Origin of the sequence: Providencia sp. PROV004, from assembly GCF_011045615.1 — a bacterium.
In the GTDB taxonomy this organism is placed as follows: domain Bacteria; phylum Pseudomonadota; class Gammaproteobacteria; order Enterobacterales; family Enterobacteriaceae; genus Providencia; species Providencia rettgeri.
In genome coordinates, this window is record NZ_CP042859.1 from 3,510,097 (window position 1) to 3,567,767 (window position 57,671).

46 protein-coding genes and 3 tRNA genes (2 of these 49 only partly in view) are annotated in these 57,671 nt (G+C 40.3%); 14 read left to right on the forward strand and 35 right to left on the reverse strand.

Annotation, left to right across the window (positions count from 1 at the left end; genetic code table 11):
• The 19 genes from tilS to rpsB all read right to left on the reverse strand — a co-directional run.
• A protein-coding gene (tilS, locus tag FVA69_RS16060) for a tRNA lysidine(34) synthetase TilS (RefSeq protein ID WP_164529101.1) crosses the window boundary here: on the reverse strand, window positions 1-1,071 show its 5' portion. It extends 282 nt beyond the left edge of the window; only the first 1,071 of its 1,353 coding nucleotides appear in the window; its start codon is at window positions 1,069-1,071; its stop codon lies off the left edge, out of view.
• A 13-nt stretch (window positions 1,072-1,084) separates the two neighbouring features.
• Window positions 1,085-1,972, reverse strand: a complete 888-nt coding sequence (locus tag FVA69_RS16065; RefSeq protein WP_042851536.1) for a DMT family transporter — start codon at window positions 1,970-1,972, stop codon at window positions 1,085-1,087.
• Between the two features lie 145 nt (window positions 1,973-2,117).
• Window positions 2,118-3,077 (reverse strand): acetyl-CoA carboxylase carboxyl transferase subunit alpha, encoded by a 960-nt coding sequence (gene accA, locus FVA69_RS16070; RefSeq protein WP_004908798.1) that lies wholly within the window; start codon window positions 3,075-3,077, stop codon window positions 2,118-2,120.
• A 12-nt stretch (window positions 3,078-3,089) separates the two neighbouring features.
• A complete protein-coding gene (gene dnaE / locus FVA69_RS16075) occupies window positions 3,090-6,572 on the reverse strand; it encodes a DNA polymerase III subunit alpha (RefSeq protein ID WP_164529102.1) in 3,483 nt (1,160 codons plus the stop codon).
• A gap of 11 nt (window positions 6,573-6,583) precedes the next feature.
• A complete protein-coding gene (gene rnhB / locus FVA69_RS16080) occupies window positions 6,584-7,177 on the reverse strand; it encodes a ribonuclease HII (RefSeq protein WP_109911807.1) in 594 nt (197 codons plus the stop codon).
• Entirely contained in the window at window positions 7,177-8,328 is a 1,152-nt protein-coding gene (gene lpxB, locus FVA69_RS16085) for a lipid-A-disaccharide synthase (protein ID WP_115167780.1), read from the reverse strand. Before lpxB ends, rnhB begins: the two co-directional genes overlap by 1 nt.
• A gap of 44 nt (window positions 8,329-8,372) precedes the next feature.
• Window positions 8,373-9,170 (reverse strand): acyl-ACP--UDP-N-acetylglucosamine O-acyltransferase, encoded by a 798-nt coding sequence (gene lpxA, locus FVA69_RS16090; protein ID WP_004908785.1) that lies wholly within the window; start codon window positions 9,168-9,170, stop codon window positions 8,373-8,375.
• A gap of 1 nt (window position 9,171) precedes the next feature.
• Entirely contained in the window at window positions 9,172-9,624 is a 453-nt protein-coding gene (gene fabZ / locus FVA69_RS16095) for a 3-hydroxyacyl-ACP dehydratase FabZ (RefSeq protein ID WP_004257450.1), read from the reverse strand.
• A gap of 129 nt (window positions 9,625-9,753) precedes the next feature.
• Window positions 9,754-10,791, reverse strand: a complete 1,038-nt coding sequence (gene lpxD / locus FVA69_RS16100; RefSeq protein WP_109911804.1) for a UDP-3-O-(3-hydroxymyristoyl)glucosamine N-acyltransferase — start codon at window positions 10,789-10,791, stop codon at window positions 9,754-9,756.
• A gap of 3 nt (window positions 10,792-10,794) precedes the next feature.
• Window positions 10,795-11,289, reverse strand: coding sequence for a molecular chaperone Skp (skp, locus tag FVA69_RS16105; protein ID WP_004908780.1), 495 nt, complete (start codon window positions 11,287-11,289; stop codon window positions 10,795-10,797).
• Window positions 11,290-11,378: 89 nt separating this feature from the next.
• Entirely contained in the window at window positions 11,379-13,793 is a 2,415-nt protein-coding gene (bamA, locus tag FVA69_RS16110; protein WP_109911803.1) for an outer membrane protein assembly factor BamA, read from the reverse strand.
• A gap of 42 nt (window positions 13,794-13,835) precedes the next feature.
• On the reverse strand, window positions 13,836-15,188 hold the full coding sequence (gene rseP, locus FVA69_RS16115; protein WP_004908777.1) for a sigma E protease regulator RseP: 1,353 nt from the start codon (window positions 15,186-15,188) through the stop codon (window positions 13,836-13,838).
• Between the two features lie 8 nt (window positions 15,189-15,196).
• A complete protein-coding gene (gene cdsA / locus FVA69_RS16120; protein WP_004908774.1) occupies window positions 15,197-16,057 on the reverse strand; it encodes a phosphatidate cytidylyltransferase in 861 nt (286 codons plus the stop codon).
• Window positions 16,058-16,066: 9 nt separating this feature from the next.
• Window positions 16,067-16,822, reverse strand: a complete 756-nt coding sequence (gene uppS / locus FVA69_RS16125; RefSeq protein WP_109911801.1) for a polyprenyl diphosphate synthase — start codon at window positions 16,820-16,822, stop codon at window positions 16,067-16,069.
• Between the two features lie 186 nt (window positions 16,823-17,008).
• Window positions 17,009-18,202, reverse strand: a complete 1,194-nt coding sequence (gene ispC, locus FVA69_RS16130) for a 1-deoxy-D-xylulose-5-phosphate reductoisomerase (RefSeq protein ID WP_004908768.1) — start codon at window positions 18,200-18,202, stop codon at window positions 17,009-17,011.
• Window positions 18,203-18,349: 147 nt separating this feature from the next.
• Window positions 18,350-18,907 (reverse strand): ribosome recycling factor, encoded by a 558-nt coding sequence (frr, locus tag FVA69_RS16135; RefSeq protein WP_109911800.1) that lies wholly within the window; start codon window positions 18,905-18,907, stop codon window positions 18,350-18,352.
• A 107-nt stretch (window positions 18,908-19,014) separates the two neighbouring features.
• Window positions 19,015-19,743: a UMP kinase gene (gene pyrH, locus FVA69_RS16140; protein WP_004257499.1), complete on the reverse strand. Its 729-nt coding sequence runs from the start codon at window positions 19,741-19,743 to the stop codon at window positions 19,015-19,017.
• Between the two features lie 190 nt (window positions 19,744-19,933).
• On the reverse strand, window positions 19,934-20,785 hold the full coding sequence (gene tsf / locus FVA69_RS16145; protein WP_004908761.1) for a translation elongation factor Ts: 852 nt from the start codon (window positions 20,783-20,785) through the stop codon (window positions 19,934-19,936).
• A 142-nt stretch (window positions 20,786-20,927) separates the two neighbouring features.
• Window positions 20,928-21,653 carry a 30S ribosomal protein S2 gene (rpsB, locus tag FVA69_RS16150; protein WP_004908759.1) on the reverse strand — a complete coding sequence of 242 codons (726 nt, stop codon included), beginning with the start codon at window positions 21,651-21,653 and terminating at the stop codon, window positions 20,928-20,930.
• 651 nt (window positions 21,654-22,304) lie between these two features.
• Between rpsB and map the strand changes: the two genes are divergently transcribed.
• The 4 genes from map to FVA69_RS16170 all read left to right on the forward strand — a co-directional run bounded on the left by map (window position 22,305) and on the right by FVA69_RS16170 (window position 27,536).
• Window positions 22,305-23,102, forward strand: a complete 798-nt coding sequence (map, locus tag FVA69_RS16155) for a type I methionyl aminopeptidase (RefSeq protein WP_036957992.1) — start codon at window positions 22,305-22,307, stop codon at window positions 23,100-23,102.
• A 108-nt stretch (window positions 23,103-23,210) separates the two neighbouring features.
• Complete coding sequence (glnD, locus tag FVA69_RS16160; protein WP_109911799.1) at window positions 23,211-25,847, forward strand: bifunctional uridylyltransferase/uridylyl-removing protein GlnD; 2,637 nt, start codon at window positions 23,211-23,213, stop codon at window positions 25,845-25,847.
• A gap of 62 nt (window positions 25,848-25,909) precedes the next feature.
• On the forward strand, window positions 25,910-26,737 hold the full coding sequence (dapD, locus tag FVA69_RS16165; protein WP_004908750.1) for a 2,3,4,5-tetrahydropyridine-2,6-dicarboxylate N-succinyltransferase: 828 nt from the start codon (window positions 25,910-25,912) through the stop codon (window positions 26,735-26,737).
• 418 nt (window positions 26,738-27,155) lie between these two features.
• Window positions 27,156-27,536 (forward strand): DUF3461 family protein, encoded by a 381-nt coding sequence (locus tag FVA69_RS16170; protein WP_004908747.1) that lies wholly within the window; start codon window positions 27,156-27,158, stop codon window positions 27,534-27,536.
• 83 nt (window positions 27,537-27,619) lie between these two features.
• Here the strand turns inward: FVA69_RS16170 and FVA69_RS16175 are convergent, their stop codons facing one another.
• Genes FVA69_RS16175 through FVA69_RS16185 form a run of 3 tightly spaced genes read right to left on the reverse strand, consistent with a single transcriptional unit; the run spans window position 27,620 to window position 29,195 of the window.
• Entirely contained in the window at window positions 27,620-28,072 is a 453-nt protein-coding gene (locus FVA69_RS16175; protein ID WP_004908745.1) for a flavodoxin, read from the reverse strand.
• Window positions 28,073-28,093: 21 nt separating this feature from the next.
• Window positions 28,094-28,852: a tRNA pseudouridine(65) synthase TruC gene (gene truC, locus FVA69_RS16180; RefSeq protein WP_004908740.1), complete on the reverse strand. Its 759-nt coding sequence runs from the start codon at window positions 28,850-28,852 to the stop codon at window positions 28,094-28,096.
• Window positions 28,853-28,859: 7 nt separating this feature from the next.
• Window positions 28,860-29,195, reverse strand: a complete 336-nt coding sequence (locus FVA69_RS16185) for a YqcC family protein (RefSeq protein WP_109911797.1) — start codon at window positions 29,193-29,195, stop codon at window positions 28,860-28,862.
• Window positions 29,196-29,450: 255 nt separating this feature from the next.
• Between FVA69_RS16185 and FVA69_RS16190 the strand changes: the two genes are divergently transcribed.
• Window positions 29,451-30,347: a DUF535 family protein gene (locus tag FVA69_RS16190; RefSeq protein WP_117162519.1), complete on the forward strand. Its 897-nt coding sequence runs from the start codon at window positions 29,451-29,453 to the stop codon at window positions 30,345-30,347.
• Between the two features lie 463 nt (window positions 30,348-30,810).
• Here the strand turns inward: FVA69_RS16190 and syd are convergent, their stop codons facing one another.
• Window positions 30,811-31,371: a SecY-interacting protein gene (syd, locus tag FVA69_RS16195; RefSeq protein WP_004908733.1), complete on the reverse strand. Its 561-nt coding sequence runs from the start codon at window positions 31,369-31,371 to the stop codon at window positions 30,811-30,813.
• A 146-nt stretch (window positions 31,372-31,517) separates the two neighbouring features.
• Between syd and queF the strand changes: the two genes are divergently transcribed.
• The 3 genes from queF (at window position 31,518) to xni (ending at window position 34,590) form a co-directional block, all read left to right on the forward strand.
• Complete coding sequence (gene queF, locus FVA69_RS16200; RefSeq protein ID WP_123382300.1) at window positions 31,518-32,363, forward strand: NADPH-dependent 7-cyano-7-deazaguanine reductase QueF; 846 nt, start codon at window positions 31,518-31,520, stop codon at window positions 32,361-32,363.
• Between the two features lie 85 nt (window positions 32,364-32,448).
• Window positions 32,449-33,816, forward strand: coding sequence for a nucleotide 5'-monophosphate nucleosidase PpnN (ppnN, locus tag FVA69_RS16205; RefSeq protein ID WP_123382299.1), 1,368 nt, complete (start codon window positions 32,449-32,451; stop codon window positions 33,814-33,816).
• Window positions 33,817-33,834: 18 nt separating this feature from the next.
• Window positions 33,835-34,590, forward strand: coding sequence for a flap endonuclease Xni (gene xni / locus FVA69_RS16210; protein WP_109911795.1), 756 nt, complete (start codon window positions 33,835-33,837; stop codon window positions 34,588-34,590).
• Between the two features lie 54 nt (window positions 34,591-34,644).
• Here xni and rlmM read toward each other — a convergent pair whose 3' ends face one another.
• The 3 genes from rlmM to FVA69_RS16225 are packed head-to-tail and all read right to left on the reverse strand — an operon-like array spanning window position 34,645 to window position 37,105.
• Complete coding sequence (gene rlmM, locus FVA69_RS16215) at window positions 34,645-35,748, reverse strand: 23S rRNA (cytidine(2498)-2'-O)-methyltransferase RlmM (protein WP_109911794.1); 1,104 nt, start codon at window positions 35,746-35,748, stop codon at window positions 34,645-34,647.
• A complete protein-coding gene (locus tag FVA69_RS16220) occupies window positions 35,741-36,136 on the reverse strand; it encodes a DUF423 domain-containing protein (protein WP_004908716.1) in 396 nt (131 codons plus the stop codon). The genes rlmM and FVA69_RS16220 overlap by 8 nt, the downstream gene beginning before the upstream one ends.
• Window positions 36,137-36,163: 27 nt before the next feature.
• A complete protein-coding gene (locus FVA69_RS16225; protein WP_004908711.1) occupies window positions 36,164-37,105 on the reverse strand; it encodes a transcriptional regulator GcvA in 942 nt (313 codons plus the stop codon).
• 697 nt (window positions 37,106-37,802) lie between these two features.
• Between FVA69_RS16225 and csdA the strand changes: the two genes are divergently transcribed.
• Together csdA and csdE are read left to right on the forward strand one after the other, a co-directional pair.
• Entirely contained in the window at window positions 37,803-39,008 is a 1,206-nt protein-coding gene (csdA, locus tag FVA69_RS16230; RefSeq protein WP_164529103.1) for a cysteine desulfurase CsdA, read from the forward strand.
• Between the two features lie 18 nt (window positions 39,009-39,026).
• Window positions 39,027-39,485 (forward strand): cysteine desulfurase sulfur acceptor subunit CsdE, encoded by a 459-nt coding sequence (gene csdE, locus FVA69_RS16235; protein ID WP_004908705.1) that lies wholly within the window; start codon window positions 39,027-39,029, stop codon window positions 39,483-39,485.
• A gap of 41 nt (window positions 39,486-39,526) precedes the next feature.
• Here the strand turns inward: csdE and tcdA are convergent, their stop codons facing one another.
• Together tcdA and mltA are read right to left on the reverse strand one after the other, a co-directional pair.
• Window positions 39,527-40,342 (reverse strand): tRNA cyclic N6-threonylcarbamoyladenosine(37) synthase TcdA, encoded by an 816-nt coding sequence (tcdA, locus tag FVA69_RS16240; RefSeq protein ID WP_004908703.1) that lies wholly within the window; start codon window positions 40,340-40,342, stop codon window positions 39,527-39,529.
• Between the two features lie 30 nt (window positions 40,343-40,372).
• Window positions 40,373-41,494 carry a murein transglycosylase A gene (gene mltA / locus FVA69_RS16245; protein WP_004908700.1) on the reverse strand — a complete coding sequence of 374 codons (1,122 nt, stop codon included), beginning with the start codon at window positions 41,492-41,494 and terminating at the stop codon, window positions 40,373-40,375.
• A gap of 232 nt (window positions 41,495-41,726) precedes the next feature.
• On the opposite strand from mltA, the gene FVA69_RS16250 reads away from it, so the two are divergent.
• The 3 genes from FVA69_RS16250 to FVA69_RS16260 all read left to right on the forward strand — a co-directional run bounded on the left by FVA69_RS16250 (window position 41,727) and on the right by FVA69_RS16260 (window position 42,036).
• Window positions 41,727-41,803 (forward strand) — tRNA-Met (locus FVA69_RS16250).
• Window positions 41,804-41,864: 61 nt separating this feature from the next.
• Window positions 41,865-41,941: transfer RNA gene (locus FVA69_RS16255), tRNA-Met, on the forward strand.
• An 18-nt stretch (window positions 41,942-41,959) separates the two neighbouring features.
• Window positions 41,960-42,036: transfer RNA gene (locus tag FVA69_RS16260), tRNA-Met, on the forward strand.
• 136 nt (window positions 42,037-42,172) lie between these two features.
• Here FVA69_RS16260 and amiC read toward each other — a convergent pair.
• Window positions 42,173-43,423, reverse strand: coding sequence for an N-acetylmuramoyl-L-alanine amidase AmiC (amiC, locus tag FVA69_RS16265; protein ID WP_004257585.1), 1,251 nt, complete (start codon window positions 43,421-43,423; stop codon window positions 42,173-42,175).
• Window positions 43,424-43,785: 362 nt separating this feature from the next.
• On the opposite strand from amiC, the gene argA reads away from it, so the two are divergent.
• A complete protein-coding gene (gene argA, locus FVA69_RS16270; RefSeq protein WP_117162521.1) occupies window positions 43,786-45,129 on the forward strand; it encodes an amino-acid N-acetyltransferase in 1,344 nt (447 codons plus the stop codon).
• 103 nt (window positions 45,130-45,232) lie between these two features.
• Here the strand turns inward: argA and FVA69_RS16275 are convergent, their stop codons facing one another.
• The 6 genes in view from FVA69_RS16275 to FVA69_RS16300 are tightly spaced (at most 53 nt apart) and all read right to left on the reverse strand, a layout consistent with a single transcriptional unit that may run on beyond the window.
• Window positions 45,233-45,802 (reverse strand): hypothetical protein, encoded by a 570-nt coding sequence (locus FVA69_RS16275; protein ID WP_004908691.1) that lies wholly within the window; start codon window positions 45,800-45,802, stop codon window positions 45,233-45,235.
• Window positions 45,803-45,855: 53 nt separating this feature from the next.
• Window positions 45,856-47,703: an exodeoxyribonuclease V subunit alpha gene (gene recD, locus FVA69_RS16280; RefSeq protein WP_117162522.1), complete on the reverse strand. Its 1,848-nt coding sequence runs from the start codon at window positions 47,701-47,703 to the stop codon at window positions 45,856-45,858.
• Window positions 47,703-51,311 (reverse strand): exodeoxyribonuclease V subunit beta, encoded by a 3,609-nt coding sequence (recB, locus tag FVA69_RS16285; protein WP_164529104.1) that lies wholly within the window; start codon window positions 51,309-51,311, stop codon window positions 47,703-47,705. The genes recD and recB overlap by 1 nt, the downstream gene beginning before the upstream one ends.
• Window positions 51,308-54,205: a pitrilysin gene (gene ptrA / locus FVA69_RS16290; protein WP_109911788.1), complete on the reverse strand. Its 2,898-nt coding sequence runs from the start codon at window positions 54,203-54,205 to the stop codon at window positions 51,308-51,310. Before ptrA ends, recB begins: the two co-directional genes overlap by 4 nt.
• A 17-nt stretch (window positions 54,206-54,222) precedes the next feature.
• Window positions 54,223-57,597, reverse strand: a complete 3,375-nt coding sequence (gene recC, locus FVA69_RS16295) for an exodeoxyribonuclease V subunit gamma (protein WP_004908679.1) — start codon at window positions 57,595-57,597, stop codon at window positions 54,223-54,225.
• Window positions 57,575-57,671: the final stretch of a prepilin-type N-terminal cleavage/methylation domain-containing protein gene (locus tag FVA69_RS16300; RefSeq protein WP_004908676.1), read on the reverse strand. The gene runs 290 nt beyond the window's last position; the window shows 97 of its 387 coding nt (coding positions 291-387); its start codon lies off the right edge, out of view — the gene reads right to left on this strand; its stop codon occupies window positions 57,575-57,577. The genes recC and FVA69_RS16300 overlap by 23 nt, the downstream gene beginning before the upstream one ends.

A 57,671-nucleotide genomic window follows, 5' to 3' on the forward strand; every position in this document is an offset into this window, starting at 1 on the left:
CCCCTCACCTTCCATAATTTGTAAAATTCCTAAGGATTCAGGTAACTCAAAAGCCTCAGGATAAATCCATTCAAATTGTTGATTAGCTAAGCTATTAATGCGCTTAACAACCCACAACGCACCTTGATAACGGCGAATTTCGAATTGCCCTAAACGGCAAATAGGATCCGCATCCTGCCGAGCTAACGCCACTTCTTGCCAAATACGTTCCAATTGGTTAAATGGTGGCATTGGTAGCTGATGCAGACCAATCCAGTGGCGAATAAGTGCATTGCGTTTTGCTGATGAACAGGCTTTCAAGTCATCAATAAATAGCCCCCCTCGATAATCCATCATTTCATCAAGGGAATCCTTTAATAACTCATCAAGTAATGTTTCTTGCTCTGCACATAACGCTGCACTGCGGGCAACTGCACTCGAAAAATGCGGCCAACGCTCAGTCAAAACAGGCATGATATTCAGGCGTAAAAAATTTCTATCGTAACGATCATCTTGGTTACTATCGTCTTCAACCCACGATAATTGCTGCTCTTGCATATAAGCTTCTAGCGCTATACGGGGTGTTGAGAGTAATGGTCGTAGCAGCGATGTTGAACCGCAACATGCTGAAAACGCTAATTGTTCAGGCATTGAAGACAACCCTGCTGGCCCACTACCACGCTTTAACGCTAACATGAAAGTTTCTGCTTGATCATCAAGGTGTTGAGCCGTAACTAGCACCTCACCTTCTTGTAATTCTTCTCGGTAAGCCTGATAACGGGCATCTCGTGCCGCTGCTTCAATACCTTTTTGGCTTGAATCAACCACTACGTGTCGGCAAATGAAAGGAATGTCCCACTGTAAACACAATTGAGCACAATGCTGCTCCCATTCATTTGCTTTTCTATTCAACCCATGATGAATATGAATAGCGCGAACCTCTAATAGAGGAAGCTGTTTCTTTCGAATAAGATAAAGTGCATGTAATAAAACTGTTGAGTCAATACCACCACTGAATCCCACTAGAATTTTTTCGATACCGCTTATTTTATTAAGAACCCTATCAACAATGACTTGCGAATGCTGTGACATTTATTCGCCCTTCTCACAACTTCTGACTTTGGCTCTTTGCGCCAACACACAGAACACCAGAAATAATTACCAGTAATACCCCTATTGCATACGCAATTTCAAAAGCATCATTTAAGATTAACACTAACCAGAGCACCGATAATACGGGAGACAAAAATACCACAGAAGCTATTTTCGCCGAGTGCCCTGTATTCATCGCCTTGAACCATAAAATGTAAGACACCCCGTTGATTAAAATACCATTAATCAACGTTGGCCAAAAAGCCGCTTTTGAAGGTAATCGCATTTCACTAAACAGCATCAATAAGACAAAAGAAGTCAGCGTTGAAAAAATAAATAACCATACAGTACTAATATAGGGGTCAATCGAATATTGACGGGAGAAAACTGACATTAGGGCAAAGCAAAACGCACCACTAAAAACCAGTAATAACGCTGTTGGGTTTTCAACATGTAATTGCGTAATTTGCCCTTTGGTAAAAGTAATAATCACCGCAATAAAACCGATTATGATACCAATTATTTGTCTTCCAGCTAATTTGTCTTTTAGCAATACTACTGATAACAAGATAATAACTAATGGCCAACTATATTGAATGACCAATACCGCTATACCATTCTCAATGGAATATCCGTAGTACAGCAACAAATAGAATAAACAGTCAAGAAAGCCAAGAACAAAGACTTTGACTAATATATCTCTTGGCAAAATAAACAGTTTTGTCAGTCGATAGCCTGAAGCAAGAGCAACAATAATCACAGATATCGCAGATATTACGTTCGACCAGAACAGGAATTGAAAGCTGTCCATGCCTTCTTGCCCAAAACGAGAGACAATAGGAATAAAGCTCCATATCAACACGCAAGTAAAAGCATATAGCAAATAATTATATTGTCGCACCCTAGTCCCTATCTATAGTTATTTTCAGTAGATGAATAATTTAAATCAAAACACTCGGTTATCATTAAAAATGACTAGCTTAAAAATAAAAACGGGAGCTGGCAAAAGCAAACTCCCGTATTTATTAATGATTAGCTGTTAATGATTAACAATAACCATAGTCCATCAGGCGCTGATAGCGACGGTTTTTCAATGCTTCAGCATCTAATAATTCTAATTCGTCTAAGTCCTCGGTTAGGCGTGCTTTTAGCTGTTCTGCAATTTCATCATAATTACGATGTGCACCGCCTAATGGCTCAGGAATAACATTATCAATTAATTTCAGTTCTTTAAGACGTGGGGCGGTAATCCCCATTGCTTCTGCTGCTAATGGTGCTTTATCTGCACTTTTCCATAGAATAGATGCACAGCCTTCTGGTGAAATAACAGAATAAGTGCTGTATTGCAGCATATTGACTTTATCACCCACACCGATAGCAAGTGCACCACCAGAGCCACCTTCACCAATAACGGTACAAATGACTGGGACAGATAAACGTGACATTTCACGTAAATTACGTGCGATAGCCTCTGACTGACCACGCTCTTCAGCACCAACTCCCGGATAAGCACCTGGAGTATCAATAAAGGTGATAATAGGTAAGTTAAAACGCTCAGCCAGTTCCATCAAACGCAGTGCCTTACGGTAACCTTCTGGGGCTGGCATACCAAAATTACGACGGATTTTTTCTTTTGTCTCACGCCCTTTCTGATGCCCAATAATCATGACTGGACGACCATCCAAACGCGCCATTCCACCGACAATGGCTTTATCATCTGCATAAGCGCGATCCCCTGCTAATTCTTGGAAATCAGTAAAAATGCGAGAAATATAATCCAATGTATATGGACGACGTGGGTGACGAGCGAGTTTAGCTATTTGCCAAGCCCCTAGATCAGAGAAAATTTTACGTGTCAGTTCAACACTTTTTTCACGTAAACGAGCAACCTCTTCATCTAGGTTAACTTCTAAGTTGTTATCTTGACGGCTAACCGCTGTTAGAGAATCAATTTTCGCCTCTAATTCCGCGATTGGCTGTTCAAAATCAAGAAAATCCAGACTCATAATATTCCTATTTTAGTCAAATTCTAATTCTACCTGCTCACTACCCAGCAGAGTTCGAAGATCGTTCAAAAGGGGATCCACTGGCGTCACACGCCAAACAACACCAAATTTAAGCTTGGCTCTGGCATCATCCTTCTGGTAATACAGATGAACCGGGATCGTTCCTGAACGATGAGGTTCAAGAGTACTGCGAAGCCGGTTCAGCAATTGATCGTTAATTTGTTTATCTGACAGTGAAATTGCAAGTCCTCGTGCATATTTTTCCCTTGCTTCACTAATATCCATTAACTCACGCACTGTCATTTTATTACCACCATTGAAATCATCAAAGCTGACCTGACCGGTGGCTATCAGGATATTGTCTTTTTCCAACATATGTTGGTACTTATCGAGTGCATCTGAAAATAACATAATATCCAGACGACCGGAACGATCATCAAGCGTACAAATCCCTATTCTATTTCCACGCTTGGTTGTAATCACTTTAGCTGAAAGTACTAAACCTACCACAGTTGTTACTTGACCACGAGGGGTGGGGTTCACATCTTTTAATCTAAGCCCATTAGTATAGCGCTCTATTTCGCTCAAGTATCGCGTTATTGGATGCCCTGTTAAATATAAACCAAGCGTCTCTCGTTCACCATCCAATACTACTTGCTCTGGCCATTTAGGTACACTTGCATATGAACTTTCAACTTGTTCAGGTGCTTCAGCTAGTACACCAAACATATCTGCTTGGCCTATTGCCTCTGCTTTAGCATGTTGGTCAGCTGCTTTTAACGCATCCTCAAGGGAAGACATCAACGCTGCACGATGAGGGCCTAATCGGTCAAATGCCCCTGCCATGATAAGCTTTTCCATCACACGACGGTTAATTTTTTTAATATCAACTCGCGCACAAAGGTCAAAAATCTCTTTAAAGATGCCGCCTTGTTGACGAGCTTCAACAATCGCTTCGATCGGGCCTTCGCCGACCCCTTTGATTGCACCGATACCGTAAACTATCTCACCTTCATCATTCACATGGAAGTGATAAAGCCCACTATTGATATCTGGCGGCAATACTTTTAAGCCCATTCGCCAACATTCATCAACTAAACCAACCACTTTTTCCGTGTTATCCATATCCGCGGTCATAACTGCAGCCATAAATTCAGCGGGATAGTGCGCTTTTAACCATAATGTTTGATAAGAAACTAAAGCATAGGCAGCTGAATGCGATTTATTAAACCCATAACCGGCAAATTTCTCTACCAAGTCAAAGATTTTCATTGATAGCTCGCCGTCTACTCCGTTTTTAATTGCACCTTCTTCAAAAACAGAACGCTGCTTCGCCATTTCCTCAGGTTTCTTTTTACCCATCGCACGACGCAGCATATCCGCACCGCCAAGCGTATAGCCAGCTAAAACCTGAGCAATCTGCATAACCTGTTCTTGGTATAAAATAATCCCATATGTGGGCTCTAGAACAGGTTTTAATGATTCATGTTGCCATTGTACATCTGGGTACGATATTTCTTCACGACCATGTTTACGGTCAATAAAGTTATCTACCATGCCTGATTGCAGTGGCCCGGGACGGAACAATGCCACCAGTGCGATCATATCCTCGAAGCAGTCGGGGCGTAATCGCTTAATTAAGTCCTTCATTCCACGGGATTCTAACTGGAATACCGCTGTGGTTTCTGAGCGCTGCAGCATATCAAAGCTTTTTTGATCGTGTAGCGGAATAGCTGCAATATCAATCGGTTCTAAATTTTTCTTGGCTCGACGCGCGTTGATCATTTCCAACGCCCAGTTAATGATCGTCAATGTCCGTAAACCAAGGAAGTCAAACTTCACTAACCCCGCATATTCGACATCGTTTTTATCGAATTGTGTGACAGGGTTATTACCTTCCGCATCACAATAAAGCGGCGCAAAGTCAGTAATTTTAGTTGGAGCGATAACCACCCCACCCGCATGTTTACCAGCATTTCGTGTGACACCTTCGAGCTTACGCGCCATATCGATAAGCGCTTTAACCTCTTCATCAGCCTCATAAATTTCAGGTAGCTGTGGTTCTGCTTCGAACGCTTTTTCCAGTGTCATACCGGGGTCTGGCGGCACTAATTTTGAAATTCTATCAACAAAACCATATGGGTGCCCAAGTACGCGCCCCACGTCACGGATAACCGCTTTGGCGGCCATCGTACCGAAAGTAATGATCTGTGAAACAGCGTCACGCCCATACATTTGGGCTACGTGATCAATCACTTGGTCGCGTTTTTCCATACAGAAATCGACATCAAAGTCAGGCATCGAAACACGTTCCGGATTCAAGAAACGCTCAAAAAGCAAGTCAAACTCAAGCGGATCAAGATCCGTAATTTTAAGGGCATAAGCAACTAAAGAGCCCGCACCGGAACCTCGCCCCGGCCCCACAGGTACGCCATTATCTTTTGACCATTGGATAAATTCCATCACGATCAAGAAGTAACCGGGGAACCCCATCTGATTAATCACGTTAAGTTCAATTTCCAGACGCTCATCGTATTCAGGGCGTTTTTCCGCTCGTACTTTTTCGTCTGGGAATAAAAACTCGAGGCGCTCTTCTAACCCTTCTTTTGACCGCATAACCAAAAAGTCTTCGGTTTTCATATCCCCTGTTGGGAATTGCGGTAAGAAGTATTCACCAAGGCGAATCGTGACGTTACAACGCTTAGCAATCTCTACACTGTTTTCTAACGCTTCAGGGATGTCAGCAAATAGCTCACACATCTCTTCTTCGGAACGTAAATATTGCTGAGGGCTATAATTTTTAGGCCTTTTCGGATCAGCTAATGTAAAACCATCATGGATAGCAACACGTATTTCATGGGCGTCGAAATCACTACTTTCAATGAAGCAAACATCATTCGTTGCAACAACAGGCAAGCCTTTTTTAGTTGCTAACTCGACAGCCGCATGCAGATAACTTTCTTCATCTGGCCGCCCTGTTCTGACTAATTCTAAGTAGTAGCAATCTGGAAAATGCGTTTCATAGAATGCAAGGCACTCATCCACTAAAGTTTGATTACCTCTTAATAGACATTGCCCGACATCCCCTTTACGGCCACCAGAGAGTAGAATCAAACCATCTTTGTGCTTAGCCAGCCATTCACGTTTAATTGTTGGTCCAACCGCACCATAGCCTTTTTGGTACGCTTCAGAAATGAGTAGGGTAAGGTTTTGATAACCTTCATTATTACGTGCTAAAACAGTTAAGTGAGATATTTCATCACCCAATAGTTCACTTTCCACATAAAAATCAGCACCAATAATGGGTTTGATCCCTGCACCATGTGCTGCACCATAAAACCGGACTAGCCCACAAAGGTTAGTAAAATCGGTGATCGCAAACGCAGGCATGCCCATTGAAGCCACTTTTTTAACCAGTGGCCCCGTTTTGGCTAGCCCATCAATCATGGAATAGTCACTGTGAACACGTAAATGAATAAAACGAGGTGATGCCATCGACCTAATACCTACTTATTGCTGTCTAAAGCTCTTCTCACTGGAGCAAAGCTTTTACGATGGAATTCGGTTGCACCATACTGCGCCAATTTTTCTAAATGATACGCGGTTGGGTAGCCTTTATGCTTCGCAAAGCCATATTCAGGAAAGGTTTTGTCCAATTCGACCATTTCCCTATCCCTAATCACTTTAGCTAAAATGGATGCTGCACTAATTTCTTGTACTAGGCTGTCGCCTTTAATGACTGCTTGTGAAGGCATTGGCAATTTAGGACAGCGGTTGCCATCAATTAAAACATACTCAGGAACAATAGATAAACCCGCAACTGCGCGCTGCATCGCTAACATAGTTGCATGTAATATATTTATGTTATCAATTTCTTCTGGTTCTGCGCGACCAATGCACCAACACAGCGCTTTTTGTTGGATTTCATCAAATAATTTCTCACGTTTTTTTTCGGTGAGTTTTTTTGAGTCTGCCAGCCCTGTAATTGGGTTATTGGGATCAAGAATCACTGCCGCGGTCACTACAGCTCCAACTAGCGGGCCTCGACCCACTTCATCAACACCAGCGATTAAATTTGCTTTTGGATAGATAAATTCCATTAATTTTTGACCATATCTAATACCGCTTCAGCAGCTTGTTTATCTGCATCACAACGAATAAGCTGATGTAATTGTAAAAAAGTTTGTTTCAGGTTTTCAACCTGTTCTCCACCATCTAGGAGAGGAAGCAACTGCTGTGCGAGTTTATCAGGCTGGCATTCCTCTTGTAGTAACTCCTTCACAATTTCTTTTTCTGCTAACAAATTAGGCAAAGAAACATACGGCGTTTTCACTAACCGTTTAGCTAACCAGAAAGTGAAAGGTTTCATACGATACCCCACCACCATTGGGCATTTTGTTAGCATACACTCAAGTGCTGCTGTTCCTGATGCTAACAAAGTCGCATCTGCTGCAATCATTGCATCACGAGCCTGACCATCTAAAATATGGACTTGCAATTCAGGTGCGGTATTTTCTTTTATCTCATCAAACTGCTGGCGGCGTTTTTCATTCACCAACGGCACCACAATATGTAAATCAGGGATATTGCGTTGTAATATTTTCGCTGTATTGAGAAAATCTGCGCTTAGCATTTCGACTTCTGAATGACGACTTCCTGGCAGTAAAGCCAAACATTTAACATGCTCAGGAATATTCAGCCGATGTCGAGCGGCTTGTTTATCAGGATGTAATGGAATGGCATCCGCCATTGTATGCCCGATAAAACGGCAAGGAACATTAAAACGGTCGTAAAATGCTTTTTCAAAAGGTAAAAAAGCTAATACTAAATTTGTTGAACGACCAATTTTAAATACCCGCTTCTGGCGCCATGCCCAAACTGATGGGCTAACGTAATGAATGGTTTTGATACCTTTCGATTTTAAGCGCCCCTCTAGGGTAATATTAAAATCAGGGGCATCAATCCCAACAAAAACATCCGGCTGTAGTTCAGTAAAACGCTGGGTTAAATCCTTACGAATGGATAATAGCCGAGGTAGACGGCCAAGGACTTCAACAATGCCCATGACAGCAAGCTCTTCCATTTCATACCAAGCTTCACAACCTTCCGCTTGCATTAATGGACCAGCAACACCAACAAAGCGAGCATCTGGTATTTGCTCTTTAAGTGCACGGATAAGCCCAGCACCGAGAATATCACCAGATGTTTCTCCGGCAACAAGGCCAATAGTAAGTGGGCGGCTATTATTCACCGAAATTCGCTCCTTATTAAAGGCCCAGATTCATTAATACTAGATTAACGAATAATACCACGTTTAGACTGTGCTGAATCCTCTAAGAAATCACTAAACACTTTAACGTGTTCATTGGCTTTTGCCGCTTCCGCGATTTCTTCACGTGCTTCTTCTAATGATTTACCTGAACGATATAACACCTTGTATGCATTACGAATAGCATGTAGTGATTCTTTTTCAAAACCACGGCGTTTTAAACCTTCAAGATTTAAACCAAATGGTGTTGCGTGGTTACCCTGTGCAATAACATAAGGTGGCACGTCTTGTGCAACACCAGAGCAACCGCCGACCATAACATGAGCACCAATTTTACAAAATTGATGAACTGCGGTCATACCACCAATGATGGCATAATCACCAAGTGTTACATGGCCACCTAAAGTACCGTTATTTGCAATAATACAACGGTTGCCAATGATACAATCATGGGCAATATGCACATTCACCATCAGTAAATTATCGTTGCCCACTTTTGTCAGGCCAACATCTTGAACTGTACCACGGTGAATAGTTACGCTTTCACGAATACGGTTTCTATCCCCGATTTCAACTCGTGTTGGTTCACCTTGATATTTAAGATCTTGGTTAATCTCACCAATGGAAGCGAACTGGAAAATCACATTGTCACGGCCTATTTTTGTATGGCCATTAACGACAACATGAGATTTCAACTCAGTACCTTCGCCAATTTCGACATTCGCGCCAATATAACAAAAAGGGCCAATACGAACATTGGCACCGATGATAGCTCCATCTTCTACGATAGAGGATGGATGAATATAGGCTGTATTATCAATCATATCAGACCTCACGGCGACGGGCGCACATCATTTCTGCTTCGCAGGCCACTTCTCCATCAACTTTAGCAACACCTTTAAAACGTGCAACTCCGCGACGTTCTTTAATAAATTCTACTTCTAAGACCATTTGGTCTCCTGGTAGAACAGGACGTTTAAAACGCGCATTGTCTATCGCTGCAAAATAGTACAACTCACCAGGCTCTAATTTTCCAACGCTTTTAAACGCAAGGATCCCAGTCGCTTGTGCCATGGCTTCTAAAATTAATACGCCAGGAAAAATGGGTTTGCTTGGAAAGTGCCCTTGGAAAAATGGCTCATTAAATGACACATTTTTCACTGCACGCAATGATTTGCCTTTTTCAAAATCTAATACACGGTCAACCAAAAGGAATGGGTAACGGTGTGGAAGCAGTTCTAAGATTTCTTCTATATTCAGAGTATGATTATCACTCATCGAAATACTCTTCCTGTCTATTAATACGGTTTAATTAATGAATCGGCCTGCTTTAACCCATAAATTAGGTTAACTGGCAGGCCGGAAAACGTAACTCAGATAACTATTTTAGCCTGAATTACAAAATGATTACTGATTTTTTTGATTTTGGCTATCTAATTCACGCTCAACGTGTTTCAGTCTCTTATTCATCTCATTGATACTTAAGACTAAAGCAGCTGTTTTACGCCAAGCTTTATTAGGCTGTAAAGGAATTCCTGAAGAATATACTCCCGGTTCAGTGATAGGCCTCATGACCATACCCATTCCTGTTACTGTGACCTTATCGCAAATTTCCATATGACCGTTGATGACGCTAGCCCCACCAATCATGCAGTAACGACCGATTTTTAAACTACCAGCCATGATAACTCCGCCAGCAACTGCGGTATTATCACCAATTATGACATTGTGTGCAATTTGGCATTGGTTATCGATAATAACCCCATTACCAATCACAGTGTTATCTAACGCACCGCGATCAATCGTTGTGCTTGCACCGATCTCAACACGATCGCCGATGATCACTGTGCCTAACTGAGGAATTTTGATCCAATTACCACGATCATTTGCATAACCGAAGCCATCTGAACCAATCACAGTGCCAGATTGAATTAAACAATGTGTACCAATTTCGATATTGTGGTACACGCTGACATTTGCCCATAAACGGGTCCCTGTACCTATGCGTGTATTTTTACCCACAAAACAACCTGCGCCAATCACCACATTATCGCCAAGTTCAACACCACTTTCGATAACAGCATTTGCGCCAATTGCGACATTCTTACCGAGTTTTGCATCATCAGCAATTACCGCTGATGCGTGGATATCTTCAGCCGGACTTGGCGTTGTATCCATAATTTGAGCCATGCGTGCATAAGCAAGGTATGGGTTATCCACTACCAGTGCAGCTACTTTACATGCTTCGAGATCTTTTGCTGTGAGAACCACCGCTGCAGCTTGGCAATCGGCCAATTTGTCACTATAACGGCTGTCAGATAAAAAAGTAATCTGTTGATTATTCGCTGAATGCATTGGAGCAATACCGGTGATGGTAATATCACCATCACCGTGTAATTGCGCATTCAACTGCTGAGCAAGGTCAGCCAATCGAATTGAAGACATCTATTATTTAACCTGTTTTTGAACCTGACTTGTAATGTCAACGCTATCTTTTGCATAGGCAACTGCATTTGCATCGATAACGACATCATAGCCTTCTTTAGCGGCAACAGACTTAATAGAGTTCTGAATACGAGTTAAAATTTTAGTACGCTCTTCACCTTGACGACGACGGTTGTCTTCTTCAAATTTTTGAGCTTTTTCAGCGAATTGATCACGTTTAGTCATGAGTTCAGATTCAAGCTTTTCGCGCTCACTTTGCTTCATCGTTGCACCATCACGGCGCAATTTTTCAACACGAGTTTGCAAATCTTTTTCTAGATTTTGTAACTCAGTCGCACGGCTTTTGAATTCACTTTCAAGCTGTTTAGCAACGGCTTCACGCGCAGGCATATTTTGGAAAATTTCACCAACATTGACGATAGCGATTTTCTCAGCATAAGCACCCGCAGACATTGCTAAAGCAATACTCACACCCGCTGCACACAACAATTTTTTCACACTAAACTCCTTAACCCATACGTATGGCTGGAAATTTTGGTTGCTCCCATAAAATTATGGGAGCCATCATAAGTAGAAACTGGAATAGCTTACCACGTTCTACCAATATTAAATTGGAACTGTTCTGATTTATCCCCTTCGTAGTCCTTAATCGGCTGCGCATAAGAGAAGACCAGTGGTCCAAGAGGGGACATCCATTGTAAAGCAACACCAGCAGAAGCACGGACGTTAGTTGCCTTACCGTAGTCAGGCATACCTTTACGCCAATCAGCATTGATACTGTTCCAATTAGTATCCCATACCGTACCCGCATCAACGAACAGAGACGTACGAACTGAGTTCGAATATTTCTCGTCAATAAATGGAGTCGGAGTGATTAATTCAAATGATGCTGCGTACATCGCATTACCACCGACCGCATCACTTGATGGGCTTCCTGGCTCAGGGCCATCCACACCATTAATTCTCTTCAAGTAAACCGCTTTTGGACCGATATTATTCGAACGGAAACCACGAATGGTGCTTGAACCACCCGCATAGAAGTTTTCATAGAATGGCATTTGCTTACTGCCAATACCATCACCATAACCTGCTTGTGCACGCCCCAGAACTACCCAAGTTTGGTCTTCATCCAGTGGGTAATACTGTGCGGTATCAAAGCGCAGTTTATAGTATTCGTTATCAGAGCCAGGTATTGTTACTTTACCCGATACGTTCGTTTTATTACCCGATGTTGGGAAGAAACCACGGTTTAACGAGTTATAAGTCCAACCTAAGTTAAGCGTAAAGTCATCCGCATCAAAACTTTCTTTATTACGCCCATTTTCTGTAACTGGTGGATTTTTCCCCATAGAGTCGAGGTAATCCCACATCGCAGCTTGAGCTCGCATGTCTGAAAGTCGGTTATGAACGTAACCCGCACCAACACGGAAAGAGTTATTTTCATTGAACGGGAAGCTTAAGAAACTGTCTAGACCATACGTTTTGTTGTTATAGCCAGATAGATCCGCATCTTTCGCACTAAAGTCGTTATAGAAAATACGACCGCCTAAGCTCACACCATTCACGGTGAAATACGGGTCAGTAAATGAGAATTCAACGTTAGTTGAGTAGTCGTTTTTACTTGCGTTAATACCAACCGCATTACCTGTACCTAACCAGTTATCTTGTGTAACCCCAACTTGGAAACTCACACCACTTTCAGTACCAAAACCGATACCAAAGTTCATTGAACCTGTATTACGCTCTTTAACCTTGTAGATAACATCTACTTGGTCAGGACTGCCCGGTACACGTTGAGTCTCAACATCAACAGTTTCGAAATAACCTGTACGATTCAGACGTTCTTTACCGAGTTCAACAAGGTCATTTCCAAGCCATGCCCCTTCCATTTGGCGCATTTCACGACGCAAAACGGTGTCTTTACTGGTGTCATTGCCTTGGAAACGAATTTCACGCACATAGAAACGGTTACCTGCATCAATATTTAAATGCAATTTCACGGTTTTATCTGCATCGTTGATTTCAGGCTGTGTCATTACTCGAGGATATGCATAACCATAGCGGCCAAACATATCTTTGATTTTGTTTTCCATGCTTGTCACTTGAGCACCGTTATATAACTCTCCCGGTGTGATAGTGATAAGTTCTTGGATTTCAGTTAAGTGATCTGCAGTATTACCATTAACTTCGACACCCGATATTTTGTATTGGTCGCCTTCAGTAATGTTAATCGTAATATAAATGCCTTTTTTGTCTGGGGTCAGACTGACTTGCGTGGAGTCAATGTTAAAACGTGCATAACCGCGGTCAAGATAAAAACTGCGCAGAGTTTCTAAGTCACCCGCCAGTTTTTGCTTCTGGTATTTTTGGTCAGCAGCAAGGTTCCACCAAGGTACATCATCACGCAATTGCAGCTTATTAACTAATTCTGCTGTAGTGTAATTTTTATTACCTACAATATTAATTTGCTGAATTTGAGCTGAAACACCTTCAGAGAAAACAAATTTTAAATCCACACGGTTACGTGGTAAAGGTGTCACAACAGCTTTTACTGTTGCATTATATTTACCAACGCTATAGTAAAAGTCTTCTAAACCTTTTTCGATATTCGCAATTGTCGTGCGGTCAAGTGCCTCACCAACGCGGATATTTGAAGCTTCCAAGTTCTGCTTGAGCATATCATCTTTAACAGACTTATTACCTGTAAAGGTGATACTGGCAATCGTTGGCCGCTCTTTAACTTGAACGATCAGCGTGTTTCCATCACGCAGGACCCTAACATCTTCGAAGTTACCGGTTGAAAATAGGGAACGGATCGAACGGCTGATATCATCGTTATCAACTGAATCGCCAACCCTAACTGGCATGTTCAATAATGCTGCACCAACGGCGACGCGTTGTAGACCTTCGAAACGAATGTCTTTAACTACGAATCCGTCTGAACCGTATGCAGTGGCGCTGCCGAAAAGCAGCGACGCTATGAGCAACTTTTTCATCGCCATCGTTGTTATGCGTATTCCTTACTGGTCCCCAGCTTATAAAAATTAGAAGCGAGAGAAATCATTAAAAAGTGCAAGTCCCATTAACAGAATCAATGCCATTGCACCTATCCGAAAACTAAAGTCTTGTACTCGCTCAGACACTGGACTTCCTTTAATTTTTTCAATTAATAAGAAGAGCAAGTGCCCCCCATCTAAAACAGGCAATGGAAACAGATTGATGATACCTAAATTGACGCTAATAAGCGCAATAAACATCAAATAATATACCAAGCCTGACTCGGCGGATACCCCCGCACCTTTAGCGATAGATATCGGACCGCTCAAGTTATTGAGTTTGACATCCCCAACAACCAGTTTACCCATCATATTGACCGTCAACTTCATTAACTGCCACGTCTTATCACTGGCTTGGTAAAACGCAGAGAATGGCCCATATTGCTGCACCATTTTATATTCATCTGCTAACGGTAACACTGAAAGTTCTACGCCTGCAAATCCAATTTTCTCTCCACGTTGTCCATCTTGGCTATCAGGAGTCAACGTGAGTGAAACCAATTGTTGCGACCGTTGTACTTCTAGTTTTAACGGTACACCTGGGTTATTACGAATAATTCGTGTTACTGGGTTCCAAAGGCCTAATACCTCCCCGTTAACACTGACTATTCTGTCACCTTTCTGTAAACCTGCTCGTTCGCCAGCTAACCCCTCAGTGACTTTTTGAATAACAGGGTCAATTTTTGCAGAAACAGGCATTATCCCTAACGACAAAATTGGATCTTGTTTCTCAGGATCAAACTGCCAAGTCGTTAAATCAACCGTTTTTGTCATCGGTTCATTATAACCACTCGGTAATACTTGTGCAGTCAGTTCGTGGTCACCTATTTTGCCGACCAATGCTAAGCGAACTGAATTCCAATCAGGAGTTTCGATGCCATCAATGGATTTTAGTTCCATTTTTGGTTCAAAATTTGCAATTGCCGCAATAGAACCTGGTTTTACATCTTCAATGACAGGCTTCACAGAAGGAACGCCAATCATAAAGACAATCCAATAGACAACAATTGCCAATAAAAAGTTCGCAATAGGCCCCGCACTAATAATGGCAGCTCGTTGACCTACTGTTTTATTATTAAACGCTTGATGACGACGCTCAGGAGCAACCTCTCCAACACGTTCATCAAGCATTTTGACATAACCCCCTAACGGGATAATGGCTAAAACGAACTCAGTGCCATGTTTATCGACTTTACGCCATAACGTTTTGCCAAAGCCAATAGAGAAGCGCTCAACATAAACACCACAGCGACGAGCAACCCAGTAGTGACCGAACTCGTGTACTGTAATTAACACGCCTATCGCGATAATAAATGCAGCTAAACTCCAAATAAATCCCATGTATCTTCCTAAAGACCAAAACCGTTAAAAATTAACAAATTTAGCCCAGCAAAAACAGGGATTGCTGCCGTCAGGCTATCAATACGATCCAAAATACCGCCATGCCCTGGAATTAAGTGGCTACTATCTTTAATACCTGATTGACGCTTAAACATACTTTCGGTCAAATCACCAAATACTGATACTACAACAACAATAATTGAAGTCACTAGTAAATAATCAGGCATCACAGGGATTGGCGCAAAGGCGCTAAATAACCATGAGATAATCCCTGCTGTTATCAGCCCACCGACTAAGCCTTCCCACGTTTTACCAGGAGATACCTTAGGTGCCATTTTGTTGCGTCCGATAGTACGACCAAATGCATAGGCACCTGAATCTGCCCCCCAAACTAGCAACATGACATACAGTAACCACCAAGCACCGAAGAATGTATCACTTTGATAACCCACAGTTCTTAAAACCATCATTCCACAATAAAATGGGATAATCGTTAACACGCCAAATAACAACCGGATAATTGCTGATTTACCCCAAGAAGCCGATGCTGGGTAGGTAACAACTAAAATAATCGCTATTACCCACCAAATAAGACCTGCCCACAGGCCATACAAAACCATAGGCTCAGAGGAGAACTGGTTTATATTGGAGATAGAAAATTGCATTGCAAGTAATATTGCTGCAAAAACAACCGCCAACCCGACACGTTTAGCTTGTGAATGCCAGCCGACAAATTGTGCCCATTCCCAAGCTCCTAAAGCACAAACCGCAATTACGACAAGCCCAAAATTTGCTGGGGAAAGTAAAAACAGAGCTGCTATAACAATCGGTATTAAGACTATCGCAGTAAGTAAACGATATTTCAGCACATCTATCCCCTATTCCTTGCCCAGTTCATCATCTGATTCAGCTCCACCATAACGGCGCTCACGCTTACTAAAAGCATCAACTGCACTCTGAAACACCATTTCATCAAAATCTGGCCACAAAACGTTGGTGAAATAAAATTCCGCATAAGCGACTTGCCATAATAGGAAGTTGCTAATGCGATGCTCCCCACCGGTTCTAATGACTAAATCGACATTTTCTTGATCATGCATACAAATATGGTCATTAATATTTTCTTCATTGATGTCATCAATAGAAAGTTCACCACTTTGTACCTTTGCAAATACTTGTTTTACACTGTTACTGATGTCCCAGCGACCACCATAGTTCGCGGCTATATTCAGTTTTAGCCCAGTGTTGTTTTGCGTTAATGCTTCTGCCTTATCAATTCTTTTTCTGAGGCGTTCACTAAAACGACTAATATCACCAATGACTTTTAGTTTGACATTGTTTTTATGCAGGTTTTTAACTTCATTATCAAGAGCAAAAACAAATAGTTCCATTAGAGAACTCACTTCTTTCTCTGGTCGTCTCCAGTTTTCACTGCTAAATGCATACAATGTGAGCGAACTAATTTTATTTTTCACCGCAAAACGCACCGAATTACGGACAGATTCAACACCTGCCTTATGACCTGTAATTCTGAGTTTCCCTCTTTGCTTAGCCCATCGACCATTACCATCCATAATGATAGCAACATGCTTAGGCATCATTGAATCAGAGAGATTTTCACCACTAGAGTTCATTAAATATTAATCCTTGTGAGTACCACTTTGAGTATACAGACCAATAATAACTACTATTATTGAATTTGCTGATAAGACACATCCTTAATTCTCAAAGTAGTGCTATGTTATTTTTCTTTTTTTAAACACGTCACATATTAAAGAGTTATTATGGCTATCAGCAACTAAATAAAACACATACCAGCGTTAAATTGTCTGAGCGATTATTTTTTCTGCATTTTTACGTGCTCGCTCGTCGATTTCTAAGACCTCTTCAATTGAAACAGGTTCAGAAAAAACTTGGCTATCTAATACACTGTGGTTAATTTTTGCTATATCCGTAAAGCGTATTTTGCCTTCAAGAAAGGCCGCAACAGTCACTTCATTTGCACCATTAAGCGCGGTTGTAGCGGCTTGCCCTTGGTGGCAGGCATCGATTGCGAGCTTCAAGCAAGGATAGCGTTGGTAGTCAGGCTGAACAAACGTTAATGATGAAAGCGTTGCAAAATCAAGAGGTTTTGCACCAGATATGATACGTTGAGGATAAGCCATGCTATATGAAATCGGAGTGCGCATATCAGGCGTACCCAGTTGTGCTATCACGCTGCCATCTTTATACCGAACCATAGAATGAATAACCGATTGAGGATGGATAATTACTTCCATCTGCTCAGCATTCGCATTAAAAAAGTAGCAAGCCTCAATATATTCTAGACCTTTATTCATCATTGTCGCTGAATCAACTGATATTTTTCGTCCCATTGACCAATTTGGATGGTTACATGCTTCATCAGGTGTCACGTTATCAAAATGCGATAATGGTGTATCCCTAAAAGGCCCGCCAGAACCGGTCAAAACAATACTTGAAATACCCGAGGCTGATAAATCAGCAAAGCCTAAATTGCGTTGAATAATTTCCGGTAAACTTTGGAAAATAGCATTATGCTCGCTATCAATAGGAAATACGGTTGCATTGTGCTTACGAATCTCATTAAAGAATAAACGGCCACTGGTAATTAAAGACTCTTTATTCGCTAATAATATTCTTTTACCTTTACGTATTGCAGCCAAGGTAGGAAGTAAACCGGCAACTCCGGTAATTGCTGACATAACTTGGTCGGCATCATCAAGGCCCGCAAGGTCAATAGCCGCTTGTTTTCCTGACAAAACCTCAGTCTTGCAGTTATTCTCAATCAAAATAGTTTTTAAGGCTTTTGCTGATAATTCATCCGCCATTGAGACATATTTCGGATTAAACTCAAGGCACTGTTTCGCCATTTCAGTGACATTTTTTCCTGCCACTAAAGCAACAATTTGAAATTTTTCGGGATTTTGGCGAACAACAGAAAGTGTATTTGTACCAATTGAGCCTGTAGAACCTAGGATTGTCAGACGTTTCATAGTGATTGAGTACTCTGTATTAATTCAATACTGAGATTATATCAGCTTAGAGGTTAGAAAGGATTTTTTAATAAACTTGAAAAATAATAAAGCCACGCTAACGCACACTTTTACCGTCTGCATTGGTGGCTTTATTATTATGATGGATTAAAATTCCATCAACTCTGCTTCTTTTTGCGCTAATGCTTCATCAACTTTCTTGATGTAGCTATCAGTCAGTTTTTGGATATCATCTTGTGAACGACGTTCGTCATCTTCACTGATTTCTTTATCTTTCAGTAACGCTTTGACTTTGTCGTTAGCGTCACGGCGAACGTTACGAACTGCGATACGACCTTGCTCTGCCTCACCACGGACCACTTTAATTAAGTCTTTACGACGTTCTTCCGTTAATGGAGGAAGTGGAACACGGATAACAGTACCCGCTGATGACGGGTTCAGGCCCAAATCTGATGCCATGATTGCTTTTTCAATCGCTGGTGACATGCTACGGTCAAAAACCGAAATAGCTAATGTCCGTGAATCTTCAACAGTGACGTTAGCTAATTGGCGCAAAGGTGTCGCTGAACCGTAGTACTCAACAGTAATGCCATCTAATAGGCTTGGAGATGCACGGCCTGTGCGAACTTTACTAATTTGGTTTTTGAATGCTTCAAGGCTCTTTTCCATACGGTCTTGAGCATCTTTTTGGATTTCGTTAATCACGTTTTCAACCCTTAAGAACTGGTTATTAAAGGCCGCATGCGACCTCGCTTAAATTGTCTGAATTTATATTAGATAATACATTTAAACTCAGGTCATGTCTCTGAGTATTAATTGTGAGAAATCAGAGTTCCTTCATTTTCGCCCATAACAACGCGTCGTAAAGCGCCCGGTTTATTCATATTGAATACACGAATCGGTAAGTTATGGTCACGTGCTAATGTGAATGCTGCTAAGTCCATCACTTTAAGTTCACGTTCCAACACTTCTTGGTAGCTCAGATTTTCATAAAGAACTGCGTCAGGGTCTTTAGCAGGGTCTGCTGAATAAACACCATCAACTTTTGTTGCTTTTAACACAACATCCGCTTCAATTTCAATACCACGTAGGCACGCAGCGGAGTCTGTTGTAAAGAATGGGTTTCCTGTTCCTGCCGAAAAAATAACAACGCGGCCGTGACGTAACAAGCTAATGGCCTCTGCCCAGCTATAGTTATCACAGACACCGTTAAGTGGGATCGCAGACATCAGTCTTGCATTCACATAGGCGCGATGTAATGCATCACGCATCGCGAGTCCGTTCATCACCGTTGCTAGCATTCCCATGTGGTCTCCGACAACACGGTTCATGCCAGCTTGTGCCAAACCAGCACCACGAAACAGGTTACCACCGCCAATAACCACACCGACCTGTATACCCAGTTCTATGAGTTCTTTAATTTCCTGAGCCATACGATCTAAAACGCTAGCATCGATACCAAAACCTTCTGCGCCTTGTAAGGCTTCGCCACTTAATTTAAGCAGAATACGCTGATAAACGGGTTTTGCATTGGTTGCCATGGTGTTCTGTCCTAACAGATATTTATTGGGGTAACACACGTAGAATCACACGGTTCTACGTACCTAAAATTTTTAATTAATTTAAATATAATTTTTTTATACACACAAATTCTAGCGTATGCCGATGACGCTAACATCCGGGGAATATACGTATATAAAACAGAGCCGCCAATTGGCGGCCCTTAGTTGATTACTTGCTCATTGCAGCAACTTCTGCTGCAAAGTCAGTTTCAACTTTCTCGATACCTTCACCTACTTCGAAACGAAGGAAACCAGAAACAGTAGCACCTTTCTCTTTCAGTAAGTCACCAACAGATTTGCTTGGGTCCATTACGAAAGGCTGGCCAGTCAGAGAGATTTCGCCTGTGAATTTGTTCATGCGACCGATAACCATTTTTTCAGCGATTTCGCGTGGTTTACCAGATTGCATTGCGATGTCTAACTGAATTTGATGCTCGTGAGCAACAACATCAGCAGGAACATCATCTGGAGTTACATATTCAGGTTTGCTTGCAGCGATATGCATAGCGATGTGTTTCAGTAACTCTTCGTCAGCGCCTTCAGCCGCAACTAAAACACCAATACGAGCACCGTGCAGGTAGCTACCTACTTGTGCGCCTTCCAGAATAGCAACGCGACGAATATTGATGTTCTCACCAATTTTCGCAACTAATGTTGTACGAGCTTCTTCGAATTTTGCTTTCAGTGCATCGATGTCAGCATTTTTGTCAGCGACAACAGAAGCTAAAACTTCTTTACCGAATGCTAAGAAACCTGCATCTTTAGCAACGAAGTCAGTTTCACAGTTCAGCTCAACCAGAGCACCTGTTTTACCACCGTTGAAAACTTCCGTCAGGATAACACCTTCAGCTGCAACGCGACCTGCTTTTTTAGCCGCTTTTGCTTGACCTGATTTACGCATGTTATCAATCGCTAATTCGATGTCGCCATTAGCTTCAACAAGTGCTTTTTTACATTCCATCATACCTGCGCCAGTACGTTCGCGCAGTTCTTTTACCAATGCAGCGGTAATTCCAGACATGTGATTTATTCCTCGATATTCCCCGTGGGAGTCTTCCCCACGTGGATAGTTCTGATTCATATATAAAAGGGGCCTAAATCAGGCCCCTTCTAACATATAGCAGTACCTGTATAGCAATACCTAAATAAGGGTTTGAGCCTTATTATTCAGCTTCTACTAAGCTTTCTTCTGCTTGAACAGCCAGATCTTGTGAACGACCTTCACGAACGGTGCTTGCTACAGCGCCCAGATACAGTTTGATTGCACGGATTGCATCATCGTTACCAGGGATAACGAAGTCGATACCGTCTGGATCAGAGTTAGTATCAACGATAGCAAATACTGGGATACCCAGGTTGTTTGCTTCTTTGATAGCAATGTGTTCGTGGTCTGCATCGATAACGAACAGAGCGTCAGGTAAACCGCCCATATCTTTGATACCGCCTAAGCTGTTTTCTAACTTACCAAGTTCACGAGTACGCATCAGCGCTTCTTTCTTAGTCAGTTTGTCAAAAGTACCGTCTTGTGATTGAATTTCTAAATCTTTCAGACGTTTGATTGACTGACGAACGGTTTTCCAGTTAGTCAACATTCCGCCTAACCAACGGTGGTTAACGAAATACTGATCACAGCTGTTAGCAGCTTCTTGAACGGCTTCGCTTGCAGCACGTTTAGTACCGACAAACAGAATTTTGCCTTTACGAGAAGCAATTTTAGTCAACTCAGCCAGAGCTTCGTTGAACATTGGAACAGTTTTTTCCAGGTTGATGATATGAACTTTGTTACGCGCACCGAAAATGAAAGGTTTCATTTTTGGGTTCCAGTAACGAGTCTGGTGACCAAAGTGTACGCCTGCTTGTAACATATCGCGCATGGAAACAGTTGCCATTTAATACCTCTGTATTTAAGTAATTGGGGTTATGCCTCCACAAATCCCATGCTACCGACTCCAAAGCTGCGTTAAAAAACGCATAAGAGCACCCCGGTGCACGTGTCGATTTGTGTGTGTTATTACACAATTGAGTTTTAAGTTTCGCACATCCAATATTTTATCAGCGGCTTCATCTTGACGCCATAAAATGACATTTCGATGATGGTGATAAGAAATAATATGGATTGCCGGCGCGCTTTATACCATAAAACCAACTTAGAAGCCAACTTTTGTTGTTTTTTTCGCTCACAAAAGTGCCTAAAAGTGGATTTGATTTAAAGCTATTGAGTTGAGCAATATTTAACCATTGCTCAGCTCAATTATAGACACTATTTGGCAAGATAAAAAAGCCTTATTTTTGCAATGCCTTCTAGATGACCTTCATTATTACTTTGCATTTTGTGCTGTTAAAAGCTCAAAATGAACAAGCTCTGCTCCTTTCCTTATCTACTATAAAGTAACTTCGACTTTCGAATCCGTTCGATAGCTAGTTGGCAGAAAATGCGGTGGCTGTTACCATATGTCTCATCGATGTAAAATGGGCTCCCTATTTTTACCCCTCTTTTTTAACATGCCTTTAATCAATGTTGGCATGAATGGACTACACTCATGGCTATTATTATCAAAACTGAAGAAGATATTCAGAAAATGCGCGTTGCTGGCCGCTTAGCCGCAGAAGTATTAGAAATGATTGCTCCGCACGTTGTGCCGGGAGTTAGTACAGGTGAATTAGATCGCCTATGTCATCAACATATTGTTGACGTACAGCAAGCTATCCCTGCGTGCCTGAATTATCACGGTTTTCCTAAATCAGTTTGTATATCCGTCAATGATGTCATCTGCCACGGCATTCCTAGTGATGATAAAATTTTGAAAGATGGCGATATTGTCAATATTGATGTTACCGTCATTAAAGATGGCTTCCATGGCGATACCTCCAAAATGTTTATCGTTGGTAAACCGACGATTCAAGGTGAGCGCCTTTGCCAAGTCACACTAGACAGCTTGTATTTGGCAATTCGTATGGTTAAACCGGGTATTCGCTTACGAACTTTGGGTAAAGCCATTCAAGAATTTGTCGAAAAACAAGATTTCTCTGTTGTGCGTGAATATTGCGGCCACGGCATTGGCCAAGGTTTTCATGAAGAACCACAAGTTCTACACTACGACGCTGACGACAGTGGCGTAGTCCTGCAAAAAGGGATGACTTTTACCATTGAGCCTATGGTCAATACAGGCGATCACCGTATTCGTACCATGAAAGATGGTTGGACAGTAAAAACCAAAGACCGCGGCTGGTCTGCCCAATATGAACATACGTTAGTTGTGACGGATAACGGCTGTGAAATCCTCACACTGCGTAAAGAAGAAGAACCATTTATCTCTGCGGTATTAGTTAACGAATAATCTTCTCTGTAGAGCCTTCCTAACCGAAGGCTCTTCCTCTGTTCATTTTTATCAAAAAACCGTAAGCTGGTAGCTACCCCCTATTGCTATCAATACGGAAAGATAAAGATGACTGTAAATTCAGCTTCCTACCTACCCCCTAATCAATTTAGTACTCATGACCTTGAGCTGAATTCATTAAGGCAACATGTCGATAATTTTGATCAGTGGCTCGAAGAGGCTTTCAAGCAAGGTAAAGATGTTGTCGATCTCATTCACTTACGTAGTGACTATCTTGATGCCTTACTAACGCGATTATGGCAATCCTTTCAATTTGATAAGCAACCAGATATGTCACTAATCGCTGTTGGGGGTTATGGACGCCATGAATTGCACCCACTTTCTGACATTGATATTTTAGTGTTAAGCAAAACCCCTCTTCCAGAGCACATTGCTAGCGAAATTGGGCAATTTATTACTCTATTGTGGGATCTACGGTTTGATATCGGCCACAGTGTTCGTTCGCTGGCTGAATGCATTGAAGCCGGAAATGCAGACCTAACCACTGCAACTAATCTCATTGAATCACGGCTAATTTGTGGTGATGTCACCCTGTTTTTACAATTACAAAAAACCATTTTTAGCGATGATTTTTGGCCTTCCGCGGTCTTTTTTGCTGCAAAAATTGAAGAACAACAAGAACGTCATCAACGCTACCATAGCACCAGCTATAATTTAGAACCTGATATTAAAAGTAGCCCAGGGGGATTGCGAGATATCCATACATTACTGTGGGTCGGCAGGCGCCATTTTGGCGCAACCACCGTCGATGAAATGGTGGGCTTTGGCTTTCTCACCGAAGAAGAGCGCCAAGAACTCAAAGAGTGCTTAATGTTTTTATGGAAAATTCGCTTTGCGCTCCATTTAGTGGTGAAACGTCATGATAATCGTCTACTATTTGACCGCCAGTTTAGTGTAGCTCGGTTACTGGGTTATGAGGGCGAAAAAAACCAACCCGTTGAACGAATGATGAAAGATTTCTATCGTGTCACTCGCCGGGTGAGAGAACTCAATCAAATGCTATTACAATTATTTGATGAGGCCATTTTAACGCTTAACCCTAACGAAAAACCACGCCCTATTGATTCGCTATTCCAATTACGCGGGTCATTGATTGATGTTATTGATGAAGAATTATTTATTAAGCAACCAGCTGCTATTTTAAAAATGTTTTATCAAATGGCTCGCTATCCAAATATTACAGGGATCTATTCCACCACATTACGTCAGCTTCGTTATGCACGCCGTAACCTTTCAGTGCCATTATGTGAAATTCCTGAAGCCCGAAAACTGTTTATCAAAATTCTACGCCACCCCAGAGCAATCAAAGGTGCCTTTGTTCCCATGCACCTTCATAGTGTATTAAGCGCTTACACACCGCTATGGAGCAATATTGTCGGGCAAATGCAATTCGACCTATTCCATGCATATACCGTTGATGAACATACTATTCGTGTGCTGCAAAAAATTGATAGCTTTACCTTAGAAGAAAACCGACGAGATCACCCTCTTTGCGTTAGTGTTTATCCCAAATTATTGCAACCTGAGCTTTTACGATTAGCAGCGATTTTCCACGATATTGCTAAAGGCCGCTCAGGAGATCACTCCGATCTCGGCTCTGAGTTTGTTTATGATTTTGCCTTACTACATGATTTTTCTACCAAAGAAGCTGAATTGGCGTCATGGTTGGTGAAAAATCACTTATTGATGTCAGTAACCGCTCAACGACGCGACATCCAAGATCCTGATGTCATTAAACAATTTGCAGGGGAAGTAAAAACCGTTTCACGGCTTAACTACCTGATGTGTCTAACTGTCGCTGACATTTGTGCGACAAATAGCACGCTGTGGAATAGTTGGAAACAAAGTTTAATTCGTGAACTATTTTTATCAACAGAACACCAGTTAAATCAAGGCATGCAAAGCACCCCTGACTTACGTGAACGCATTCGTCACCATCGTTATCAGGCTTTATCATTACTGCGCCAATCATCCATTGATGAAGAAAAACTACAAGGGTTATGGTCTCGTTGCCATGCAGATTATTTTTTACGTCACACTCCATCCCAATTAGCATGGCATGCTAAGCACCTACTAGCCCATGATTTGAGCCAGCCTTTAGTGTTAATCAGCACGCAACCTAAACATGGCGGAACAGAAATTTTCATTTGGTGCCATGATAAACCCCATTTATTTGCCGCTGTCGCCAGCGAATTAGATCGACGAAATTTAAGCATTCACAGTGCTCAAATTTTTACTAACAAAGACAATATGGCCATGGATACCTTCGTCGTACTTGAGCCTAACGGTAGCCCCCTATCCAAAGACAGATACGATCATATTCGAAAAATGTTGTTATTAGCCGTTCAGCAACCCGAAATTTCACTGCCTAAGCCACGTACTTTACCGTCAAAGTTACGTCACTTTACCGTGCCAACAAAAGTTAATTTTCTACATTCCACTAACGAACGTCGCACTTATATGGAGTTGTTCGCTTTGGACCAACCTGGTTTATTAGCTCGCATCGGTCATATTTTTGCTCAAATGGAAATTTCTCTGTATGGCGCGCGCATCACCACAATTGGCGAAAAAGTGGAAGATTTCTTTGTGTTAGCAGATAAAGATCACAAAGCGTTGACTAAAAATATGCAACAAGAGTTATCAGAAAGGTTGACAGAAACCCTAAAATCGAAGGATAAAATATAGCGTCCATCACATTTTCATGGTGAACGTTCACTTTTATGTCATTCAAGAGGAAAATACAATCAATGCAGCATTTACAAGCGATCATTGAACAAGCGTTCGAAGAGCGAGCCAGTATCACACCAAATACTGTATCAAGTTCGGTAAAACAAGCCGTGCTAGATACCATTGCATTACTCGATAGCGGCAAATTGCGTGTAGCTGAAAAAATTGCCGGTGTTTGGGTTACCCATCAATGGCTGAAAAAAGCGGTTTTGTTATCCTTTCGCATTCAAGATAACCAAGTGATTGACGGTGCAGAAAGCCGTTATTTCGATAAAGTGCCGATGAAATTTGCAGATTATGACCAAGCTCGCTTCGAGAAAGAAGGCTTCCGAGTTGTTCCTCCAGCGGCTGTACGTAAAGGCGCTTATATCGCTAAAAATAGCGTATTAATGCCATCTTATGTCAATATTGGTGCCTACGTTGATGAAGGCACCATGGTGGATACATGGGCAACCGTGGGCTCATGTGCGCAGATTGGTAAAAACGTGCATTTATCTGGTGGCGTGGGTATTGGCGGTGTCTTAGAGCCACTACAAGCCAACCCAACGATTATTGAAGACAACTGCTTTATTGGTGCTCGTTCCGAAGTGGTCGAAGGGGTGATTGTTGAAGAAGGCTCCGTTATTTCAATGGGGGTTTATCTGGGACAAAGCACCAAAATCTATGACCGTGAAACAGGTGAAATTCATTACGGCCGAGTCCCTGCTGGTTCCGTGGTTGTATCGGGAAATTTACCATCAAAAGATGGTCGCTATAGCCTATATTGCGCAGTCATTGTTAAAAAAGTCGATGAGAAAACTCGCGGCAAAGTCGGTATTAATGAATTATTAAGAACGATTGATGAGTAATTAATCACCTAGAATCTCATACCAAACCTGTTACTGGTTTTTATAATAAGTTTTTGTCATGAGCCATTGTAATTAGGTTAAAAATCGAAGCTATCCCGAATCGCATACACTCGTATGCAACTCGGGTGGCCATATCAGCGTTACCTTTTAATATTAGCGCATTAATTGCAAAGAGAAGTTTGTCAATTTCTAGAAATCGCGCATAATATGTCCGTAGCTTTTGCCGTTTACCTCTAATAAAACTGTATTATTTTATTTTTCATTATAATGATGCTGTTTGCGTAATAACATCATTCAATCTATCACCCAGATGGGTAGAATAGATAACTTCTTAACGAGAAATAGACCGATATTGTTACGGCCTGCTCACACTATCACTTTGTTCACCGACTCTGTCTCTACAGTAAAGCGAGCTAACATGTACGATAATTTGAAAAGTTTAGGCATCAGTAACCCTCAAGACATCGACCGCTACACCTTACGCCAAGAAGCGAATAATGACATTTTAAAAATTTATTTTCGCAAAGATAAAGGGGAGTTTTTCGCTAAAAGCGTAAAATTCAAATATCCACGCCAGCGTAAAACCATTGCGGATGGTAATAATAATTTCAAAGAAATTAATGAAATTAACACTAACCTGCGTTATGCCATCGAAGAACTAGACCAAATTTGCCAAACAGATCAAACTGATATTGATTTAAAACACAAAATTCTTGATGATTTGCGTCATCTTGAACATGTGGTTTCAAACAAGATCGCGGAAATTGAAGCGGATCTAGAAAAATTGACCCGTAAATAATTTACAGGCGAAACGATTGATTTACTGCGCCGTAGTACTGCCGATATTTATCATTAATACTGGTAATACTACGGCGCAGACATTTAAAGTAACTCAGCCCATGCTTCAACCCAAGGCTTAGCAAACTCCTCGGGAACATCGACTTCAATCGCATCAATAAATAAAATATCACCAATACGGGTTGCTGATTGCTCAGCTAACAACTCATCAAAACGAATACCAGCGCCACAAAAACTTTCATAACTGCTATCGCCTAAAGCAATTAGGCCATAACGCAAATCCGGTTGATAACCGACAACATCTTTGATTTCGCTATATAACGGGGCGATTGTATCAGGCAAATCCCCTTGCCCTGTCGACGAAGTAACAATAAGTGCAATTTCATTGCCTGAATTATAAAGTTGCCAATCATTCAAGGTGGGCTCATCAAAAACAACCACTTCATGCCCTTGCTGCTCTAAAATTTCTTGTGCCGTTTCCGCAACAGCTAAAGAGTTCCCATAGACAGTTCCAACAAAAATGCCTATTTTTGACATAACATTCCCTCTATTTCATAGTTAACTTGATGAGTTAATGACGTTTATCCCTAATTTTGCAACTTTATCTGACCATCCAAATTGCTCAATTAATGACAACCATTGTGTATCCCACGTGGCAACTAACGATATATTTTCTTTTGTTATTGGGTGATTTAAATTTAATAAGCTGGCATGTAACATCAAGCGAGACACTGAAAAATGTGTATTCACTCCTCTATTCTGCCGTAAGTCTCCATGCTTGCTATCACCAATAATAGGGTGACGAAGGTGAGACATATGCCTTCTCAATTGATGTTTACGACCAGTTTCAGGTTTTAACTCAACTAAACTAAATCTTGATGTTTCATATCGCCCAATCGCAATCGCGCACTCAACTGTTGCTATCGGTTTACAGTGGGTAACGCATTCCTGTAGAACAGGTTCACGTGACGCATGTTTATCTGCAATTTTATCTAATTCTTCTAATAGCGGATAATCGATGGTTTGCTCTTCGGTTAAATAACCACGAACAACAGCGTGATACACTTTTTCTAACTGATGGTTTTCAAATTGAGCCGATAACAGCCTTGCAACCTCGCTCGATAATGCAAAAAGTAATATACCTGAGGTAGGCCTATCGAGGCGATGAATGGGATAAACATACTGGCCAATTTGGTCACGTAATGTTTGCATAACAAATACGGTTTCTTTACTGTCCAACCAGCTGCGGTGCACTAACATACCCGCAGGCTTATTCACCGCCACCAGATATTCGTCGTGATAAATAATTTCCAACATCAATAAATTACCCGTTGGTCTTCGTTGAGAAAAAACCATCTAATTCACGCAAATAATTAATAATTAGCGTGTATTGTTCTTCTTCATCATGCTTATAAGCTTCTTCAAAATAAGGCGCGACGGCAAAATTAGTTGGCAGTACTGCCCCTTGTTCAATTAACATTTGAAGACGAGGTATCAAAATCCATTGCAGCCACTCTATAGCCTCCATCGTATCAATACAAAAAGGCTCTATGCTGTTAAAAGCTTCAGGTGAAGGTGGCTGTTCATTCCAAAGGGATTTTAATTTCATTTCCTCTTCTAAGTGACGAAGTTTCTCAATAATACGTTGTTCAATATTCATACTTAAACTCATTTAGTGATGGCTGCAGCAAATATACGGTATTTTCTATCATAATTCTGTCGGATACATGGGGTTAAGCCTTAACAAATACAAGTTTATTTATTTTGCATATCGATAATAATTATTATCGTAGCTATTAATCGAACAACTCATTTAATAAGATTCGTTTATATTTTGTTGCAGATAGCACATGTAAGATTAAATGTTTTATCAATTTAGTACTTACAGAATAATTAACAACAAAATGGTTTATCTATGGGACGACTAAAACAGTGGCGTAAAGAAAATAAAGTCTGGAAAGCTTTAAATTCTAACTATATTGAATTAAAAAGAAAAATACGTATTTCAAAGCTACCTTCGTCACAATATCAGCATTATCAAGTTATGTGCCAAAACTACCGTAGTGCGCAATTTTCTTCAGTTATTGAAAGCGTTCCTCATTTTATCGAACGCCCTATAAATAAGTATCTACATAAAAGCTGGAGCGGAAAGCAAAAGCTATTAACCGCCAGCTACACTCTTAACTTAATTGAAAAGACATTTAAACCTGAAGCTATTGAAGCGATGTTTTCTGCTAAGCGAAAAGGGCTTATCGTGGCAAACATTGAATTAAAATCAGGCGAGTTCGCTCAATTAACTTTGATTTATTCTCAATACCCTCGGGAAGGCGATCTCACTTTACACTTGAAAAATGAAACGGGCGACGATATTTATTTAATGAGCTTTTCCTTTGGCCCTGAAGGTCAACTATACGTATGCTCTTTGCAAGGCCCTTCCACTGAACAAAGTGTCGACCAAGTTAGATTGATTACTAAACAGATGCACGGTATGAGACCAAAAAACTTATTAATGTCAGCCATTTATGCCGTAGCAAGCTTCTTTCAGGTAAAATCAATATTAGGAATTTCAAACCAGTGCCATATTAAGAGCCAACATTTGAAATCAAGCTACGATACGTTTTGGCAAGAATGTAGTGCAACGAAAACACCTGATGGTTGGTTCCAATTACCCACTCAAGAGCCTGTACGAGATATTGAGTCAGTGAAAAGCCAGCGTCGTGCTGAATTTCGCCGCCGGGAAGCACTACGCGATGCCATGACTCAAGAGATTATTACCTCGTTAACCAAGAATTCAATTAGCTTAGAGTATTAATTTTAATAAATTATCTTTAGCACTTTAACACCACTTAGCTACGAGTGATTCATAACTAAAAAAGCCAGTCAACCTAAGCTGACTGGCCCATACTTTAAAATTTACGCATCCTGCAAAATGACTTCCCGTCATTCAACATCCTGTTGATTAAAACAAATTCATAGATTCGTCATCTAATCGCGTTCCATCGCCTTGTTTTAAACAATTTTTATACCTCACAAGAAGGTATAAAAAGCTAAACGAGTTTACCCTGTCCAGCGAGATAAGAATGCATTAAATCTATTAATGAAACAACCTAGCAAAATAAATAATAACACAGTAAAACACGCAAAAATCGCATACCAGATAGTAACGCCATGAAATTAAAAGTTAAATAATTATCATTACAATATAAAGATCATTTTTTAAGAAATTACTTAGTTCAATTGTAGGCATTTACTTACACAAACCCACTTAAAAATACTTACCCCTGAGGTTCAACGACAACCCCTAGTTCATCCAGAAAACTTGTTAAATTCGAAGAAAGTACACGCCGGTCCTGACTACCAAATTTTTCTAATATAATTTCCCCCGTGAGATTACACATTGATATCATTTCAATCTCAGACTCTAAAGTCGCAATGAACAGCGTGGGGGATAGTTTTAAACGCTTTTGAGTGACTAAATGACCAATTAAATTCTCTTGCAAACGGATGAAGTCATCTTCATTCCAAACCTGCACTAAACTCAGCGTAATATCACGAAATGTGGCTTTCATATCGCCAGCAAGCTGTGTCGTATAAAAAGTATGGATATCACTTTGTAAATTAATCTCCAATGCTGTCGCGACTTTATCCAAGTTTGCATCCTTTATTGGAAATGCTTGAGGCTCCCAGTAAACCCAATTTTCACCTGTACGGACAATACAGGGAGATGGAATGCCATATAAATCTGTTGAGGCAGGAGGTAACCCCGTTTGTTGATGCCATTGTGAAACATATTTTTGAGTAAAATTATGTAGTGCGGCAGAATGTGATGTATTCATAATTATCTATTTTTTGTAGTCAATTTAAAGAGAAAGGCGTCAATGTTGCCGATAAATGGTATTATGACAGAAGTTCACAGACGAAGAAAATATCCCAATTTTTACCTGTTAGCCTCATTTTTAGTTTATGAAGTATAAGGACTCCTATGTCACACTATCAGAATAATCCCGCACTTAATAATTTAACTCTTGGGAAAAAAACGGCTTATCATGACCAGTATGATGCCACATTATTACAAGCTGTCCCTCGTAGCTTAAATCGTGATCCTTTAGCCATTCACGCTAAGTCGCTTCCATTTCACGGTGCTGACATTTGGACAATGTACGAGCTTTCATGGCTAAATCAGCGTGGTGTTCCCCAAGTAGCGATAGGCTCGATTAGTGTTGATGCAAATAGCGAAAATTTAATTGAGTCTAAAAGTTTTAAGCTTTATCTAAACAGTTTTAACCAAACGCGTTTTGAAACTTGGGAAAATGTGCGAAGCGCTTTGCAAAATGATTTAAGCCGCTGTGCTAATGGGCAAGTAAGCGTTACACTCCATAAATTAGAGCACTTTTCTCATCAACCTATCCAGCCATTACTTGGCACATGTATTGATGAGCAAGAAATTGACATTGATAATTATGAGTTTAATCGTGACTATTTGGCGAATTGTACCCAACAACAAGTTGTTGACGAAACGTTAGTGAGCCATTTATTAAAATCAAATTGTTTAATTACCAATCAACCTGACTGGGGCTCTGTGCAGATCCACTATCGTGGACCAAAAATTAATCGCGAAGCCTTATTACGTTACTTGGTCTCATTTCGCCATCATAATGAGTTTCACGAACAATGCGTTGAACGCATTTTCACTGATATTATGCAATTATGTAAACCTGAAAAATTAAGTGTTTACGCACGCTATACTCGCCGTGGAGGGCTTGACATAAACCCATGGCGTAGTAATGAAGAATTTACGCCTGAATTAGGTCGCTTATCACGGCAATAAATATATATGCTTGAAAAGTAAATGTAATTAATACATTTGCAGTACAATTCACATATCAAGAACCCATGGGGTAAAGGAGTACTACTTGATTACTCATATCAGTCCATTAGGATCTATGGATCTACTCTCTCAACTTGAAGTTGATATGCTAAAACGCACGGCCAGTAGCGATTTGTACCAATTATTTAGGAATTGCTCTTTAGCCGTTTTGCATTCAGGCAGCTTAACTGATAGCAGCAAAGAGCTATTAGAAAAAAGTAAAAATTTTGATATCAATGTATTACGTCGTGAACGTGGCGTTAAGCTTGAACTTATCGAGCCCCCAGAAAAAGCCTTTGTTGATGGTAAAATCATCCGCACCTTACAAGCAAACCTGTTTGCCGTCTTACGTGACATTTTATTTGTTCATGCGCAGATTACGCATGCCAAAGAACAATTTAATCTAGACCTCGAAAACGGCACGCATATCACCAATATGATTTTCTCTATATTACGTAATGCTCGCGCACTACATATTGATGAAGACCCAAGTATGATTGTTTGCTGGGGGGGCCACTCAATTAATGAAATTGAATACCAATATGGCCGTAAGGTCGGTAACGAGCTTGGCTTGCGTGAACTCAATATCTGTACTGGTTGTGGCCCGGGAGCGATGGAAGCACCAATGAAAGGTGCCGCTGTTGGCCATGCCCAACAACAATACAAAAATAGCCGTTTTATCGGTTTAACTGAACCTTCAATTATCGCTGCTGAGCCACCAAACCCATTAGTGAACGAGCTCATCATTATGCCTGATATCGAAAAACGTTTAGAGGCATTCGTTCGATTAGGTCATGGGATTATTATCTTCCCTGGTGGTGTTGGTACCGCTGAAGAGTTGCTTTATTTACTTGGTATCTTGATGGACCCAGCCAACAGTGAACAAGTTCTACCATTGATTTTAACGGGTCCAAAAGAAAGTGCAGAATACTTTGAAGTGTTAGACGATTTTATTCGTCACACTTTAGGTGATGAAGCCAGTAAGCATTACCAAATTATTATTGACGATGCACCAGAAGTTGCTCGTGTAATGAAACGTAGCATGCCACAAGTTAAAGAAAATCGCCGTAGCACCGGCGATGCCTATAGCTTTAACTGGTCCATTAAAATTGCTCACGATTTACAGCATCCATTCGAACCAACGCATGAAAATATGGCATCACTGAACCTCCATCCAGGGCAAGCCCCTGAAAAATTGGCTTCAGATTTACGCCGTGCTTTCTCCGGTATTGTGGCTGGTAACGTGAAAGAATTTGGTATGAAAGCCATAGAAAAGCATGGACCATTCAAAATTCACGGCGATAGTGAGCTAATGAAGCGTATGGATGTGCTATTACAAGGCTTCGTTGAGCAACATCGTATGAAATTACCGGGTGGTACGGCATATGAACCTTGCTATGAAATCGTGAAATAAGTAAATAATGGCGTATTTATGATCCACTTATTAATTATTGATGCATTAAACTTAATACGCCGTATCCACGCGGTGCAAGGAAGCCCGTGTGGAGAAACTTGTTTATCTGCAATATCGCAGTTGATAGCCCACACTAATGCCACACACGTTGTTGCGGTGTTCGATGAAGAAGGGCGTCATCAAAGCTGGCGTCATGAAAAACTGCCCGATTACAAAGCAGGTCGGCAACCTATGCCTGAAGATTTGCATACTGAGCTCCCCGTATTAATAGCCTTATTTAAAGAAAAAGGGATTCACTGTTGGCAGTCTGAAGGAGATGAAGCCGATGATTTAGCCGCTACCTTAGCAACACGTATTGCAGGTTCGGGGCACACTGTCACCATCGTATCCACAGATAAAGGTTACTGCCAGCTACTTGCCCCTAACTTAAGAATTCGCGATTATTTTCAAAAGCGCTGGCTTGATATCCCTTTTATTGAAAAGGAATTTGGCGTTTCTCCTGAGCAGCTCCCTGATTATTGGGGACTTGCTGGGATCAGTAGTAGTAAAGTTCCTGGTGTCGCGGGCATTGGCCCCAAAAGTGCGACAATACTCTTGCAGCAATACCACTCAATTGAAAATATATTTGCCAATTTAGATAAAATTGAAGAGAAATGGCAGAAAAAGCTAATCAATCAGCAGGAGATTGCATTGATTTGCCGAGATATTGCGACGTTAAGAACCGATATTGTGCTCCAAGGAAATTTAAATCAGCTGCGTTATACAACCAACTAGTAGAAATAAAAAGGCCACTTCATTAGTGGCCTTTTTATTGACTGAATTTATGAATTAATAATACTCACGTGCCATCGGATTCGCCGACCATACCCTCATCACATGTACAGTCACTTCTTCTCGGTCATGATAAAGCTGCTTCGCTTGAATCAACACATTAACGCCTTGTTCTTTAAGCTGTATTTTCAACTTTTCTAAGATATGTGAGACTTCTTCATAGCGCTTTTTCATCGGCAATTTTAAGTTAAAAATGGCCTCTCGGCACCAACCTTGAGCAAGCCAATCCGTCATTAATGCAGCAACTTTAGCTGGTTTTTCGACCATATCACAGACTAACCAAGTGATGTTATGGGAAGTAGGCTTAAATTTAAAACCATCTTCACGGTGATGCTTAACTTGCCCTGTATCCATAAGGCTTTCCGCCATAGGACCATTATCTACAGCATCGACCATCATACTGCGTTTCACCAATTGATAAGTCCATCCCCCTGGACATGCTCCAAGATCTACAGCTTTCATTCCACTTGCTAGACGCTCCTCCCATTCTTCATAAGGAATAAAGACATGGAAAGCTTCCTCAAGTTTTAAGGTTGAACGGCTCGGGGCATCTGATGGGAATTTTAACCTTGGGATCCCCATATAGAAATTCGAACTATTATTAGTATATGAATACCCGGTATAGCAGCAACCTGGAGCAATAAAGAATACATGAATAACTGGTCGCTTAAAATTTTCAAGTGGTAATAAGATTTTTTCTTTACGTAATGCATTACGCAAAGGTACCGTAAACTTGCGGCAAAACTTTAGCAATTCTTTCGATTCGTTGGTATCAGCAACTTCAACACGGAGATCTCCTGCCCGCACAACTTGCTGACTCAATGCATTTACAATCGGGGTAATACGGTCTTCAGGCGGTAAATCCTTAAGTAAGTCCCCTATTACAATCATTTGACGAGCAAAAATTAATTCTCGAAAAGGTAACGTTCGTGCGAGTGTATCCGCATCTTCTGCTTGGTAGCACTCAAAAATAACATAACCACTATTTTCTTTTACGCGGGCAAAACCATAAATTTCTTTTTGCCCAGCTTTATCTGTAATCTCTGCTGCACATTCTTTTTCAAAGCCTGGACGGCAATATAGTGCAATTTTATTACTCATTGCGTGACGCCGATTTCCTTAGACGCATAGCGCCAATAACCACTAACAGCCAACCAATTAGGAAACATACACCACCTATTGGCGTAAAATAAGAAAAGTATTTTACCTGCAATAGTGCCATACAATAAAGGCTACCGCTAAAAAGAAGTATCCCAACAGAGAAAAACACACCTGACCAGTAGAACCACAGAATAATTTTACGTAATAGAATTGCCCCGAGCACCATCAATGCAACAGTATGCAACATTTGATAACGTAGCCCGATTTCAATCCAGTCCATTTGGTGGACACTCATAATTGACGATAACGCGTGTGAACCAATAGCCCCAAAAGCAACAGTAAAGAAACCACTAATTCCAGCGAAAATTAACATCAAACGACTATTCACAGTAACACCTTTTATTTAAATACTTGATTACTGAATAAGCGCCACATCTTGGTCACCCGTAATAAAGCCTAATTTCTCTTGTTCACTTGCAGCCTGCCCAAGAATCCATTGGCGAAATGCAGCTATTTTGCCTAAATCAGCCTGATTTTCTTGGCAAACTAAGTAGAATGCATTTTTACTAACTAATACCTCACTAAAGGGACAAACTAAGCGCCCTGCATCAATTTCATTTTTAGCCATCACATTATTCGTTAGTGCAATTCCTTGGCCATGAACCGCGGCTTGAATAACCATAGCGCTATGACTAAAAATAGGACCTTGCTGTACATTAACTACATTTTGTAACTCTAGTTGCTTAACATATGCTTGCCAGTCCCTTCGTGAAGAATCGTGAAGTAACGTATGTTTTGCTAAATCCTCAGGATTTTTTAGTTGGCGATCCCCTGTTAATAAAGATGGTGAACATACTGGCATTAAATATTCAGCATAAAGCCTGTCTGTTCTTAGCCCAGGCCAATTACCTTTACCGTAGAAAATAGCGACATCAACGTCATCTGCCAATTTATCTTCTTCTCTATCTACAGCTTGGATCCGCACATCAATTCCGGGATAGGCTTGATTAAAACCAGAAAGCCTTGGTACCAGCCACTGAATCGCAAAACTTGGGGATAAACTCACCGTTAATGCCCCTTTTGCACTTCTAGCTTGTAATTTACGTGTCGCCTCGTTCAAAGAAGAGAAAATCTCTTTAATATCAAGATAATAGCTTTGACCTTCTTCTGTCAATAGCAATGAACGATTGCGTCGGCGAAACAATTTCAACCCAAGGAAATCCTCCAAACTTTTCATTTGGTGGCTAACGGCCGCTTGAGTTACAAATAATTCTTCTGCTGCCTTAGTAAAACTTAAATGACGAGCTGCAGCATCAAAGACTCTCAGAGCATTTAGGGGCGGTAATCTTTTAGACATAATCACTTCTACTTGGCATCTTGTTATGCATTAGTTTTTTTCATCCGAAGCATTATAATTTGTCCCTTGAGGATACGCTAGTAAATACCTATAGTATGCACACTTCCTAAGCCGGAACGAAAAGTTACAGAGTTTAGTTACTTTGAAACTTTTGGCTTTGTGGTTGTGATGTTGTGTTTGCAAGTTGTCTGGTTGAACCAGACCTTTGTAGCTTTAGCTACTGTTTTTTCACTTCCTGTACATTTACCCTGTCTGTCCATAGTGATTTTATATAGTGCACCGCCAACGCGCGGTGCTTTTTTTTACTCTTTTTTTAATATTTTAATGGTATTTACTTAAACAATTTAACTTAACAAATACAGATATCTATAGATAATTACTAGTGTACCGAAAAAACTATCAGTAAGATATTTAAGATAAATCTTGAAAATTATTTACTAAGTGCTGAAAAAAATAACTTTATAAGTTAAAGGCATTGTATTGTAATGCAAAACACTGAATCATCTTGAAACCACATAGAGAATAATGCTAACAATTAATACCAAACGTAACAAAATATTTCAATGATTAGATTAAAAAATGATGCGTTTAAATTAATCAGAAATAACCATAAATGTACTAATAAATGTACAATCCATTAATACAGCACTCAGTAATATCAAATCACATTGAAATTTTGACTAAAAAGAAAACACTCATGGATCATTTCAGCGCCGCCACATTTCGTCTCGCTTTTCCAGCGATAGACTCACCAACACTATTTTTTGATAGTGCAGCCACAGCATTAAAGCCCATTGCCATGATCAATGCATCAAATGACTATTATCGCTTGTCAGGCAGTTCGGTATATCGCGGGCAATCACCTGAATCATTAAAATTAACCCGTGACTATGAACTAGGTCGAATTCGTGCGGCGAAATATATTCATGCTTCAAGTGAAAAAAATATTATTTGGACTCGCGGGACAACAGAATCAATTAATTTAATTACACAAGGTTATTTTCGCTCAAGATTACAGCCTAACGATGAAATTATTGTCAGCGAAATAGAACATCATTCAAATTTATTACCTTGGATTATGCTTTCACAGCAAACTGGCGCCAAAATTATAAAATGGCCGGTTGAAAAAAACCTGACGTTGAACCTTGATGTTCTCAAATCTAAATTATCGGAAAAAACGAAAGTCATCGCTATCACACAAATGTCTAATGTAACTGGCTATCAGCCAGATATACAGATGGTGACTCAACTTGCTCACCAAGTAGGGGCGCTAGTCGTTGTTGATGGAGCACAAGGTGTCGTTCATAGCCCTATAAATGTCAGTGAGCTAAATATCGATTTCTATGTATTTTCAGCACATAAGTTATATGGGCCGACTGGGCTTGGGGTTTGCTACGCCAAAACAGAACTTTTAGAGCAAATGACTCCTTGGCATGGTGGAGGAAAAATGTTGACTCACGTCACATTTGATAATTTCACTCTTGCCCCTATTCCCCAACGATTCGAAGCAGGAACACCGAATATTGCAGGGGTAATTGCCTTTTCGGCTACTCTAGAGTGGCTGGAAAAAATAAATTTAACACTAGCAGAAACATATACTTGCTCATTAATCGAATATGCAGCTAAAAAACTGTCGGCGCTACCCGGCTTTATTAGCTATAGTGTACCTCATTCTCCTTTGCTATCATTTAACTTCAAAGATGTTCACCATAGTGATCTGGGAGCCCTCTTGACCGAGCAAAATATTGCATTACGCTATGGTCAACATTGCACCCAACCATTAATGGATGCATTAAATATAAGTGGCTGCTTGCGCATCTCAATGATGCCTTACAATAACCAGCAAGATGTCGATAAATTTATCGATGCAGTTACTGTTTCACTTTCTATACTCAATGAATAAATCAATAAAGGAAGCCTAATGACTTCGACTAACCATGAACTTGCTCCGCACCCATTCGGTACAGAGATTAAAATTCAAGAAATAGTTGAACAGTTTTCCACACATAAAGCATGGGAAGATAAATATCGTTTATTAATTCAATTGGCGAGAAAGTTGCCAGCATTGTCTGATGATGAAAAGCTGCAAACTCAAGAAGTTAAAGGCTGTGAAAACCGTGTTTGGATTGGCGCACTACTGAATGATGATGAAACATTTCATTTTTATGGGGATAGTGAAGGCCGAGTAGTGAAAGGATTATTTGCCATTTTGTTAGCTGCAGTTGAGCAAAAAACAGCGAAAGAGATTATGGAAATTGATTTTAATCACTTACTAACTCAAACCGGCTTACCTGGGCAGCTCAGTGAATCGCGCCAAAATGGTATTCAGTCACTCATTACTGCAATTCAAAATATTGCTAATGAAATGACGCCTGCATAATTCATTGGATGAGGCTATCTATCGCAATAGCCTCATTCACTTTACTGTTTTTCCATTTCCCGTTGTGATTTTGCTATCATCTTTTTAAGTGCATGTGAAACAGCAATAAACCCAAAACTAGCCGTAACCATAGTAACCGCACCAAAGCCTGAAGCGCAGTCCATTCGCTTTGAACCATCCGCAGTGCTTTTTGCCGCACACACAGTACCGTCGCTTTGTGGATAAACAAGCTGTTCGGTAGAAAAAACACAATCAATCCCAAGCTTTCCTTTTCCATTTTTAACGACGTTAAAATCGGATTTTAAGCGTTCTCGCAACTTAGCCGCTAACGGGTCTTGAACTGTTTTAGCCAAGTCCACTACTTGAATTTTTGTTGGGTCGATTTGCCCACCAGCACCGCCTGTGGTGATAACGGGTATTTTAAAGCGCCTACAATACGCTAACAGCGCAGCTTTAGGCCTTACACTATCAATCGCATCAATAACATAATCAAACCCCGCATCAAGGTAATGAGCGACATTATCAACCGTAATAAAATCATCAATAACATTCACTACACATTCGGGGTTAATTTCTAAAATACGATTTTTCATCACATCAACTTTTGGCTGCCCAACGGTCGATTTGATGGCATGTAATTGCCGATTAGTATTAGTCACACAGATATCATCCATATCAATCAATGTGATATGCCCAATACCTGAACGAGCAAGTGCCTCAGCGGCCCACACACCTACCCCACCAATACCAATGACACAAATGTGGGAACGTGCAAAAAGATGAAGAGCATGTTGCCCATATAAACGCCCGATCCCAGCAAAACGCTGCATCCAAGCATCAGAAAGCTTAGCTTGCATAATAACGAACAACCTCAGTTAAACCTGTAACTACAGTGAACCAAATAGCGGCTGGCTTTTTTTCAGCACCCAAACTCGCCCGTAATGGTTATAAAAACCGGCCATTTTTCCAGCTTCATGGCCTATACCGTGGTAAATATCAAAATGATGCCCTTTAATCGCCCCACCGACATCCAAGGCTATCATCATACGCATTTCATACTGCCCCGTAAATTTCCCGTTATTATCTAATACAGGGATTTCTGCGAGCAAGGCTGTACCCGGTGGAATAAGGGTTTTATCTGATGCAACGGATGCTTTAGCGATTAAAGGAACAGCACTTGCCCCTCTAACAGGAACAAATGATTGTGGTTTAAAAAATACAAATGACGGGTTTTCTTCTAAAAGCTGGCGAACTTCTTGCTCGCTATGCTGATTAGTCCAATCATGAATAGCTTGTAATGACATTTGGCTCAGAGGAACCTCGCCACGATCCACCAGTACTTTTCCAATACTTTTGTATGCGTGACCATTTTTACCTGCATAACCAAAGAAATTCAGTGGGCTACCATCCCCAAAATCAACATAGCCACTTCCTTGAACTTCCATCATAAAATTTTCAACCGGTGAATTGCTATAAGCTAAAATTAAATTATCACTCAGGGCACCGTTATAAATAGCTGCTCGACTAGGTAAACGAGTTTTTCCTTTTGGTGGCATGCCGTACAACGGATAACGAAACTCCCCTTGAGCCATACGGCGGGCCTCAATAACAGGCGTGTAATACCCTGTGAATTGTACGTTTCCATAATTATCGGCGCCTTCCATTTGGAAAGCGGTTAAATTGAAATTAGCCAATTGAGCCGGATTTCCTCCCGCCATCAACCAATTCTCTATAGCATGGTAGGTGTCGTTATTATTTTTAAACAACCGCGGTGATGCATTTTTAATTTCATTAACCTGTTGATTAAAATCTGGCGCATTTATAGGTCGCCCATTTACATTCACCTGATTTACTTTCTGTAAATCCTGAACTAAGCGACCATCTTTATATTGTTGGCCTTTATCCGTTGGATGGGTTTGGCATCCAGCCAATAAAGAAAGAAATACGCTGGTTACTAACCATTTTTTTACTGTATGTTTATTGACGATTTTTGTTAGCCCTATATTCATGCTCTACCACCCAGATAAATCCAACAATCCAATATGAAGCGCACAATAGCAAACCCAATTAGGGAATGAAACGTGTAAATATATTTAGAGAGGTTATTTTCCTTTCCCTACTCATCAAAGTGTAAAAAACAGCCAGACAGAACATATTTTGTTCTGTAAATGCTAAATTTTGTAAAAAAAACACGAAAAAACTTGCATCAGATCTCATCCCGAGTATAGTGCCCGCATCGGACGCGGGGTGGAGCAGCATGGTAGCTCGTCGGGCTCATAACCCGAAGGTCGTTGGTTCAAATCCAGCCCCCGCAACCAATTACTGATTAAATCAGTAAAGTAACAAAAAATCTGCAGTATAAAGTCGTAAAAATTCAGTCGCGGGATGGAGCAGCTTGGTAGCTCGTCGGGCTCATAACCCGAAGGTCGTTGGTTCAAATCCAGCTCCCGCAACCAATTTTTTACCTCTTCAGTCGCGGGGTGGAGCAGCATGGTAGCTCGTCGGGCTCATAACCCGAAGGTCGTTGGTTCAAATCCAGCCCCCGCAACCAATTTTTTCGAATATCATTTCTGATTCAATTCCTTTTATAACTTCACAATAAGATCTTCTATTTTTAATCATCAATAAAAAAGGCGATTCACACACTCGCTTATCACCTTTCTTTATCTTAATCTGATTTTAATCAATTAGTTGCGAATTGCTAATGCACCGCCATTACGGAAGTAAGCTTTTACTCCTTCAAAAATGGATTCCGCCATTTGCTGTTGGAATTTAGCTGTTTTTAATTTCCGTTCTTCTTCTAAATTACTAATAAAAGCCGTTTCGACTAGAATCGATGGGATCTCTGGTGCTTTCAGTACCGCGAATCCAGCTTGGTCAACTCTATTCTTATGCAATTTATTAACCTTCCCCATCCGCTTTAACACTTCATCACCAAATTTCAAACTGTCATTAATCGTCGCGGTTTGCACGAGATCAAACATCGTATGGTCAAGATACACATCACCGCTTTTACTCACACCACCTACTAAGTCCGCTTCGTTTTGTGTTTGTGCAAGGTAGCGAGCCGTGTTACTAGTAGCCCCTTTCGTTGATAGTGCAAAAACAGAAGAACCACGGGCTGAACGATTAGTAAATGCATCTGCATGAATTGAAACGAATAAATCTGCCTGCATTTTACGTGCTTTCGCTACTCGGACTTTTAACGGAATAAAGACATCTTCATTGCGTGTCATATAGGAGCGCATTTTAGGGTCTTTATCTATCAACGCTTTTAAGCGACGGGCAATCTGTAAAACCACATCTTTTTCACGCGTTTTATATTTACCTATCGCACCAGGGTCTTCGCCACCATGTCCTGGGTCGATCATAATAATAATTGGACGATCCGTTCCCGCCTTTCCAGGCTTCTTCGCTTGAGCAGGCATACTTTCTTCAAGATCACCTTTATTGTAATCCTCAAGCAATGCCAATAGTGGGTCATCATTGGTATCAACACCTTTGCCTGGATAAAAATCCAGAACCAAGCGGTGTTTAAATTCCGCGACAGGTGCCATCGAAAAGAATTGAGGACTGACTTTATTTTTAACCTCAAACACCAAGCGAACCGTTTTTGGATCAAATTGCCCAACTCTAACTAGTTTTAGATAGGGATCACGTGTTTGAATTTGAGTTCCCATATCTTTCAACACATTATTTAACTGCACCCCTTCAAGGTCGACCACAATACGTTCAGGGTTATTAAGCACAAACTGACGGTACTTCAATGGAGTGCTAGATTCCAATGTAACTCGAGTATAGCTCGATGCTGGCCAAATACGCACAGCCACCACACTGCTACTCGCAGAAAAACCGAATGGGCTAATGCTCAGTAACATAACTGCAGCTGCGCCTTGAATAAAACGACGCTTAGATGGGTTGTGATCTTGGTGACTCATCAATAATTCCGAACCTAGAACTGAGAAATAAAGTGATTTTAGGATAATTGCTAATAATTAGACTTGAAACACGCACTCTAACTAATCATTTGCACTCTGTCATTAAGAATATATCAAAGCATCTATAGAGTTACAGTAATGAGTATAACTTAATCATACTAAGAGAAAATATTTGTGAGTGACTTTCTGTGTCAATTTTATGCAATTTAGATTTCGTAGAGTATATCCAGTTAAGTTTAGAGATATGTAAATGTAAAAAATAAAAATGTTACTTTTTTTATCCTATCTTTTACTTGATATTTCCCAACAAAAAGAATAAAAATACATTATTAACGAATAAAAATTCAATTAAGAGGGTTGTTATGAAAGAGCGCAGCACCGAGTTGGTTGATGAGTTTCGCCATTCGGTCCCTTATATAAACGCCCACCGCGGCAAAACATTTATTATTATGCTTGGTGGTGAAGCGATTGCGCATGAAAATTTTCCCAGTATTGTCAATGATATAGGGTTATTGCATAGTTTAGGCATCCGAATTATTGTCGTTTATGGCGCAAGACCTCAAATCGAGGATATCTTAGCTGAGCACCAATATGAGGCGGTTTATCATAAACATACTCGCGTAACCGATGCGAATACACTTGAATATGTAAAACAAGCTTCTGGAGCTTTACAATTAGATATTACAGCTCGGTTATCTATGAGCTTAGGAAATACCCCACTTCAAGGGGCGCATATTAATGTGGTTAGTGGCAATTTCGTTATTGCCCAGCCTCTCGGGGTCGATGATGGCATTGATTATTGCCACAGCGGAAGGATCCGTCGTATTAATGAAGAAGCTATTAATAATCAGTTAGATAATGGTTCTATCGTTCTAATTGGGCCGGTTGCTGTCTCAGTCACAGGGGAAAGTTTTAATTTGACCTCTGAAGAAATTGCCACCCAATTGGCAGTTAAAATGAAAGCAGAAAAGCTGATTGGCTTTTGCTCCTCTCAAGGTGTTGCAGATAAAAACGGCAATATTTTATCTGAATTATTTCCGAATGAAGCAGAAAACCGCATTCAAGAGCTGGAATCTGAAGGTGATTTCTATTCAGGAACCGTGCGTTTCCTGCGTGGAGCAGCAAAAGCTTGCCGCCGAGGCGTCCGCCGTAGCCATCTATTGAGCTATCAAGAAAATGGGTCTTTAATTCAAGAATTGTTCTCACGTGATGGTATTGGTACACAAATCGTCATGGAAAGTGCGGAACAAATTCGCCGTGCTAACATTAATGATATTGGTGGAATATTAGAGCTTATTCGCCCATTAGAGCAGCAAGGGATTTTAGTTAGACGTTCACGTGAACAGTTAGAAATGGAAATTGATAAATTTACCATTATTGAACGTGATAACTTAGTCATCGCTTGTGCAGCGCTTTACCCTTATCCAGAAGAAAAATTAGGTGAAATGGCATGTGTCGCTGTTCATCCTGATTACCGCAGTTCGTCTAGAGGAGAAGAACTTCTGCACCGTATTGCCGTACAGGCGAAACAATTTGGCCTAGATAAACTATTTGTTCTGACAACTCGTAGCATCCATTGGTTTCAAGAGCGTGGTTTTACCCCCGCGGAAATTGAGATGTTACCAATGAAAAAACAGGCTTTATATAACTACCAGCGCCGTTCTAAGATATTGATTTTAGATTTAAAAAGCCAACCGGATAAATAAACATTAGAATCGTCAAATAATGACTGTTTAGTCGCCTGCTTTAACTCCAAACTATACAAGGATGTATAGTTTGGGTTGTGACTTTAAAACCACGGAATAGCCACTAAGCTATCTGAATAACTCTGGCTTTCTCGCACAAAAGAATGGAGTCTATATGTGGCTGTATTGCAGCTTTCATCTCAGCGAAAGAAGTACCATAAAAATAAAATGCGGTTTCTGTCGGGCCATCCCAAACTCCGTGAATACTCCCGATGTCTTCCACTGCTTCATCTAGGATATCGAACACCTCATTGATATCCCCATTTTCATAAACCTCATCTGCGAGCTCTGTCCCGTTGAAATAAATAGCCATACCTTCATCTGAGCCAAAATCAATTCGCACATCTTCGCCATGAATAAATAAACGAGAACCTTTTGGAGCTAACATTGAAGAAAAAAGTTGAATAATTAAACTGATATTTTCGTCACTGGCCTCTTCAAGTGCTATTTCTATATCGCATTCCTGCGCTTCACCATTATCAGCTAATAGTGTTCCACCACCTGTGACATGGATATTTTTACCCATGCTTTTCATGACTTCATTAAATGCGTCTTCTAAATCGCCACGTCTAATCGGTTCAAGCCTTGCATTTAATGTTACTGTAATTGCCGTCATTGCTTGCTGGTTATCCATCTCATTACCTTTACTTTAGGGTTAAATATTCACGTAACTTACATATAAACTAGTCACATTAATTGGGTCGCTAAACCGCTTCGCCGCTTGGTTGGCGTTTCAACTGCTCGACGTAATACCTTTGGACTGCCATAAAGAGATAGCTCTTTTTTAGCTCGAGTTATCGCCGTATACACTAGCTCACGGGTCATTACGGGAGAATATACATTTGGTAAAACCAATGCGGTATGAGCAAACTCCGAACCTTGTGATTTATGAACTGTCATCGCATAAGCTGTTTCATGTTGTGGGAGTCGGTTAGGTTGCACTCCACGTATAGTCCCATCAGGAAATTGAAAATAAGCTCTAAGTGCATTTTCTTCATCAGGTAAAATGATACCGATATCCCCATTAAAGAGTCCTAGAGGGCTATCATTACGACTAATCATAATTGGCCGGCCTGCATAGTGTTTATTCGATAAATTATATGGGCGGTTTATTATCCCTTGTCTATGAAACAATTTTTCCAATTTATCGTTTAGGCCAATAACGCCAAAAGGTCCTTCTCGCAGAGCCGTTAGTAACCGATATTGGTTAAATTTTTTCAAAACCTGCTCAGGGTCTTCTTTATCTTTTACCGCAAGCAGATATTCCTTATAATTTTCAGCGGCATCTAATAAAATTTTCGCGTAATCATCCGCAGTTTCTTGGATATAACTATGTACATCCGGCCGCTGTTGGTTTAGTAATTGTTGAACTTGAGAAACATTACCTTCGTTTACAGCAAAAGCGAGTTGGCCAATCCCTGAGTCTGCAGAAAAACGGTAGCTTTTACGTAGTAGACATAGGCTATCACGAATAGCAGGGCCGCTTGGTGATGCATAAGATTCGATAGAATGCCCTGTTAGTTCCGAAAGCTGAGACGCTCTTTCTACACTATAACCATTATCAGCAAACTGACAAATATCCCCTAATACTGCCCCTGCCTCGACCGAGGCTAATTGGTCTTTATCACCTAAAAATATTAACTTTGCATTTTCAGGTAATGACTCAAGTAATTTACTCATCATAGGTAAATCTACCATTGAGGCTTCATCAACAATGAGTACATCAAGAGATAAACGATTATCACGGTTATAGCGAAACTGCTGGCTCTCAGGTTGAGCCCCTAATAAACGGTGCAATGTTTTTGCATGATTAGGTAAAACAGCGCGTTCTTCATCAGTTAAAGGAATTTTTTTCATCGCCTCACCGAGGGACTCTGTCAACCTAGCAGCAGCCTTACCTGTTGGAGCGGCCAGCTCAATTCTAATTTTATGGTGATGCCTGGCTTCAAGTTTAATTAATGCCGCAAGGATACGCGCAACTGTTGTCGTTTTTCCTGTCCCCGGCCCCCCTGATATAATTGATACCTTACTGGTTACAGCAACTGCTGCGGCAATTTTTTGCCAATCTATTTCATCAGTAATGGGAAATAGGCTATTCAATACACTCTTAATTTGAGCATTATTTTGTTTGTCTACTGATGTACTAGCGAAAAAGTTTGCGACATACTGCTCATATTGCCACATTCGTTGAAAATATAAGTATCCCCCCGAAAGCACCAAAGGAGAGATTTTGTTTTCTGTTGATAGTGACACTGCATTTGCTTGTTTTAGCGTTTGATAAAGTTCTTGTTCGCTCGGCTCTCCCATTTTTTGCCAAAATTCAGCGGCTAACTCTGGGTGCCTTCCTGCAAATAATTTTTCAGGTATAACATCTGCCAGCGCTAAACAAACATGTCCAGCCATGGTTTCTGCACTAAGAAGTGCGGCAATAGTAAGCACTATAGGGTGCTTATTGTCAGAAATACTGTAAGCAAATTGCACATCTAGAGGTGTAAAGATATATTCCTCAATAGCCTGATTAAATAGGGATTTCATTAAGCTGACTCCCCTTGTTGAGCATTTTTAAATAAGCTATCTAACGCTTCAATAAAAGCGCCTATTGGGCGACAAAAGAAAATTCCATTACTTGAATTGACATTATCTATTCCTCTTAAAAATAAATAATAAACGCCTCCAAAATGGGCTTCATAGTCATAATTAGGCATTCTTTGCTTTAGGTAACGATGTAACGCCAACGAATATAGTTGATATTGTAAATCATAGCGGTGGTCTATCATCGCTTCAGCCATGGCCTCTTGGGTATAAAAGCTAGCATCCTTCCCTAGATAATTTGACTTATAATCAAGAAGATAAAATTTACCTTTCCAGTAAAAGGTGAGGTCAATAAAGCCCTTTAAAATCCCCTGAACTTTCTCAAAATTGAGCGGGGGGCAACGTTGTGATAATGGGTCATATTGATGCGTTATCTTATCTAAGTGGCTTGCACTCAATATTGACTCAATAGGAAGATAAAACTGCATCTCATCTAATTGGTCTTGAACCTGTAATGCAGACAAACATAGCCCGTCTTCTGATAATGGTGCCTGTACAATTGCGTGTAGCCATTCTTGCAGCATTGATGCCCAATGTAAGTCAAACCCTGAGGATTCAAGTTTCTCAGACAACCACTCTTGAGAAACTGGCTCACTAAAGTCAATTTCCTCCATCAAGCTATGTAAAAATGTTCCCGGAGATGCACCTTTAGGAAATTGATGAGGGGTTAGAGTAAAAGACTCACCTTCCTGCTGCTCCACATCAATACTGGCCTCAATATCCATATTAGGGGCTAATGAATTCGCAAATTGCAATGCTGAAACTGATTGTTCTGCCTCTGTATGGCTTGAGCCATAACTTAGCCCCGAATAACTAGTAACACGCCAATGATCATTAAAATGACGAGTCACCGTTCTTGCAGACAAGTTTACGCTGTCATTTTGTTCTAATAATAAACGTTCCGACTTAGGTTGATTAATCACGATAACATCAATAACGTCATTGCTAATCTCAGCCAACATGTCGTTTAATAGCAAGCTATCTCCAGCTTGTCCTTTTTGGATAACATAGCCCAGCGCAGATAAGTGTAAGTCTGTTTCACCACTTTTTCTCCTATTACCTTTAATTAATGGTGCAATACCAACACTACAGTGATAGATGGCTCTTGTAAGTGCCACGTACAATAAACGCAGGTCTTCTGCTAGACGTTCTTCATCAGCTAAAGCGACATTTTCTTCACTATCATTTAAATCTAGACGTACCCCATAATCTGTTCTGTCGTGATACAAGCCTTTAGATTGAGGTAAAAAATTGCTCGCAAAAGGTAACCAAACAATCTTGTATTCAAGGCCTTTAGATTTATGAATGGTACTGATTTGCACCAAGTGTTTATCACTTTCAAGACGCATTTGCTGTACGTCAGATTGATGGTCAGGATGGGCAATTTGTTGTGCTAGCCAACGTGTTAGTGTGTGCTCACCTTCAAGCTGTAATGACATTTCTTGTAATAGCTCACCAATATGCATCACATCCATCAAGCGGCGTTCTCCATCAGTGCCTGATAATAACGTTTCTGCAATCTGCCTCTGCGCCATGACCATTCTAAGCATGGGAAGCACGCCACGCTTTTGCCAAACCATGGCATAACGAGCAAATTCATCTACAATTTTTTCCCACGATTTTTCATCATGGTTTAAGTCATCAATTTGTTTAGCGGTTAAACCCAATATCCCTGTCGCCAATGCACTACGCAAAACACGTTCTTTTTCGGGTGTTAAAACTGCCTGTAGCAACCGCAGTAAATCTCTCGCTTCTGGTGTTGAAAATACACTTTCCCGATTAGATTGAAATACAGAAGGGATATTTAACCGATTTAAAGCATCACGAATTAATACGGCTTCTCGTCGGCTGCGCACCAACACTGTAATGTCAGAAGCTTCAACAGGTGTATGCGCCCCTTGATTGTCAAAATAGCTACTACCTTGCAACCCGCCTTGTAAGTATTGTGCTATTTGCACCGCACATTGTGAAGCTGTTGCTTGTTCATATTCAGCAACGGAGATACCTTCCGCTTCAAGTTGCCAAAATGTAAGTGATTTGACTTTTTCACCATCATGAATAAGTTTTTTATCACTATTTTGTTTAGCAAAATTAACGGGTTGAAAAGGAATTTGCTCAAAAATAAATGGGGACTGACAACGAGAAAATAGATGATTAATAGCTTCAACCATATTTTGCGATGAACGATAGTTAGTCTCTAATGTATAGTGAGCACTAACTTCATTTTTTGCTTCGATATAGGTGAAAATATCAGCGCCTCGAAAAGCATATATAGCTTGTTTAGGGTCGCCGATAAAAAGTAATGCACTGTCATTAACTTCCCGATAAATGCGTTGAAAAATACGGTATTGCTGTGCATCTGTATCTTGAAACTCATCTATCATTGCAACGGGAAAACGTTGGCTAATAGCTTGAGCTAAAAATTTTCCGCTTTCTTGAGCAAGAGCACTGTCTAAACGGGTCAACAAATCATCAAACCCCATCTCACCTCGGTTATGTTTTTCAAAAGTGATAGCCTCCCTCACCTCTGCAATAGCCAGTGGAATAATCAGATCTATTAGGGTTAATGATTGAGAAAGTAGCTCATCTATTCTTTGGAAAACAACATGCTCTGGCCCCGAACCACTTTTTGATTTTTTATGTAGTACCGTTTGTGAAAAGCGTTCAAGATCTTTAGGTAGCTGATAATCTTCTGTTTCTTCTTGAGCCCATTCACCGATTTTTATCAACCATGTAGGTAGAAAACGAGTACTATAACTTCGTTTATCAACATCGGAATCAGCGATAAGCTTCTCAAAATCTGCTGAATTTTCTAACCATGCCGCTTTTACAGACTCAATTAACAAGATTAGTCGCTGATGCCGTTCTTCTAGAGATTCAATTTGCTTTGGTTGGTTAATAATTAAAGGAATATCACCTTGTAAGAAAGGTTTAATCTCCGAGAGCAATGCTTCAGGACCACTCCACAGTGACTGAATGACTTTCGTCATGGAGTAATTTAAAGGGTAAAAATGGCGGCGCCAAAAATCTGCACAGGCTTGTTTCTGAATCGGAAATTCATCTTGAATCATGGTCTGTTCAAATAGCACTCCTGACTCAAATGCATTATGAACTAGCATTCTTTGGCAAAAACCATGGATAGTGTATATTGCTGCTTCATCCATTTGCCTTTCCGCAGCCTGCAACCATCGCGCAGCGAATTCTCTTTGAGACTCCCCCGAAAGCTCGGCTAATAATTCAAGATACTCAGGCTGCGACTCGAAACCAACACCATTTCTTAAGCAAGCTAAGCGCATATCATGAATACGTTGACGAATACGCCCACGTAACTCATTCGTTGCAGCTTCTGTAAATGTTACAACTAAGATTTCTTCAACACTTAACGGCCGAGGAAACGCATTAACGCCTCCCAGACCTAATAAAAGCCGCAGATAAAGTATACCAATTGTGTACGTTTTACCCGTTCCTGCTGATGCTTCAATTAACCGCTGTCCACGCAGTGGCAAGGAAAAAACATTCAGTAATTGGGACTCTACCTGCACTTTATTCACTCAGCATCTTCCTTTATTGGTAAAATCTTTTGCAACTGAGAAGCTGTTGGGTAAAGCACCCAATCTTTCAGATGCGCATATCCTACTTTAGTGTCAACTCCTCGGCCTATAACTTGGGAGCTAACGGCTAACCCTTTGTGCTTTATAACTGCATTTTCATAATACTCAATGACTTGTTCTTTCGTTGCACTACCTAAAGTTGCAATAACTTTTTCACGAGTATCAAAACTGAAAATATTTCTAGAAAAATCAGATGAATAACGACCAACTTCCTCATAGAATGTTTGAGGTGGTTGGCTCATTTCCGTGATAATAGATTGTTTATATTGATTAAATTCATCTATCGGTAGTTTTTTCAGTTTCTCTAATGCTTGAAGATAAAATTGTTGGTAACGTGTATTCAAATAACTCGGTGTTTTGGCATTACTTTGAATCAAAAAGCCCATACCCCACTGATCACCCAGCCCAGTTTTAAAAGCAAATACTGCATAACCCAGTTGCTCATTAGTTCTTAGTTGATCATAAAACCAAGGCTGAATCACTTTAGAAAGAATACCTGATAATACTGCACCATCAATGCGGCTATAACCGTCTGGAATAAAGATTTCAGCAAGCGCATTATCTGAGCTATTTCCCTGCTTTTGGAAATCGGCTAGATAATTTTTGTCAATAACGACAATATCACCACGCCACCAATTGGTACCTTCGCTCTTTAATAATTGCTGTGCATCTTTAATAGTTTTAATGCTTTGTGACTCAGTCATATTACCAAAGACCAACGCTTGTAATGCTGCGCTTTTAACTATCATTTCACGGTAGCTAGTGATGTCTTGCAGTGAAATTTTATCTAGCTCCGCTAAACGCTGTTCTTGCTCAAAGTAAGGCACACTATTAATACGTTGAAGCGGTTGCATAGCCAACTCATAAGCTTTCGCATTATTAGCAACTTCAATTTGCTCTTTATACCAAGATTTTGCTTGGGCTAGCTCTTGTTCCGTTGGCTCAAAATTCAGGTATAGCTGAGTCATGGATAAAAAGAGTTCAGGTAAATGTTGGGTGTAACCACTGGCATTTAATTGCAGACCAACTCCTTGAGAAACAGAGACTGACATACCCGCTACCGATGCTTGATATTGCAGCTCATCCATTTTCAATGAAGCGATATATTGTAATAAAGAGCCCGTTACTTGTTCCTTGGCATCTTTATCCCCTTGATTAGAACGTAATGATAAAGTGATACTTGCTTTTGGCTCATCAGCAAAATATTGACTTGGCATATATAACACACGCGTATTGCCATCTTGATAGATGAATTCAGGGTGTTTATAAGCCTTACTAGTTTTAATTAATGATAAATTATCAGCAATATACGGGTTTAAAGCGGGTAATTTAAAATTCATTTTAGATTCTAAACTTGCCCACGATTTAAATTGTTTTGCTGTAATTTTGTTAACTTGATACGGCGCATCAACAAAATACGCCTTTTTGTTATTCGGTTCATTTGGGCTAATAAACCAAATCCTTGCCTCTTGCGCGCTGAGCTCTGATAAACGCTGTTTAATCGCCTCAGGATCATACTTATCAGCAATATAATCTGAATCCAGAACATGATTAACAGGAACATCAATCATTTGGTCTGATAACCATTCAATGTAGTTCATATCCCTAACAATTGAACCATAACGGAATGATAAATTAAGAACTTTTGCTATTTCATCAAAGTAACTTTTATTGATTCCATCGTTCTTAATTAACTCAAGATAAGAAAAAATAGCTGCAATAATTTCGTCCCTTTCTTGTAAGCCTTTATCTGTCAACGTGACATAAATAGAGAAAGAGCCATAGTTTCTATCTAAATTTGGGGATGCAGAAGCGCTGATACCTTCAGCAAGTCCTTGTGATATTAACCAATCAGCTAGTGTCCCTGGACTTCTATTGCCAATTAAGTAACTAATATAGTTATCACTTTTACTGCGAAAATCTGCCATATTATTTTTAATACTAAATTCAATTTGTATGGCTTTTTGCGGTTGAGCCGGCACATAATGGATGATAATACCTTTTTCATTCTCCGTTACTGCGGGGATATTAACAGCAGGAACACTTGCATTAAAATTAGGTATACGCCCAAATGTTTCCTGTGCGATATTCGCTAATGACTCAATAGACTGGTCGCCGTAAAGTACTGCATTCATTAGGTTTGCAGAATAATACTGCTTATAAAAACCCACTAGCTCATCTTGTAGTTTGCTATTAGGTTTATCTTTTAGAGTCTCTAAATTCCCTCCCGAAAAACGCGAATTCGGGTGTAATGGGTTCAATGTTTCAGAACGTACTTGCCATATACGCATCCCATCACGAGAACGTGCCATTGTAAGTTCTGCATTAACTGCATTACGTTCTCTATCTGCATTAATCGGGTCTAAAAGTGGCTCAGCCAATGCATCTGCAAGCCTGTCCGTTGCTTCTTTTAATGCGCCATTTTCAACTTCAAAATAATAAGCAGTGCGGTGAGATGCCGTGCTTGCATTATGGCTACCACCATGTTTTTGTAAAAACTCAGAGAAACTGCTTGGCTCGGGGTACTTTTTAGAACCCATTAAAACCATATGCTCTAAATAATGGGCCAGCCCTAATTGGCTATTTGGGTTTTCAATACTACCAACAGGTATCGATACAGCAGCCAATGATTTTGTCGCTTTGGCATCTGATACTAATAAAACCGTCATATCATTACTGAGTTTGATGGCTTTATATTCCCTAGGGTCACTTTCGCTTTTATTTACTGTTTCAGGCAAAATTTGCCAAAGTGGTTGTGCTGCAATCGCTTGGCCACCGAAAAAAATTACCAGTAATAAAAATAGATGAGCGATATTTTTGGATAAATATTGCATCCTTTGGTGCTCTCCTGTCATTTCAAGTATTTTGTCATCGGTAATAAAAACCGCTGAGTATTTGATAATAAAGTTTTAATCATCACATCATCAATGCTTCTGCAAATTCTTGACACATAATCATCTTCCATCTCGCCTCTTTGTATCTGACTTCCTTGTAAGTTTTGGAGCAAAGCAGATAATGCTTTTTGCTGAGTTTCTTCACTCAAAAAATCGTACTGTTTCGTCTTTTTATCAAAACAAGCCTTAACCCAACTCCAACCACTTTGAGAAAGAAGAATTAACGGAGAATTAAACCCCTCACAGTAGCCTACGACTAAATCTTGTAGATAAACCAATGCATCTTCTTTGTTAATAGCGGAAAACTGCCAAATACTATTATCTCTTCCTAGTGCAAGGCTTTCCCCTTCACCAATTTGTGAGTTAAATAGCAAATGCTCCACCCATAGCTGCACCCCATCATTAGCGGTTAAGTAAGCAGGACGATAGCGTACCATTCCTGTTTCATGAATATTTTTCAGTAACCCTGTGATTTTTATCCCATTTAACTGAAAATCAAACGGATAATCAAATAGCTGCATATCATATTCTTTAACTTTTTCGGCTAATGGCGATATTTCGTTCAACTGCTGTTCCCAAAAAAGTTGACCAAATTGCCTAGCAGGCAGCTGGCCCGATGCTTTTAAAGCAGAATAAAAAGGCTCAATATTCTTATCTTTGACAAGTAAATCTAAAATTTGATCATTAATTTTATATCGTTGTAATCTACCTAAGTTAAATGGCTCTTCTTCTGGTAGTTCAGTTTCTTCAATAGAAAAATGTACTTTCAAACGTTGTTGAAAAAATGCCCTAATCGGGTGACGATAAAAACGTAATAATTGTTCTAAAGAAATTTCCGTAATGGGTTCACGAGTTTCAAGTACTGAACAAAATGGTTCATCAACTTTATTTGTTGTTTTTGCGGCAGGTAACCACTCGCTCGCGAAGCTCTGAAAAGGTGTTTCTGGTAAAAAATTTTCTTTTGCAAATGGGACTCTATTATGTTGAATGACCAGATGCTCGCTTAACCGCTTAGCACTTTCATCAATGGTCAACGTTTCATCGCCAACTAAACAAAAGCTTTGGCATATATAATCAATTAATTCAGTTACTAATACTGATGGATTACAAGGTTGATTATCGCGAATAGAAAGCCCGATATAGCTAACATAAAGTTGTTTAGATGCTGAATTCAATGCTTCTAAAAACAGATATCTATCATCGTCCCTGCGTTTTCGGTCTCCACGCACAGGCTTTTCAGCCATCAAATCAAACCCTAAAGGCGGTATATTCCGAGGGTAAGCACCATCATTCATCCCCAGTAAACACACAACCTTAAATGGCACCGAGCGCATTGGCATCAAAGTACAAAAATTAACGGCTCCAGCCAAGAAACGTTGACTAATCTTTTCATCATCAAAACGAACTGAAAGTTCATCACGAATTAATCGTAATGGAATTTGCTCTTCATATCCTGAAGTTATCGCGTTATCAATTATTTGATGCCACTGTTCCGTCAATAGTGCGAGAACCAGTTCAGTTTCACCATCAACCATAAAACAGCTATCAAGTAATTGCTGGCAAAGTTCTTTCCATTCTGCAAGTGGACGTTCCTGTGCTAGTACAGCGCGCCACTCTCTTAGTGTATTGATTAATAATGCTAATTTCCCGGCAAGCTGAGCCGCTAAGCCACTACACTCATCGTAAGGTAAAATACCATTCCACGGGCCATTTCTACTGTCCATTGCATAGCCAAGCAACATTCTACTTAAGCCAAATTCCCATGTATTTTGCCCTATCACCGGCAAAGCGAAGGAGCGTACATTATCATCATCAAGCCCCCAGCGAATCCCTGATTCATTAACCCAGCGGCGTAATAAACTTAATTCACTTTCATCAATACCAAAACGTTGAGAAAAAGCAGAAACCTCAAGTAGACTGAGAACTTGCTCCGTTGAAAAGCGGCTCTGAGGTAAATCGAGTAGCATAATAAATGCTTGTAAAATAGGGTGAGCCTGTAGCGCTTTCCTATCGGATATTGAAAAAGGGATATAACGAACTGATGCTGTATTACCAAAAACAGCCTGAATATAGGGAGCATAGCTGTCGATATCGGCAACCATGACTATCACATCACGCGGGGTTAACGATGGGTCTTGCTCAAAGAGAGAAAGTAGATGATCTTGTAATACTTCGACTTCCCGCTGTGCACTATGGCATAAATGGAATGTTATCGAATCATCTAGCTCATTGATTGGCCGCTTACCCACACTCGTTTCATAATTTTCTAATGTTGTTCCTAATTGAGCATGGTTTTCGAGATCTAAAATATCCTGCTGGATATTCTCTAATAAATTGGCTCGTTCAGTATCAACATAAGCTGAAATTTCATTAGCACTATCGATTTGAGAAATAAAGTATAGGTTGTCTCGGCCTAGCCTTCCCCACGATGCAAGCAGTGGATTTACGATATCCTGCTCGCCATTTTCATTAAATAAATTAGGAGTATGATCCTCAAGTTTAAAACGAGAAATTTCATGTTTGTCAAGATAATGCCGAAGTTTCCTTTGCTGCAACCTAGCTAAAAATGATGCACTTTGAATGTCTCCCCAATAATAACGACATGGGTTAGTGAACATTAAATGAACATCTGTATGTTCTGCTATTGCATTGATAGCTTGTAAATAAACAGGTGGAAGAGATGAGATACCGCAAATAAAAATACGCTTTGGCAGCATTTTTCCTAAATCAGGATTCGATGATAATGTATCAATAAAATGTTGATATAAATTAGCTCTGTGCCAAGGCGGCTGTTTTAATTCATTTGAATAATCAACAAGGCATTGCCACAAACGTTTTTGCCACAATTGATTTTCACTTAGCCCCTCTATTAATTCATTTTTTTGCCATATTTCAACCCATTGTGGGCGATATACCAAATATTGGTCAAATAAATCAGCAATCCTACCTGCAAGTTGATGCAGCTTACGTTTATCGGTATCCTCTTGAAGATAATGCCTTAAAGGTTCAAATTCTTCTTCGTTAATGACGGTTGGCAATATTGTCATTAATTTCCATGTCATTGCTTGTTTGGTATAAGCGCTTTCTTTTGGAATCTTCGGTAAGACCCGCCTAAACATATCCCAAATAAATGTTGCAGGTAAGGGATAATTAATATTTGCAGCGATACCAAACTGCTTAGCAAGTTCGATTTGTAGCCACTGTGACATTCCAGGACTTTGTACTAAAATTATTTCTTGCTCAAAAGGATGAGAAAGTGGTTCATTTTTCATTAAATGAGTCATTAGATCTTTTAATAAATCTAATTGATTAGAATGATACACTTGAAACATGATGCTCTCCTGTTGAGCAATACCAACGACTCAATGAAAATGGCTGTTTTTTTACCGTTAACGATACCATTAAC

Bases quoted from the DNA above. Each gene is read 5' to 3' on its own strand.
- accA (WP_004908798.1), bottom strand. From the start codon at position 3,077: ATGAGTCTGGATTTTCTTGATTTTGAACAGCCAATCGCGGAATTAGAG.
- dnaE (WP_164529102.1), bottom strand. From the start codon at position 6,572: ATGGCATCACCTCGTTTTATTCATTTACGTGTTCACAGTGACTATTCC.
- rnhB (WP_109911807.1), bottom strand. From the start codon at position 7,177: ATGGAATTTATCTATCCAAAAGCAAATTTAATCGCTGGTGTTGATGAA.
- lpxA (WP_004908785.1), bottom strand. From the start codon at position 9,170: ATGATTGATAATACAGCCTATATTCATCCATCCTCTATCGTAGAAGAT.
- fabZ (WP_004257450.1), bottom strand. From the start codon at position 9,624: ATGAGTGATAATCATACTCTGAATATAGAAGAAATCTTAGAACTGCTT.
- lpxD (WP_109911804.1), bottom strand. From the start codon at position 10,791: ATGTCTTCAATTCGATTGGCTGACCTTGCTCAGCAGTTGAATGCGCAA.
- bamA (WP_109911803.1), bottom strand. From the start codon at position 13,793: ATGGCGATGAAAAAGTTGCTCATAGCGTCGCTGCTTTTCGGCAGCGCC.
- rseP (WP_004908777.1), bottom strand. From the start codon at position 15,188: ATGGGATTTATTTGGAGTTTAGCTGCATTTATTATCGCGATAGGCGTG.
- uppS (WP_109911801.1), bottom strand. From the start codon at position 16,822: ATGAACTCTAGTGGTGAAAATCTCTCTGATTCAATGATGCCTAAGCAT.
- ispC (WP_004908768.1), bottom strand. From the start codon at position 18,202: ATGAAACGTCTGACAATCCTAGGTTCTACAGGCTCAATTGGTACAAAT.
- pyrH (WP_004257499.1), bottom strand. From the start codon at position 19,743: ATGGCAACCAATGCAAAACCCGTTTATCAGCGTATTCTGCTTAAATTA.
- tsf (WP_004908761.1), bottom strand. From the start codon at position 20,785: ATGTCTGGAATTACCGCTGCATTGGTAAAAGAACTGCGCGAACGTACT.
- rpsB (WP_004908759.1), bottom strand. From the start codon at position 21,653: ATGGCAACTGTTTCCATGCGCGATATGTTACAAGCAGGCGTACACTTT.
- map (WP_036957992.1), top strand. From the start codon at position 22,305: ATGGCTATTATTATCAAAACTGAAGAAGATATTCAGAAAATGCGCGTT.
- glnD (WP_109911799.1), top strand. From the start codon at position 23,211: ATGACTGTAAATTCAGCTTCCTACCTACCCCCTAATCAATTTAGTACT.
- dapD (WP_004908750.1), top strand. From the start codon at position 25,910: ATGCAGCATTTACAAGCGATCATTGAACAAGCGTTCGAAGAGCGAGCC.
- FVA69_RS16170 (WP_004908747.1), top strand. From the start codon at position 27,156: ATGTACGATAATTTGAAAAGTTTAGGCATCAGTAACCCTCAAGACATC.
- FVA69_RS16175 (WP_004908745.1), bottom strand. From the start codon at position 28,072: ATGTCAAAAATAGGCATTTTTGTTGGAACTGTCTATGGGAACTCTTTA.
- truC (WP_004908740.1), bottom strand. From the start codon at position 28,852: ATGTTGGAAATTATTTATCACGACGAATATCTGGTGGCGGTGAATAAG.
- FVA69_RS16185 (WP_109911797.1), bottom strand. From the start codon at position 29,195: ATGAATATTGAACAACGTATTATTGAGAAACTTCGTCACTTAGAAGAG.
- FVA69_RS16190 (WP_117162519.1), top strand. From the start codon at position 29,451: ATGGGACGACTAAAACAGTGGCGTAAAGAAAATAAAGTCTGGAAAGCT.
- syd (WP_004908733.1), bottom strand. From the start codon at position 31,371: ATGAATACATCACATTCTGCCGCACTACATAATTTTACTCAAAAATAT.
- queF (WP_123382300.1), top strand. From the start codon at position 31,518: ATGTCACACTATCAGAATAATCCCGCACTTAATAATTTAACTCTTGGG.
- xni (WP_109911795.1), top strand. From the start codon at position 33,835: ATGATCCACTTATTAATTATTGATGCATTAAACTTAATACGCCGTATC.
- rlmM (WP_109911794.1), bottom strand. From the start codon at position 35,748: ATGAGTAATAAAATTGCACTATATTGCCGTCCAGGCTTTGAAAAAGAA.
- FVA69_RS16225 (WP_004908711.1), bottom strand. From the start codon at position 37,105: ATGTCTAAAAGATTACCGCCCCTAAATGCTCTGAGAGTCTTTGATGCT.
- csdA (WP_164529103.1), top strand. From the start codon at position 37,803: ATGGATCATTTCAGCGCCGCCACATTTCGTCTCGCTTTTCCAGCGATA.
- csdE (WP_004908705.1), top strand. From the start codon at position 39,027: ATGACTTCGACTAACCATGAACTTGCTCCGCACCCATTCGGTACAGAG.
- tcdA (WP_004908703.1), bottom strand. From the start codon at position 40,342: ATGCAAGCTAAGCTTTCTGATGCTTGGATGCAGCGTTTTGCTGGGATC.
- mltA (WP_004908700.1), bottom strand. From the start codon at position 41,494: ATGAATATAGGGCTAACAAAAATCGTCAATAAACATACAGTAAAAAAA.
- amiC (WP_004257585.1), bottom strand. From the start codon at position 43,423: ATGAGTCACCAAGATCACAACCCATCTAAGCGTCGTTTTATTCAAGGC.
- argA (WP_117162521.1), top strand. From the start codon at position 43,786: ATGAAAGAGCGCAGCACCGAGTTGGTTGATGAGTTTCGCCATTCGGTC.
- FVA69_RS16275 (WP_004908691.1), bottom strand. From the start codon at position 45,802: ATGGATAACCAGCAAGCAATGACGGCAATTACAGTAACATTAAATGCA.
- recD (WP_117162522.1), bottom strand. From the start codon at position 47,703: ATGAAATCCCTATTTAATCAGGCTATTGAGGAATATATCTTTACACCT.
- ptrA (WP_109911788.1), bottom strand. From the start codon at position 54,205: ATGCAATATTTATCCAAAAATATCGCTCATCTATTTTTATTACTGGTA.
- recC (WP_004908679.1), bottom strand. From the start codon at position 57,597: ATGTTTCAAGTGTATCATTCTAATCAATTAGATTTATTAAAAGATCTA.